At 36.5% G+C, this 57,671-nt stretch carries 59 protein-coding genes, 1 other RNA gene and 1 riboswitch (1 of these 61 cut by a window edge); of the genes, 29 read left to right on the forward strand and 31 right to left on the reverse strand.

Features of this window, described 5'->3' with window-relative positions; genetic code table 11:
- Positions 1–19 precede the first annotated feature (19 nt).
- The 7 genes from Q0947_RS04575 to Q0947_RS04605 all read right to left on the reverse strand — a co-directional run bounded on the left by Q0947_RS04575 (position 20) and on the right by Q0947_RS04605 (position 7,342).
- Complete coding sequence (locus Q0947_RS04575; RefSeq protein WP_299392167.1) at positions 20–1,534, reverse strand: bifunctional metallophosphatase/5'-nucleotidase; 1,515 nt, start codon at positions 1,532–1,534, stop codon at positions 20–22.
- Positions 1,535–1,552: 18 nt separating this feature from the next.
- Positions 1,553–2,185, reverse strand: coding sequence for a TlpA disulfide reductase family protein (locus tag Q0947_RS04580; RefSeq protein WP_299392172.1), 633 nt, complete (start codon positions 2,183–2,185; stop codon positions 1,553–1,555).
- A 13-nt stretch (positions 2,186–2,198) separates the two neighbouring features.
- Complete coding sequence (locus Q0947_RS04585; RefSeq protein ID WP_299392176.1) at positions 2,199–3,857, reverse strand: bifunctional metallophosphatase/5'-nucleotidase; 1,659 nt, start codon at positions 3,855–3,857, stop codon at positions 2,199–2,201.
- A gap of 2 nt (positions 3,858–3,859) precedes the next feature.
- Entirely contained in the window at positions 3,860–4,282 is a 423-nt protein-coding gene (locus tag Q0947_RS04590) for a sulfur reduction protein DsrE (RefSeq protein ID WP_299392180.1), read from the reverse strand.
- Between the two features lie 6 nt (positions 4,283–4,288).
- Positions 4,289–4,687, reverse strand: coding sequence for a DoxX family protein (locus tag Q0947_RS04595; RefSeq protein WP_299392184.1), 399 nt, complete (start codon positions 4,685–4,687; stop codon positions 4,289–4,291).
- Positions 4,688–4,811: 124 nt separating this feature from the next.
- Positions 4,812–5,132, reverse strand: coding sequence for a hypothetical protein (locus Q0947_RS04600; RefSeq protein ID WP_299392188.1), 321 nt, complete (start codon positions 5,130–5,132; stop codon positions 4,812–4,814).
- 185 nt (positions 5,133–5,317) lie between these two features.
- Positions 5,318–7,342, reverse strand: coding sequence for a cation:proton antiporter (locus Q0947_RS04605; protein WP_299392192.1), 2,025 nt, complete (start codon positions 7,340–7,342; stop codon positions 5,318–5,320).
- A gap of 305 nt (positions 7,343–7,647) precedes the next feature.
- Here Q0947_RS04605 and Q0947_RS04610 point away from each other — a divergent pair, with 305 nt between their 5' ends.
- The 12 genes from Q0947_RS04610 (at position 7,648) to Q0947_RS04665 (ending at position 18,245) form a co-directional block, all read left to right on the forward strand.
- Positions 7,648–8,253: a TetR/AcrR family transcriptional regulator gene (locus tag Q0947_RS04610; RefSeq protein ID WP_299392197.1), complete on the forward strand. Its 606-nt coding sequence runs from the start codon at positions 7,648–7,650 to the stop codon at positions 8,251–8,253.
- 4 nt (positions 8,254–8,257) lie between these two features.
- Positions 8,258–9,508 carry a TolC family protein gene (locus tag Q0947_RS04615; protein WP_299392201.1) on the forward strand — a complete coding sequence of 417 codons (1,251 nt, stop codon included), beginning with the start codon at positions 8,258–8,260 and terminating at the stop codon, positions 9,506–9,508.
- A 103-nt stretch (positions 9,509–9,611) separates the two neighbouring features.
- On the forward strand, positions 9,612–10,514 hold the full coding sequence (locus Q0947_RS04620) for an HlyD family efflux transporter periplasmic adaptor subunit (RefSeq protein ID WP_299392205.1): 903 nt from the start codon (positions 9,612–9,614) through the stop codon (positions 10,512–10,514).
- Between the two features lie 28 nt (positions 10,515–10,542).
- Positions 10,543–11,037: a hypothetical protein gene (locus tag Q0947_RS04625; RefSeq protein WP_299392209.1), complete on the forward strand. Its 495-nt coding sequence runs from the start codon at positions 10,543–10,545 to the stop codon at positions 11,035–11,037.
- Positions 11,038–11,054: 17 nt separating this feature from the next.
- A complete protein-coding gene (locus Q0947_RS04630; RefSeq protein WP_299392214.1) occupies positions 11,055–11,516 on the forward strand; it encodes an OsmC family protein in 462 nt (153 codons plus the stop codon).
- Between the two features lie 3 nt (positions 11,517–11,519).
- The gene (locus Q0947_RS04635; RefSeq protein WP_299392219.1) at positions 11,520–12,422 is read left to right on the forward strand and encodes an ABC transporter ATP-binding protein; all 903 of its coding nucleotides are present in this window, start codon (positions 11,520–11,522) and stop codon (positions 12,420–12,422) included.
- A 71-nt stretch (positions 12,423–12,493) separates the two neighbouring features.
- Positions 12,494–13,222: an ABC transporter ATP-binding protein gene (locus Q0947_RS04640; RefSeq protein ID WP_299392223.1), complete on the forward strand. Its 729-nt coding sequence runs from the start codon at positions 12,494–12,496 to the stop codon at positions 13,220–13,222.
- A 138-nt stretch (positions 13,223–13,360) separates the two neighbouring features.
- Positions 13,361–14,467 (forward strand): ABC transporter permease, encoded by a 1,107-nt coding sequence (locus Q0947_RS04645; protein WP_299392227.1) that lies wholly within the window; start codon positions 13,361–13,363, stop codon positions 14,465–14,467.
- Positions 14,468–14,627: 160 nt separating this feature from the next.
- Positions 14,628–15,749, forward strand: coding sequence for an ABC transporter permease (locus Q0947_RS04650; protein ID WP_299392232.1), 1,122 nt, complete (start codon positions 14,628–14,630; stop codon positions 15,747–15,749).
- Positions 15,750–16,084: 335 nt separating this feature from the next.
- Positions 16,085–16,690, forward strand: a complete 606-nt coding sequence (locus Q0947_RS04655) for a cytochrome b/b6 domain-containing protein (protein ID WP_299392237.1) — start codon at positions 16,085–16,087, stop codon at positions 16,688–16,690.
- Positions 16,691–16,910: 220 nt separating this feature from the next.
- On the forward strand, positions 16,911–17,762 hold the full coding sequence (locus Q0947_RS04660) for a restriction endonuclease (protein WP_299392241.1): 852 nt from the start codon (positions 16,911–16,913) through the stop codon (positions 17,760–17,762).
- Between the two features lie 117 nt (positions 17,763–17,879).
- A complete protein-coding gene (locus Q0947_RS04665) occupies positions 17,880–18,245 on the forward strand; it encodes a rhodanese-like domain-containing protein (protein WP_299392246.1) in 366 nt (121 codons plus the stop codon).
- A 77-nt stretch (positions 18,246–18,322) separates the two neighbouring features.
- On the opposite strand, the gene Q0947_RS04670 is transcribed toward Q0947_RS04665, so the two are convergent.
- The 12 genes from Q0947_RS04670 to Q0947_RS04725 form a co-directional block, all read right to left on the reverse strand.
- Positions 18,323–19,441 carry a mechanosensitive ion channel family protein gene (locus Q0947_RS04670; RefSeq protein WP_299392250.1) on the reverse strand — a complete coding sequence of 373 codons (1,119 nt, stop codon included), beginning with the start codon at positions 19,439–19,441 and terminating at the stop codon, positions 18,323–18,325.
- A gap of 321 nt (positions 19,442–19,762) precedes the next feature.
- Complete coding sequence (locus tag Q0947_RS04675) at positions 19,763–20,239, reverse strand: Dps family protein (protein ID WP_299392256.1); 477 nt, start codon at positions 20,237–20,239, stop codon at positions 19,763–19,765.
- Positions 20,240–20,394: 155 nt separating this feature from the next.
- Positions 20,395–21,678 (reverse strand): NAD(P)/FAD-dependent oxidoreductase, encoded by a 1,284-nt coding sequence (locus Q0947_RS04680; protein WP_299392261.1) that lies wholly within the window; start codon positions 21,676–21,678, stop codon positions 20,395–20,397.
- Between the two features lie 298 nt (positions 21,679–21,976).
- Positions 21,977–23,290: a Na+/H+ antiporter NhaA gene (nhaA, locus tag Q0947_RS04685; RefSeq protein ID WP_299392268.1), complete on the reverse strand. Its 1,314-nt coding sequence runs from the start codon at positions 23,288–23,290 to the stop codon at positions 21,977–21,979.
- Positions 23,291–23,312: 22 nt separating this feature from the next.
- On the reverse strand, positions 23,313–24,767 hold the full coding sequence (cls, locus tag Q0947_RS04690; RefSeq protein WP_299392273.1) for a cardiolipin synthase: 1,455 nt from the start codon (positions 24,765–24,767) through the stop codon (positions 23,313–23,315).
- Positions 24,768–24,979: 212 nt separating this feature from the next.
- Entirely contained in the window at positions 24,980–25,366 is a 387-nt protein-coding gene (locus Q0947_RS04695; RefSeq protein ID WP_299392277.1) for a hypothetical protein, read from the reverse strand.
- Entirely contained in the window at positions 25,363–26,376 is a 1,014-nt protein-coding gene (locus Q0947_RS04700) for an NAD(P)/FAD-dependent oxidoreductase (protein WP_299392281.1), read from the reverse strand. Before Q0947_RS04700 ends, Q0947_RS04695 begins: the two co-directional genes overlap by 4 nt.
- A 282-nt stretch (positions 26,377–26,658) precedes the next feature.
- Positions 26,659–27,123 (reverse strand): N-acetyltransferase, encoded by a 465-nt coding sequence (locus tag Q0947_RS04705; RefSeq protein ID WP_299392285.1) that lies wholly within the window; start codon positions 27,121–27,123, stop codon positions 26,659–26,661.
- Positions 27,124–27,167: 44 nt separating this feature from the next.
- On the reverse strand, positions 27,168–27,584 hold the full coding sequence (locus Q0947_RS04710) for a DUF2141 domain-containing protein (protein WP_299392291.1): 417 nt from the start codon (positions 27,582–27,584) through the stop codon (positions 27,168–27,170).
- Positions 27,585–27,593: 9 nt separating this feature from the next.
- Positions 27,594–28,601: an NAD(P)-dependent oxidoreductase gene (locus tag Q0947_RS04715; protein ID WP_299392295.1), complete on the reverse strand. Its 1,008-nt coding sequence runs from the start codon at positions 28,599–28,601 to the stop codon at positions 27,594–27,596.
- A 29-nt stretch (positions 28,602–28,630) separates the two neighbouring features.
- A complete protein-coding gene (locus Q0947_RS04720) occupies positions 28,631–29,161 on the reverse strand; it encodes a DUF488 family protein (RefSeq protein ID WP_299392300.1) in 531 nt (176 codons plus the stop codon).
- Between the two features lie 96 nt (positions 29,162–29,257).
- A complete protein-coding gene (locus Q0947_RS04725; protein WP_299392304.1) occupies positions 29,258–30,076 on the reverse strand; it encodes an META domain-containing protein in 819 nt (272 codons plus the stop codon).
- 515 nt (positions 30,077–30,591) lie between these two features.
- Between Q0947_RS04725 and Q0947_RS04730 the strand changes: the two genes are divergently transcribed.
- On the forward strand, positions 30,592–32,181 hold the full coding sequence (locus Q0947_RS04730) for an FMN-binding glutamate synthase family protein (protein ID WP_299392309.1): 1,590 nt from the start codon (positions 30,592–30,594) through the stop codon (positions 32,179–32,181).
- Positions 32,182–32,219: 38 nt separating this feature from the next.
- Here Q0947_RS04730 and Q0947_RS04735 read toward each other — a convergent pair whose 3' ends face one another.
- The 3 genes from Q0947_RS04735 to Q0947_RS04745 form a co-directional block, all read right to left on the reverse strand.
- Positions 32,220–32,675: a pyridoxamine 5'-phosphate oxidase family protein gene (locus Q0947_RS04735; protein ID WP_299392313.1), complete on the reverse strand. Its 456-nt coding sequence runs from the start codon at positions 32,673–32,675 to the stop codon at positions 32,220–32,222.
- Positions 32,676–32,768: 93 nt separating this feature from the next.
- Complete coding sequence (gene trxA, locus Q0947_RS04740) at positions 32,769–33,065, reverse strand: thioredoxin (RefSeq protein ID WP_299392318.1); 297 nt, start codon at positions 33,063–33,065, stop codon at positions 32,769–32,771.
- A 172-nt stretch (positions 33,066–33,237) separates the two neighbouring features.
- Positions 33,238–33,423 carry a CsbD family protein gene (locus tag Q0947_RS04745; protein WP_299392322.1) on the reverse strand — a complete coding sequence of 62 codons (186 nt, stop codon included), beginning with the start codon at positions 33,421–33,423 and terminating at the stop codon, positions 33,238–33,240.
- Between the two features lie 301 nt (positions 33,424–33,724).
- On the opposite strand from Q0947_RS04745, the gene Q0947_RS04750 reads away from it, so the two are divergent.
- The 4 genes from Q0947_RS04750 to Q0947_RS04765 all read left to right on the forward strand — a co-directional run bounded on the left by Q0947_RS04750 (position 33,725) and on the right by Q0947_RS04765 (position 37,875).
- Positions 33,725–33,943 (forward strand): hypothetical protein, encoded by a 219-nt coding sequence (locus Q0947_RS04750; RefSeq protein ID WP_299392327.1) that lies wholly within the window; start codon positions 33,725–33,727, stop codon positions 33,941–33,943.
- Positions 33,944–34,199: 256 nt separating this feature from the next.
- A complete protein-coding gene (locus tag Q0947_RS04755; protein ID WP_299392332.1) occupies positions 34,200–35,240 on the forward strand; it encodes a M28 family metallopeptidase in 1,041 nt (346 codons plus the stop codon).
- A gap of 108 nt (positions 35,241–35,348) precedes the next feature.
- Positions 35,349–36,929, forward strand: coding sequence for a M28 family metallopeptidase (locus tag Q0947_RS04760; RefSeq protein WP_299392336.1), 1,581 nt, complete (start codon positions 35,349–35,351; stop codon positions 36,927–36,929).
- Between the two features lie 53 nt (positions 36,930–36,982).
- Positions 36,983–37,078: riboswitch (TPP riboswitch) on the forward strand.
- A 203-nt stretch (positions 37,079–37,281) separates the two neighbouring features.
- On the forward strand, positions 37,282–37,875 hold the full coding sequence (locus Q0947_RS04765) for a hypothetical protein (protein WP_299392339.1): 594 nt from the start codon (positions 37,282–37,284) through the stop codon (positions 37,873–37,875).
- Positions 37,876–37,931: 56 nt separating this feature from the next.
- Here Q0947_RS04765 and lpdA read toward each other — a convergent pair whose 3' ends face one another.
- From lpdA to Q0947_RS04780, 3 genes are all read right to left on the reverse strand, one after another.
- A complete protein-coding gene (gene lpdA, locus Q0947_RS04770) occupies positions 37,932–39,332 on the reverse strand; it encodes a dihydrolipoyl dehydrogenase (protein ID WP_299392342.1) in 1,401 nt (466 codons plus the stop codon).
- 111 nt (positions 39,333–39,443) lie between these two features.
- Positions 39,444–40,070 (reverse strand): CPBP family intramembrane glutamic endopeptidase, encoded by a 627-nt coding sequence (locus Q0947_RS04775; protein WP_299392347.1) that lies wholly within the window; start codon positions 40,068–40,070, stop codon positions 39,444–39,446.
- 4 nt (positions 40,071–40,074) lie between these two features.
- Complete coding sequence (locus tag Q0947_RS04780) at positions 40,075–40,533, reverse strand: Lrp/AsnC family transcriptional regulator (protein WP_299392351.1); 459 nt, start codon at positions 40,531–40,533, stop codon at positions 40,075–40,077.
- Between the two features lie 167 nt (positions 40,534–40,700).
- Here Q0947_RS04780 and Q0947_RS04785 point away from each other — a divergent pair, with 167 nt between their 5' ends.
- From Q0947_RS04785 to Q0947_RS04810, 6 genes are all read left to right on the forward strand, one after another.
- Complete coding sequence (locus Q0947_RS04785) at positions 40,701–41,903, forward strand: aminotransferase class I/II-fold pyridoxal phosphate-dependent enzyme (RefSeq protein WP_299392356.1); 1,203 nt, start codon at positions 40,701–40,703, stop codon at positions 41,901–41,903.
- A 329-nt stretch (positions 41,904–42,232) separates the two neighbouring features.
- Positions 42,233–43,732 (forward strand): Na+/H+ antiporter NhaC, encoded by a 1,500-nt coding sequence (gene nhaC / locus Q0947_RS04790; RefSeq protein ID WP_299392361.1) that lies wholly within the window; start codon positions 42,233–42,235, stop codon positions 43,730–43,732.
- A 147-nt stretch (positions 43,733–43,879) separates the two neighbouring features.
- Positions 43,880–44,524 (forward strand): peroxiredoxin, encoded by a 645-nt coding sequence (locus tag Q0947_RS04795; RefSeq protein WP_299392366.1) that lies wholly within the window; start codon positions 43,880–43,882, stop codon positions 44,522–44,524.
- Positions 44,525–44,616: 92 nt separating this feature from the next.
- The gene (locus Q0947_RS04800) at positions 44,617–44,931 is read left to right on the forward strand and encodes a thioredoxin family protein (protein WP_299392370.1); all 315 of its coding nucleotides are present in this window, start codon (positions 44,617–44,619) and stop codon (positions 44,929–44,931) included.
- A complete protein-coding gene (locus tag Q0947_RS04805; RefSeq protein WP_299392375.1) occupies positions 44,912–45,169 on the forward strand; it encodes a hypothetical protein in 258 nt (85 codons plus the stop codon). The genes Q0947_RS04800 and Q0947_RS04805 overlap by 20 nt, the downstream gene beginning before the upstream one ends.
- Before the next feature lie 243 nt (positions 45,170–45,412).
- Positions 45,413–45,664, forward strand: a complete 252-nt coding sequence (locus Q0947_RS04810; RefSeq protein ID WP_299392380.1) for a DUF2007 domain-containing protein — start codon at positions 45,413–45,415, stop codon at positions 45,662–45,664.
- A gap of 33 nt (positions 45,665–45,697) precedes the next feature.
- On the opposite strand, the gene Q0947_RS04815 is transcribed toward Q0947_RS04810, so the two are convergent.
- Positions 45,698–47,323: an ABC-F family ATP-binding cassette domain-containing protein gene (locus tag Q0947_RS04815; RefSeq protein WP_299392384.1), complete on the reverse strand. Its 1,626-nt coding sequence runs from the start codon at positions 47,321–47,323 to the stop codon at positions 45,698–45,700.
- Positions 47,324–47,563: 240 nt separating this feature from the next.
- Between Q0947_RS04815 and Q0947_RS04820 the strand changes: the two genes are divergently transcribed.
- Positions 47,564–48,991, forward strand: coding sequence for a thioredoxin-like domain-containing protein (locus tag Q0947_RS04820; RefSeq protein WP_299392389.1), 1,428 nt, complete (start codon positions 47,564–47,566; stop codon positions 48,989–48,991).
- Between the two features lie 48 nt (positions 48,992–49,039).
- Here Q0947_RS04820 and fsa read toward each other — a convergent pair whose 3' ends face one another.
- The 4 genes from fsa to ffs form a co-directional block, all read right to left on the reverse strand.
- A complete protein-coding gene (fsa, locus tag Q0947_RS04825; RefSeq protein WP_299392394.1) occupies positions 49,040–49,693 on the reverse strand; it encodes a fructose-6-phosphate aldolase in 654 nt (217 codons plus the stop codon).
- Positions 49,694–49,814: 121 nt separating this feature from the next.
- Positions 49,815–50,228, reverse strand: coding sequence for an Ig domain-containing protein (locus Q0947_RS04830; RefSeq protein WP_299392397.1), 414 nt, complete (start codon positions 50,226–50,228; stop codon positions 49,815–49,817).
- 11 nt (positions 50,229–50,239) lie between these two features.
- On the reverse strand, positions 50,240–51,043 hold the full coding sequence (locus tag Q0947_RS04835; protein ID WP_299392401.1) for an SDR family oxidoreductase: 804 nt from the start codon (positions 51,041–51,043) through the stop codon (positions 50,240–50,242).
- A 118-nt stretch (positions 51,044–51,161) separates the two neighbouring features.
- Positions 51,162–51,260: signal recognition particle sRNA small type (gene ffs, locus Q0947_RS04840), an RNA gene on the reverse strand.
- Between the two features lie 88 nt (positions 51,261–51,348).
- Here ffs and Q0947_RS04845 point away from each other — a divergent pair.
- From Q0947_RS04845 to Q0947_RS04860, 4 genes are all read left to right on the forward strand, one after another.
- Positions 51,349–52,383 (forward strand): glutaminyl-peptide cyclotransferase, encoded by a 1,035-nt coding sequence (locus Q0947_RS04845; RefSeq protein WP_299392405.1) that lies wholly within the window; start codon positions 51,349–51,351, stop codon positions 52,381–52,383.
- A gap of 38 nt (positions 52,384–52,421) precedes the next feature.
- Complete coding sequence (locus Q0947_RS04850) at positions 52,422–52,811, forward strand: thioesterase family protein (RefSeq protein ID WP_366915489.1); 390 nt, start codon at positions 52,422–52,424, stop codon at positions 52,809–52,811.
- Between the two features lie 92 nt (positions 52,812–52,903).
- Positions 52,904–53,650, forward strand: a complete 747-nt coding sequence (locus Q0947_RS04855; protein WP_299392410.1) for a carboxypeptidase-like regulatory domain-containing protein — start codon at positions 52,904–52,906, stop codon at positions 53,648–53,650.
- A 105-nt stretch (positions 53,651–53,755) separates the two neighbouring features.
- The gene (locus tag Q0947_RS04860; protein WP_299392413.1) at positions 53,756–55,318 is read left to right on the forward strand and encodes a right-handed parallel beta-helix repeat-containing protein; all 1,563 of its coding nucleotides are present in this window, start codon (positions 53,756–53,758) and stop codon (positions 55,316–55,318) included.
- A 102-nt stretch (positions 55,319–55,420) separates the two neighbouring features.
- Here the strand turns inward: Q0947_RS04860 and glyA are convergent, their stop codons facing one another.
- Positions 55,421–56,692 carry a serine hydroxymethyltransferase gene (gene glyA, locus Q0947_RS04865; protein WP_299392417.1) on the reverse strand — a complete coding sequence of 424 codons (1,272 nt, stop codon included), beginning with the start codon at positions 56,690–56,692 and terminating at the stop codon, positions 55,421–55,423.
- Positions 56,693–56,925: 233 nt separating this feature from the next.
- Between glyA and fahA the strand changes: the two genes are divergently transcribed.
- Positions 56,926–57,671, forward strand: partial view of a fumarylacetoacetase gene (gene fahA, locus Q0947_RS04870; protein ID WP_299392419.1) — the 5' portion only. Its footprint extends 544 nt past the window's final position; the window shows 746 of its 1,290 coding nt (coding positions 1–746); it begins with the start codon at positions 56,926–56,928; its stop codon lies off the right edge, out of view.

The raw sequence follows: 57,671 nt of genomic DNA on the forward strand, positions 1-57,671 counted from the left end.
TTATCAAAGATAATGAACATTACACCAATCGGAAACTCTCAATAGTATCTGGACTGAAATCAGGATGCGCATTTAAATACGCTTTCATGGCTTCCACGGCTTTTTGATCATGGGCCTTCCTGTTTTTGCCGTATTTTTTAGAAACGCCTTGAGTAGTCACAAAGCTCACCGTATACGATTTGTCCAAATCAAGATGTTCGCCTTTATAATAAATTTCCTGAATGCGATGCCCTTTCGGGTTTTCGATCCGCATATTGATCTGCAATCCGAATACACGTTTCACATAACCGCCCATTTGCCTGAATGGATTTTTGCAGAAGGTGTGTTCCAAATTTTCTTCTAGCATTTGCTTGATTTCTGCTCCGGTTACATCCACTGTGGACACTGGAGGATTCATTGGCGTGATATTATAGAGATCGTTTTCTGTGATGTCTCCTACTCCAATCGGCGCTCCGTAACGCCATCCGTTAGAAAAGGCAATATCCGTTTTGGTGGCATGGGCTATTGCCTTTAACAGAAAATTATCCATGGTGGAATTGATAGTATTGTACCGATGTAAAATACGATCTGTACGGCCCAAAACTTTCGTTCTTATGTCTTGATAAGGTTCTAAAACGTTCTCCACCAAAGTTTCTACCGTAGCGCTTTTAGGCAATGAACTATGAATCTTAATGAGCTCATAAGTGGAGGTTTTAATTTTATGTTCTGTTATTTCAAGACTGAATTTCCCCATAAAAGCACCATGACAACCGCATTGAACAATTTGTGCACCGTTAATTTCTATTGAGCTATAGAGTCGGTTATGGGTATGAGCGCTCAAACAGATGTCAATACCCCCTACTTGTTTTAAAAGTTTCACATCTTGCGGAAATCCGTTGTGTGACAGCAACACAATTACATCCGCACCTGCTGATTTTAATTGACGGATATATTTTGGAACTTCATCTACTCCTGAAGTGAATCTGAGACCTTCTCCCATTTTTTCGGGCATGACCTTATCTACAATCATCGCACAAATACCGATCACACCTATCTTAACCCCTTCTTTTTCATAGAGCGCTGTGGGCTGCAAAAAATTGGAACCATCCTCTCTGTACACATTACATCCCAAAATTGGAAACGTCAACTGGTTGTTTATCTTCTGTAATTGTGCGGGTCCGTACCCAAAATCCCAATGGCCAACCAACGCGTCGGGTTGTAGGGCGTTCAAAATTGGAATCATAGCCTCGCCTTGCGAATCGACCACAGGTTTAGTGCCATGCAAGGTGTCTCCGCCATCAAATAAAAGTGTATTGGGATTTTCTTTTCGAATACGTTCTACCAATCCCCCAATATGGGCGTATCCACCCGCCATTTCAACCACTTCGCCCGTTGCGTCGTAAAACAGTTCGGGATGTGGCGCGAGATAGCCGTGGACGTCGTTTATAAATAAGATGTTCAGTTTCATAGCAGCCATGTATTTCTTACTTCCAAGTTCGGATAAATTTGGACTAATTCCTAAAAAAGGGACGGTTCCTTCACTTTCGATTTCCATCCCTTTTTAGGGTATTTGTTATTTCAAACTTCTTAAAAAATCTTTGAATTCTGAGTTGCTATAATCTGCCATGCCCTTATGGGTTAATGCCAAATTACCTGCCGCATCAATCACATAGGTTGTCGGAATTGCTGAAGATTGATACATTGGCGGCAAATTACTCGCTGGCGCATAAATTGGCAGATCGTAGCCTTTTCGTTTATCAAAAGCCTTGGCCAATTCAAAATCCTGGTCTAAAGACAGGATGACGAATGCCACCTCATCGCCCATTTCTTCGTGCAGTTTATCGATGCTCGGCATTTCTGCAATGCACGGAGGACACCATGTAGCCCAAAAGTTCATAAAAATGACCTTGCCTTTTAAATCTGCTAGAGACGTAACTTTCCCAACTCTATCCATTAATTTCAGACTAAAATCGGCTTTGGTTGCTGTTGGTAATGTGGCAACGTCACTAGAGTTTTCAGAATGACGCACTTCCGTGATGTCCTTGACATCCGGATTCATTAACCCTGTGGCCAAGAGTCCACGTTGGGCAAAACCAATCACTTCCGTATGTAAGCCCGTCGCGTAAAGCGCGATGGCTATTGCGGCAAATATGCCGTACTGAATCCAAGTTTTCTTGGCGTTTTTATTGTTCTTATCTTTTTTCATCTGAGTTCTTTTATTAATTAAATTTATATGCCGTTCCGGGTACTGTTGAAAACGAATAGGTGCCCAAATAATCACAATAGGCTCTTCCTTCCAAAGTCGGTGCTACTGGCGAGTTTTTCTGAAGGTATTCCTCAACCGCCTCATGAATGGTATAGTCCATCACTTTAACATCCTTGACGTTAGGCATGCGACATAAATTATCAAGCGGGTCTCCAGGTCGCACACAGGCAGAAACGGTGTAATATTCGTCATCCTTCATTTCCTCACCTTTTACGATGATGCTAGAAATCCGATTCCCTCGCTCATTTTGACTGGCAAAGCTGACTTTCATGCCCGAAAATCGCACCAACCAACCTCCAAAACGTTCTGTCGGATTTTGAGAAAACGCATTATGCATTTCCTTTTCCAACCAGTCCTTTATTTGCTTTCCTGTAGCCCTTCCGGTTTTAACGGGTTCATTCACCGGCAACAAATTCCATAAATTCGCTCTCGTAATTGGCGCTGGCTTTCCGTCTGCAGGCACAATTGGGTTTCCAAAACGAAAGCCGTTGGAGATAGAAATATCGGCACCTGTTTTCCAACGTGCAGCATCGGTAATCATGTTATCCATTGGATTTTCAACGGTTAGATATCTATAAATTGGTGTGTTTGTATGGCCAACCACAGTTTCTAAATAGGCTTTATAAGGTGCTTTCTCTTCGTCAATTATGGCTTGTAAGGTTTCATCGGCTTTATAAACCTCCGGATCAACATCCATAAGTTCATAATCGTCAGCCACTAATTGACCGTCCACAAAATGTAGCGTCAATTTCCCTACAAATGAACCGAAGGCACCGGGCTCGGTAACTTTAGCATATTTCCCTTGAATCAATTCGCGGACGCGCTCATGCGTATCATTACCTAAAATATAATCGACGTTTTCAGCAATCGGATTACTGGCCAACTCCACTTGTTTAAAAATTCCGATATGCGTCACTAAAAAGAGGACATCAACTTTCTCCTGCACTTTAAATTCGTCAATCATGTTTTTTAATTTCGCATCTAAACCGCTAAACCCTATTCCTTTACTAAAAATAGGATTTTGCCGTACGGGAACATCTGGGTCGTTAACACCAACAAATCCGATACGAATACCTTCAATTTCCTTCACCCAAGAGGCTGAAAACAGAGGTTCTTCGTTAGCTTCGTGGTACATGTTCTGTACTATCACCTTTGTCCCGTAGTTTTGCATCACATCCATCATAATGTCTTTGCCGTAAACCACTTCCCAATTCCCAGGAATGATGACGTCATAGCCCATATTCTTAATGATTTTTGGCATCACTTTACCTTCAGACAAGGCGGTATAACCACTCCCTTGAATCAAATCTCCCCCATCCACAATTATGGTACGGTTCGGATTTTTTTGTCGTTCCTGGTCAAAAAGTGTTTTAATATTCGCGAGTCCTCCTCTATTTTTAAAAACGACTTCTTCATTCTCCCAAAACAACTCAGGATGCGGATCCAATTGTCCGTGAATATCGGCTGTTTGGAGAATGGTTATGCTCAACGTGTCCTTAGTATTCTCCTTACTGTTTACTGGTGTGGAGGCTTCTGTTTTACATGCCACCGAAATCATTAGTATGCTAATAAGTACAACCGCTTTAACTAGTGTTTTTTTAATTGCTTTCATACTTACAGACTGATGCTTTTATATCCTTTCTTCTGTAGTTGGAAATTATACAGAATACCATTCTCTACGGTGGTCATTTTACTTGGAACCTTGGTTTTATCTACTTTAAATTTATTGAGCGAAAAACCACAGGCTATTAATTGAACGCCCGCTTTTTCTGCTTTTTCAATAAAGTGATTGATTTTTTCAGGATCGGTAATGTCTCCAATTTCCTTGCCACAGATAATGACTTGAAAATGTCCAAACGCATCGCCTTCTTCAGCCTTTAGTGCCTCAGCTGTTAAAATTATAGGTTGTAATTGTGCTACCTTTTTGGTAAGTACCACATAATTATTTTTACCGTCTGTACTTTCCTGTGCAGTCATAGGAATTGCTGTAAATAAGGTCAGAATAAATAATACGGAACTAAAAATATATGTTTTCATAAGAGTTTATTTTAAAAGTTTATCAGTGTCGTTCAATATAAAAAAGAGAAGTCCACCTAAAATTGCGATATTTTTAAATAAAGGGCCAAGTGTTGTAATTTGTCCCACTTGAACCGTTAAAGTGATGGGAATTAAAATAGCCATCAGGACGACTGCAGCCCATTTGGTTTTATAACCGATGAGGAATAAAAAGCCTGCGCCCAGCATGGCAATACCAGACAGAATGATGAGCCATTGGGGTTCGCCAAAAAAGTGTGCGATGCCTTTAAAGCTCGCTTGCTCTATGCGTTGTGCCGTTTTTTCTACGTTAGTCAAGTGATTAAAACCTGCGACTAAGAATATGCCGCTGACTAAAATGCGTAAGACTTGTATAGAACGGCGACTGATTGAAACGTGTGTCGACATTACTAAAATGTATAAATAAGATTGATGGATGTGACGTGTAGGTAGACGTAATGGGTTAGCTCAGTTAATTTGAGTTAACAAAATGACGTGTGTACACACCGAATAAATTTTCAGGAATGAAAAATTATGCCAAGCGTGGTGGCGGAGAAACGCTTTCTAAATAGCGGTAATTTAATTTTGAAGGGAGATGGTCATCCAACTCTATTATGGGATCTGAAGGATTGATTTGCCATGACAGCAATTCTAGATGAAATGATGTGGTACACTGACCAATCAAATTATACATCTCTTTTGAAGTGTTTTGATCCTGATCAGATATACTCAACTTTTTTGAGTGGTCGTCAGCAGTAGCTTGCTTTTTACAAAACGGATTTACGAAGGTAATAGCACTATCACTAAACACTGTATTTAGCGCGTGTGCATCTATGGCAACAAATTTTGCCATAAAAATGAATGTCAAGAGGACCGCTATGTAAGTTTTAGGTTTCACTGATCCTACAAACATAATAGAAAGATGCCATTAATTGTGTAACCTTTGTTACGCTTAGGTGTTAAATGTGTATTAAATTATTCAGAACAATTTGAACAATTCGGGTTTAAAGATCACATAAAATAGCTATTACCAAGGGATTATTGCGGATAAATAACGATTTTACTAACCTTAGGGAACAGGCGCTCTAGTTTTAACGGTAGTCTTTCCAATTGTCCGAAATGTGACACATAGCCGCGTCGCGAAGACACTAAAATGATACAATCGGTATCCCCAATATTTTGGGTTAACGCAAGGAAATTTTCCCAATCGTTAAAATGCGAATAGTTTAAATTCAAGGTGACTTTATCCTCTTTTGAAAATTTCAAAATGGCATCACGCGTTTCCTCCGTACAATGTAATTCTATAGGGATTGAAAGTTCCAAAGACAACTTCGCAATTTTGTGTAACCAAATTCTAAATCCTTCCTCAAGCTCAGCATTTGGAGGTACAATCAATACGAGTTTTTTATGGTTTACAAGGGGGATTACAAAATCGCAAATGAAGAGTGTTTTCTCAGTATTCTGCAAAATACTTTCCATTTTATCACCAATCAATTTATCTAAAAACCCTGTTTTTTGAGGCCATCCCAATAAGATGATATCGGCCATAATTTCTCTCGCCGTACGAGAAATACCACTGGCAGCGTTATAATCTATAGTAGCCATAACAGTAGCCTGGGTGTCAGAAGCTGTTGTTTCATTAATATAACTTTCGAGTCCTTCCTTAGCTTTAATGATGGTCTTTTCAGCCTCCTTGGTATTAGGAACTACGGTTAAAATTGACAACGGATTAACAGATTTCTTCTCTTTTATCAACACTGCAAAATCAAGAACTTTATCAATATTGATCAAATTAGCAATAGGAATAAGGATGTTTTCTTTGTGGACTCTGTAGGCCAAATGCAAGCTTTCATCATCTTCAGTGTTGCGAATCACCATTTTGGAGGCGCTTTCAGTGGCAAATGATGCGATCACACAAGTCACCAAAATCAATATTACCGTTCCGTTTAGAATATTCGCATCGAGGATTCCTGCTTTATAACCAACCAATATAACCGCTAGCGTTGCAGCGGCATGCGCACTACTTAATCCGAAAATAAGTTGACGTTGCCCTTTGGTGAATTTGAAAACTATTTGGGTAATCCATGCTGCCATCCACTTGCCGAAAATCGCCGCGAATGTCAATGTTCCTGCAATAATTAAGGCCATGGGTCCGCTGAGGATGACACTGACATCTACGATCATTCCCACACTGATAAGGAAAAATGGAATGAACAGTGAATTTCCGATAAACCCGATACGATTCATTAAGGCTGATGAATGTGGAATAAGCTTATTAAGTGCCAAACCTGCCATAAACGCCCCAATAATGGATTCCAATCCAGCCAATTCCGCTAAAAACGCCGAAAAAAACACAACGGATAATACAAAAATATAATGGGAATGCTTTTCACTTTCCAATTTCCGAAAGAACCATTTTGCGATTCTAGGAATTACCAAAAACATAAATGCTGAAAATAACACCATGGATATTCCTAAACGCATCCAAAAATCTAAGGTCAGTCCACCTTCATGAGATCCTAAAATAACAGCAAGCAACACCAGCACTGCAGTATCCGTTAAGATGGTTCCACCAACTGTTACAGCCACTGCTATGTTTTTTGTAATTCCGAGTCTGCTAACAATAGGATAAGTTACCAACGTGTGTGTAGCAAACATACTTGAGGTGAGCAAACTGGCGTTAAAATCGAAGCCTAGAATGTAATAACACACAGGAAAGCCGATACTTATTGGAATGGTGAAGGTTAGAAATCCAAATAAAAGACTCTTATTCCGATTGGCTTTAAATTCGTTAAGATCCAATTCTAAACCTGCAATAAACATAATATAGAGAAGCCCAATGGTTGAAAACACATCCACAAAAAGACTTTTTTCCAAAATATTCAAGCCGGCAGGTCCGATAATAATTCCGGACACAATCAATCCGATAATTCCAGGAATCCGTATTCTATGGAGCACTAATGGCGCTAATAAAATGATAAAAAGAATCAATGAGAAAATCAACACCGGGTTATGAAGTGGCAATTGAAATTCTTCTATAAGTTGATTGATGATGGTATCCATAGTTAGCACTTGTATTGAAAGCTGAAAATGCATCAGTTGCCATCACGATGCAAAACTGCGTATTAACAAGCAAATATAGTAATAAGATTGGCACACTTATTTAGCAACAATAAGGTATGATGTTAAATTTTTTAGAAAAATTATCCAATAGTAAATTGTAGTAATTAGTTATTCGATTATTGTTCAATTGGAATTTGAACAATAATCGAATAACCGACTCATAATATGATTGTTAAACAAAAAGTAAGTTCATACCTATATTTTTTGTATATTTGTTTACCATACGGTTAAACTTTATAGTTAACATGAAAAAAGAACAGTCTACAGAGCAACAAATTTTGGAAGCGGCCAAAAACATATTTCAATCTAAGGGTATGGATGGCGCAAGGATGCAGGAAATTGCCGATAAAGCGGGAATCAACAAGGCGATGCTTCATTATTATTACAGAAGCAAACAATTGCTTTTTGAAGCCGTATTTAAAAATGTTTTTTCACTCTTGGCCCCTCAGTTAAATACCATACTCAACGATGATTCTTCAATTGAGGAAAAAATCAGGCACTTTACCAATGACTATACCTCATTTATGATGAAGCACCCATATCTACCAAATTTCATCATTAATGAACTAAACAGAAATGAAGATTTTATAATAAAACTTAAGAACAATACTGGATTCCCCAATCTTAAAAAATTTAAAGTTCAAGTGGATAATGAAATAAAAGCAGGGGTTTTAAGCCCTATTGATGCTGACCAATTATTCGTGAACATATTAGCACTAAACATTTTTCCGTTTTTAGGAAAACCATTGGTTAAAGCACTCACCAAAAAGGATGAAACATCTTATATCGCATTTGTAGAAAAAAGAAAAATTGAAGTTGCCAATTTTATAATCCAGTCCATAAAAAAGTAACACTATGAAACGGTTTTTTTTCATATGCGTAGGATTAATAACAAGCACTGTGGTTTCGCAAGAAACACTAACGCTACAAGAATGTTATGATCTAGCCTCTGTCAATTATCCTCTAATGAAACAATTGTCCTTATTTGAAACGCAACATCAGTTGGAGCAGGAAGTTGTTTTATCATCAAAATTGCCGCAATTTAGTTTTGATGCACAAGCTACCTACCAGTCTGATGTGATTGCTGTTCCTATTCCAAATTCAACCATAAAACCAATCAATAAAGACCAATATCGTGCAACACTTTCAGTAAATCAACTTATTTATAACGGAGGGGCTACAACTGCCTCTTTAGATCTGAAATTATCCCAACTAAAATCCAAGCAAAAACAGGTTGAAGTCAATCTTTATCAACTCAAACAAAAGATCAATCAGCTTTTTTTCTCTGTTTTATTATTGCAGGAAACCGATTTATTATTGAAGGCGAAACAAAAACAGTTACAAACCAAATTGAGCGAAGTGACCTCAGGCATTAAATATGGTGTGCTTTTACCTACATCAGACAACATTTTGAAAGCTGAATTACTGAAAATAAACCAAAAACTTATTGAAGTAAAAAGCACTAAAACCAGTCTCATTGAAACACTTTCGAGTATTATTGGGCAACCCTTAAATGCTTCTACAACATTACAAAACACCTTGCTGGAAATCGAAACAGCCACTGAATTGAACCGACCAGAACTGGATTTATTTCAACTTAAAAAAGAAGAAATTAAACGTAACGAAGCCATAATTGCTAAACAAAATTCACCCAAATTGCTAGGGTATGCAACTGGTGGCTATGGCAATCCTGGATTAAATATGCTCGACAACTCCTTTCAACCCTTTTATATTCTTGGTTTTAAACTTAATTGGAATGTTTTCGACTGGAATTCCAATAAAAAACAGCGAGAAGCCCTGTCAATCAATAAAGACATTATTGATACTAAGACAGAAACCTTCAAACTAAACACCAACACTGAACTGAACCAGCAGCACAACGAGATTAAAAGGATTGAGGCGTTTATCACTTCTGATTTAGAGATCATCAACCTTCGCAAAGAAGTACTTAAATCAGCGGATTCTCAGCTCAAAAATGGGGTCATTACCTCATCGGCATATATTACCGAACTCACTAATTTATACGAAGACGAAAGCACTTTGATCAAACATAAAATTCAGTTACAATTGGCAAAAGCAAATTACAATGTTATTAAAGGACATTAATAACCTCCCGCAGATAGCGCAGATAAACGCAGAGGATGGAAAGCATATCAAAAAACAATTCTGCGAAAATCAGCGAAATCAGCGGGAAACAAACACATATAGCATGACATACTATAATTATATAATCAGTTTAAGCCTAGTAGCAACTATCCTATTCTCCTGCGACAACTCCAACGGAAAAGCAGATGGCTACGGCAATTTTGAAGCCACAGAAATCACAGTTTCTGCTGAAAGCAACGGAAAACTGATGCAGTTTGATGTCAATGAAGGCGACCAACTTACGAAGGACCAATTCATAGGGTATATTGATACCATTCCGTTGGCCTTAAAACGTGAACAATTGTTCGTAACAAAAGACGTCATTAGTTCAAAATCTAAAGGGGTTCTGTCTCAAATTAATGTGTTAAATGCTAAATTAAAAACCGCTAACACCAACAAAACACGATCTGAAAACCTCATCAAGGATAATGCAGGCACACAAAAACAGTTGGATGATGTTCAGGGCGAAATAGATGTTATAAAAAATCAAATTCGTAGTGTTGAAATCCAGAATGCGCCTGTAGTCAACGAATTGAAGAGTATGGATATACAACTCAAACAAATTGATGATCAGATTGATAAAAGTATAATTGTCAACCCGATCAACGGCACTGTATTAACCAAATATTCAGAACCTGGGGAGATTACCTCTTTTGGGCGACCATTGTATAAAATAGCCAATTTGGGCAGCATGCAATTGAGAGTCTACATCAGTGAAACTCAGTTGGCAAACATTAACATTGGGCAAGAAGTCACCGTTAAAATTGATGATGCCGACACGATGAAGGCTTACAAGGGCATAATCAGCTGGATTGCTTCGGAAGCGGAGTTCACTCCAAAAATCATTCAAACCAAAGAAGAACGCGTGGCACTAGTATATGCCGTTAAAGTGGACGTCACCAATGACGGAAGCCTAAAAATTGGCATGCCCGCAGAATTATGGTTTTACAATTCGAATACTAATTAAAACATAATAATCATTAAAAACAGAACCAATGAAACATTTAATTTTCGCACTTGGTCTTTTGACCATCGTAAGCTGCAAGGACAGTAAAACTTCAGAAACCACCGTGCATACGGATGCCATTGACCACGCCGTGGCGTCCGATGATGAACATCATAATGATGAAACATCCAACGTATATGGCAATGCTTGGACAAAAGACATGGCAATGGACAATGGTGAGAAATGGCAAGCAGATTTAACCACCAATGAAGGGGTTAAACAATTGCAACAAACCTATTATGCCCAGACCACAAACAGCTTGGAAGACTATCATAAATTGGCCGAACAACTTAATGAAGATAAAAACTACGTGGTAAAAAATTGTACGATGGAAGGCCCGTCCCATGACAATTTACACGTTTGGTTACATCCATTAATTGAAAAAATTGCGGCGCTTTCAAAAGCTGAAACGATTGAAGATGCTTCAAAAATCAAACTTAGCATTGAAGAAAACATTAACCAGTACGACACCTATTTTAAATAACAATTCATATAAATACGATGGAAAAACATAGTTATAACGTCAACATCCATTGGACACAAGACCGAAAAGGGATGATGTGTTCACCAGAATTAGAAAACAAGGAGACTAACGACACCAATTGCATAGAAGTTGCGACACCTCCCGAATTTGATAAAGGAATGCCACATATTTGGTCACCTGAACATTTGTTTACGGCAGCAGTGAGCAGTTGCTTAATGACCACTTTTTTAGCAATTGCAGACTATTCAAAATTGGAATTCGTCAGTTTTAAATGTCGCTCAAAAGGTATTTTGGAGAATGTAGATGGCAAATTTGTGATAAGTGAAGTATTGCTATTCCCTGAAGTCGTTATTTCTGACGAATCTAAACGTGAACGCACTGAACGAATTATAAAAAAATCAGAAAAAGCCTGTTTAATCTCAAATTCCATTACCTCAAAAATCACTATGGAAATTAAAATCAGTGTTCAAAACCAATGATTTGTGGGCATTTCAATACATAACATATCAAAATCCTATAAAAATGTAAAAGCCTTGCAGGACATTTCATTTGAGGTGAAACCGAATGAGCTTTTTGGCATTATTGGTCCTGATGGTGCCGGTAAAACAACATTATTCAGAATTTTGACCACACTGTTATTTCCTGACCAGGGCGCAGCAACTGTGGCTGGATTTGATGTGGTTAAAGATTACAAAAAAATCAGGAACAGCGTAGGTTATATGCCTGGTAAATTCTCCCTATATCAAGATTTGACAGTAGAGGAAAACTTAAATTTCTTTGCGACAATTTTCGGAACGACTATCGAAGAAAATTATGATTTGATTAAGGATATTTACGTTCAAATTGAACCTTTTAAAGACCGTCGTGCAGGTAAGTTGTCTGGTGGCATGAAGCAAAAGCTAGCCTTGAGCTGTGCGTTAATCCATAAGCCCAAAGTATTGTTTTTGGATGAGCCTACTACAGGGGTAGATCCTGTTTCGAGAAAGGAATTCTGGGAAATGCTAAAGCGTCTGCAACAAAAAAATATCACCATTTTGGTGTCTACACCTTATATGGATGAAGCCGCTTTGTGTGACCGAGTAGCTTTAATTCAAGATGGTAAAATTTTGCAGATAGACACTCCAAAAGCTATTGTGAAACACTATCATAAGTCTATTTATAATGTAAGGTCAGCAAACATGTACCAGCTGATCACAAGTTTAAAAGCCTATGAACACCACCATAGTGTTTATCCTTTTGGCGAGTTTGTGCATTATACAGATAAACGATCCGATTTTAATCCAGCCGACTTAAATGCCTATTTAAAATCTAAAAACCTATCCCATATCTATATTGAAAGAACCGAAGCCACTATTGAAGACACCTTTATGGAATTAGCAATATAAATGTCAGTTTGGACGCAGTCGGAACTACAACACATCTCGACTGCGCTCGATGAAACAAAATTCACAAAAAAATGAGCAAAAGCAAAGTCATCCAAGTAGAAGGTTTAACCAAAATGTTTGGCGATTTTGCAGCTGTAAACTCCATCACTTTTGAGGTTGAAAAAGGAGAAATCTTTGGGTTTTTGGGCGCCAATGGTGCCGGAAAAACCACAGCCATAAAAATGCTGATCGGTATTTCACACCCAACCTCTGGAAAGGCCACAGTAGCTGGTTTTGATGTTTATACTCAAACAGAAGACATTAAAAAAAACATAGGTTATATGAGTCAGAAGTTTGCCTTATATGACGATTTAACTGTGAAAGAAAACATCATCTTTTTTGGAGGAATTTATGGATTACCACGAAAAATAATTAAAGAAAAATCAGATGCCTTAATTAAAGAACTCGGACTTGAAAACGTTACCAACCAATTGGTTGGATCTTTACCATTGGGTTGGAAACAGAAACTATCCTTTTCAGTGTCCCTGATTCACGATCCGAAAATCGTGTTTTTAGATGAGCCCACAGGAGGCGTTGACCCGATTACCAGACGTCAATTTTGGGAAATGATTTATAAAGCGGCCAACCAAGGCACCACTGTGTTTGTAACCACCCATTATATGGATGAAGCTGAATATTGTGATCGAGTTTCCATCATGGTCAATGGTAAAATTGAAGCTTTAGATACACCGAAAAAACTTAAAGAACAGTTTCAGGCGGAGAGCATGAATGATGTGTTTTTGGAGTTGGCGCGCGGTTAAAAAAGTGTTTTCATTCGCTGTCACATTTTACAGTTATTCTGTGAATCTCTGTGATTTCTCTGTGATTTCTCTGTGTAGCTCTGTGTAACAATCAATTAATAACTAAAAAAAGAGATCCTGTCTTCGCAGGGACTTACGATGAAAAGATTTATAGGCTTCATAAAAAAGGAATTCTACCACATTTTTAGGGATAGACGCTCATTGTTTATTCTCTTCGGGATGCCTATTGCCCAAATTTTATTGTTTGGATTTGCCATAACCAATGAAATCAATAATGTGGATATCGCCATTTTGGACAATTCAAAAGATAGTACTACAGAAGAAATCATTAATAAAATAGGGGCTTCAAAGTATTTTAGCATCAAACAAGTGATCACTCGTGAAGTGGATATAGCTTCTGTATTTGAAAAAGGCCACGTAAAAGCCGTGTTGAACTTTGAGAAAGATTTCAGTAAAAAACTGATTAAAGACCACAAGGCAACCATCCAAATCATTACGGATGCCACGGACCCAAATACGGCAAATACGATTACCAATTATGTCAATGCCATCCTTCAGCAGTATCAAAAAGAATTGAACAAAGACATCAACGTGGCCTATCAAATAATCCCACAAACCCGCATGGTTTACAATCCTGAACTCAAAAGTGTGTACATGTTTGTCCCAGGAGTGATGACCATTATTCTGTTGTTGGTTTCGGCCATGATGACTTCCATTTCGATTACCAGAGAAAAGGAATTAGGTACCATGGAAATCTTGTTGGTGTCCCCATTAAAGCCGTTCCAAGTGATTATTGGAAAAGTGATTCCTTATATTTTTCTATCCATCATTAATGCCATTGTGATTGTCATGTTGAGCATATTTATTTTCAATATGCCTATTCAAGGAAGTCTTTTACTATTAGGATTGGAGAGTGTGCTTTTTATCATCACTTCACTCGCTTTAGGCATTTTAATATCCACAATTTCCGCCACACAGCAAACCGCCATGATGATTTCATTAATGGGATTGATGTTGCCTGTAATATTATTGTCGGGCTTTATCTTCCCTATTTCGAGCATGCCCATGCCGCTTCAAATTATTAGTCATATTATTCCTGCCAAATGGTTCATCATCATTTTAAAGGCTATTATGCTAAAAGGTGTTGGCTTGGAATTTATCTGGAAAGAAACCCTGATTTTATTGGGAATGACGGTATTTTTTATGGCGTTGAGTGTGAAGAAATATAAGATACGATTGGAGTGAAAAAGTGGGCAGTATTCAGTAAACAGTACGCAGTGGTCAGTCGCAGTGGGCCCTGGGCAGACAATATTAAGACGTTTTTGATTTGGATAATTATCGGGCTGTTGCGAAATTATAAGACATTAATAACTAAAAAAGAGATTCCCGCCTTCGCGGGAATATTATGAAAACAATCCTTTACATCATACAAAAAGAGTTCAAGCAAATCTTTAGAAATAAGGGTATGCTTCCTATCATTTTTATATTGCCCCTACTCCAATTGGTTATTCTTTCTAATGCCGCCACCTTTGAAGTCAAGAATATTAAGTTCGGCTATATTGATAACGATCGCAGCTCGACATCGAGGGCGTTGATCGAAAAATTCAATGCGTCCACTTATTTTAATGTGCTGACCGATTATCCTACGCAAAATAAAGCAAGCGCCGCCATGTTACGAGGCGAAGTTGATGTCGTTATGGAAATTCCCCAACACTTTTCGAGAAACTTACAAACAGAACAACACAATACATTAGGCATTATTATTAATGCCATTGACGGCGCTGCTGCAGGTGTTGAAAATGTCTATATCACACAAATCGTCAAAAGCTTCAATAAGAGTATAAGAACCGATTTATCTCAAATTTCAGATGCTCAAATTCAACCCATTACCATTGAAACGATTCCATTATTCTGGTATAATGAAACTCTGAATTACAAAACCTTTATGGTGCCTGGTATCCTGGTATTGTTGGTCACCATGATTACCCTTTTTCTTTCGGGAATGAACATTGTGCGGGAAAAGGAAATAGGGACTTTGGAGCAAATTAATGTTACGCCCATAAAGAAAAGTCAATTCATAATTGGGAAACTCTTTCCGTTTTGGGTGATTGGGATGGCTTTATTGAGCATCGGATTGATCATCTCCAAACTTGTTTTTGACGTCCCCATGGTGGGCAGTTTACTTCTTCTGTACCTTTACACCTCCATTTATATCTTGGTAGTTTTAGGTATTGGGTTGTTCATTTCAAATTTCACGGACACCCAACAACAAGCCATGTTCATTGCCTGGTTTTTTGTAGTGATTTTTATTTTGATGAGCGGGTTATTCACACCAATTGAAAGTATGCCAAGATGGGCACAACTAATTACCGAGTTTAATCCCATTAAGTATTATGTAGAAGTGATGCGGATGGTGATGCTCAAAGGTTCTGATTTAATGGATATTCTGCCGCAACTGATCAAAACTTTGGTTTACGCTGTTGTTATGAATGGTTTGGCAGTATGGAGTTATAAGAAAACTACTTAAAACAATGCTTATGGAGACTGAAAAAAAATAATGCTATCTAAAGATGAATCTTTATTTGTTAGAGGTCTTCTTCCACGTTTAAAAGAATTGAGTTTTTCTTTTAATGTATTTTTCAACCTTATAAAAGCCTTTTGGAAAATGCATTTTATTGGGCCATGTGTAACTGTTTTTGCGTCTGCATGATTCGCACAAGATTCCAACCACTATAAAAATGCCGAAAAGTAACTCTCGGCTTTTCACTTTTAGTTTATTTCAATATCAATACACACAGATTAAATAATCAATCGAAAGCAAAGCTCTGATCAAAGTTATGCTTTCCTATAAAATCAAATATCATGAAAAAAGTACCCTATTCTAAAACATATCGCCTCATACATTGGGCGATAGCTATTGCGTTTCTGCTCTTATTAATCACCATTTTCTTACGGTTAACGTGGATGAACAAATTCAATATGGCAGCAATCATACAAGAGTCTCTTATTAACACAGGCCAAGTATTATCTGAAGATCAACTCATTACCCTAGCTAAGAAGATAAGACAACCTATGTGGGATTGGCATATTTACATGGGCTATGTATTGGTTGGATTATTTGGTATTCGATTCATCCTACCTGCATTCGGAAAAATGAAGATTCAAAATCCGTTAGCCAAAAATCTATCCACAAAGGAGAAATTTCAGAAATGGACTTATATTATTTTTTATATCTGTGTGATTGTGTCATTAGTCACCGGATTGATCATAGAGTTAGGACCAAAAGAATTGAAAAAACCGATGGAAGACATCCATATTTTCGGTATTTACTACCTGGTAGCTTTTATTGGCATTCACTTCTCTGGAGTCTTAATAGCTGAATTCACAGAACAAAAAGGTATTATTTCAAGGATTGTAAGTGGCTCCAAAAAGAATGATTCTAATCATAAAAAGAACACAAATAGCTAATTTCATGAAATGTTAGCACTAAATTAATTCACTCATAAGTATAAAAGTTGAGCTATTATTTAGGTTTTTTAAGGATTACACCCCTATGTTGGTTGCTTATTACGATTTGGATGTTGTACCATGTGATGGATTATAACAACATCTGCTTAAATCAGCATTTCGTAATGATTTGTTTCGGTATAAGGATTGAAATTTTTAGATTTAACCACAATGACAACCTATGGAAAACCAAGTATATATTAAGAAAAGCAATGGAGACACGGAACTGTTCTCCTTTAAAAAACTTCGAAGATCATTACAATCGGCTGGTGCCAACCAAGATATGATAGAGACTATTGTAGATAAAATACAAGGTCAGATTTACGATGGCATGTCGTCTAACGCGATATACAGAAAAGCATTTAGCTTATTAAAAGACACTAATAAAACCTCCGCCTCACGCTACAGTTTAAAACGCGCTATTTTTGAATTGGGCCCAACGGGTTATCCTTTTGAAAGATTAATTGGGGCCTTATTAAAGGAAAGAGGATTCGACACCAAAGTAAGTGTCACCTTGCAAGGCGCCTGTGTAACTCACGAAATTGATGTATTGGCCGAAAAAGACGGGAATGTTTATGCCATAGAATGCAAATTCCATTCTGATGCCAGAGCAACCAGCAATGTAAAAATACCATTATATATAAATTCGCGGTTTTTAGACATTCAACAGCAGTGGAATTCCAATCCAAAAAACACCACACATTTAAAACAAGGATGGCTAGTGACAAATACCCGATTTACCGAAGATGCCGTGAATTATGGGAAATGTGTGGGATTAACGCTGATGAGTTGGGATTACCCAAAAGATAACGGTCTGAAAGCACAAATTGATTCCTTGGCCTTATATCCAGTAACGGCCCTAACAACTCTCAACAAAAGGGAAAAGCATTTGCTTATAGAAACGGATGTTATTTTAGTAAAAGAATTGTTTAACGCTACGGATAAATTAAAAAATATTGGATTATCAGACCGAAAGATACAACGCGTTTTGGCTGAAGTGAAACAATTATGTCGTTTGGATTGTAACGAATAAGGCAGCATGATCGATTTCTAAAAGATATTACGGATCAGGAAAAGAGTCCTCATAAAAAATTGATACTTTTGATAAAGATCTATTGTATCTAATTATAATCTCAAATATAAAATTACTATGAAAAAATTAATCCTACTCCTCGTTTTGGTAAGCTTTTCCTGTAAAGAGCAAGGCAGTGAGGCCACTGCGCAATCTGAAGTTTTAACCGCAACGGAATATAAAGCTGCTATTGCTGAAAAAAAGGTGCAATTAGTTGATGTGAGAACCCCGGAAGAATTTGAAGCAGGCCATATTGAAAATGCTGTAAATATTGATTTCTTCAGAGAAGATTTTAAAACTGCATTTACAACTTTGGACAAAGATGAACCTATCTATATTTACTGTAAAAGTGGAAACAGAAGTGGTAAAGCTGCAAAAATTCTAACAGAATTAGGCTTTAAAGAAATTTATGACTTAGAAGGCGGTTTTTCAAACTACAATTAAATCCTTAAAATTAAAAAAAGCTGTGCTACTAGAATGGATTCTAAATCTGTTTTAGTAGCACCGTTTTTTTTAAACTATTATACTTTTTGCTTCTCCTCTACCTTAACTTTCTCATTGGTATCGCTAACCATATAAATTGTGCGGGTTGGGTAAGCCATTTCGATATTCGACTCATCATAGCGTTTTATCACACTTTCGAAAACATCACATTTCAAATTGAACGTGTCGGTAAAATTCCGGCCCCATGCCCAAGCTCTAATAGTGTACGACGAATCATTAATTTTGGTAAGCGCCGTTCTCACGATAGGTTTTCCATTCTGTTTGTCAAGTTCCGAGCGGTTATCGTAGATTAATGGATGTTTCTCACATTCTTCTTGCAAAATCCTTTTTGCATCTTCGATATTGCTGTCATAGGAAATTCCCACTTCTATATGTTCACAACATTTAAGTTCGCCCAAATCGTAATTGATCAATTTTTCCTTATTGATGACGGCATTGGGGATAACAATCATCTTATTTTCGAAATTTCGGATAACCGTATGTCGTAAGGTAATGTCCGTAACCGTGCCCACCATGGTATCGCTTAATTTGATGACATCGCCAATTTTAAAAGGCTTAAAGGAAATTATGAACACACCGCCTACTAAATTGGATAAAGCCTCTTGAGATGCCACACCAGCGATAATGGCAATTACACCAGCGCCTCCTAAAGCAGTTTGCGCAACACCCTTGAGCGATGGAAATGCTAACAGGCCGAAAAGCACACCTACAAAACAAATGGTAAAAACCGCAACATAACGTAAGAATTTGTAGCTCGTTGGGTCGTACTGGAAGGCTATTTTTTCCTCGATCTTGCGTTTAAACCACATATTGGCCACAGTAGCCAACACAATGGTGGCAACAGCGACTAGGCCTAAATGAACTGCCAATCTAAAATATTCTTTTAAGGTGTCAGACTTATCGCTATCAACAAAAATAAAACTAAAGGCAATCACACCTAAAACCACCCACAATGTATTAAGTGTCTTTTTTAAAATTTTTAATGGCTTTAATGGAACGCCGGGCTGCTTTTCTGCTTCCTTCTTTAACAACCATCTATTTATTAAATTAGTAAGAATAAATAGTACGGATACAGTAATAATTACCACCGCCCCATAAATAATGTGGGCTCTATAAGTTTCAACAAAATCAGTCATTTGCATTATTAATTAATTAGGATCGCTATTATATGCCACTAAAATACCATTAGCACAATGAATATATGTAAATATCCAATAGAATTCTATAAGAATTAAAGGAAGGGTTCCATATATTCAAATTCATAGCGATGACAAGCGTTTATCTGGGTTCAAAGATATAGAAATTACACTTTTTATTATTTTGGTTCGAACAAATTTGAAGGATATAACAACACTTAGTGCTGGGATGTGTTCATTTGGCTATTTCAGCAAAAAAGAAAGGCTAAATTCAAATTACTATTGAATTTAGCCCTTTCAAAAATTAATGTAACGTGAGGTTTACTTAGCGATTGTAGCTCTAAGCATCCAAGCCATTTCTTCGTGCTCCATCATAATTCCGGTTAAGAAGTCAGCAGTACCTGCATCTTTAAAATCGTCTTCTACTTTTGAAATATTGTCACGGATGTACTGGATGATGGTGTCATGATCTTCCAATAATGCTGCTGAATAATCATGACTTGTATTAGTGCCTGTGTACTTTTCAGAAAGATGCGTCAAGTCTAAAAACTCCTTTAAAGTTCCAGGTGCATAATTTCCGATTTTTCGAATTCTTTCAGCCACGGTATCAATAAAAACTTTGATAGCGTTGTAATGCTCTTCAAAGAATAAATGTTTTGTATGGAAGTCATGTCCTTCCAAATTCCAATGTGCTCTTAATGTTTTGGTATAAAGTACGAATTCATCTGCCAATAATTGAGACAGCACTTCAGTTACCTTTTCTCTATTTGCTTTTGTAATTCCGATGTTTGTTTTCATATTATAATTTAAATTGTTTACTAATGGGTGTTGATTTTAAGCTTTAAATCGACTGATTTTTGCTTTCCCACATAATACCAATTTTCATTCGTATTTCAGTGCTTGATTCCTATCATTATTAACTGTTTCAAGTTCAATTACCTTCTAAATACTGTTTAATCCAGAGCATTAGGATCAGTTGCCGTTTGACCTACCATAACACCTTGCGAATGCCCTTCCCCTAAATAGGCGTTAAACCAATTCCAAAAGGTCCTGAATTTATTCCTATAACTTACCAATAGGAATAAGTGTACAAACAACCAAGAGAACCATGCAATCCAACCGGTCAACGTGGTTTTTGGAAAGGTCATATCGGCCACCGCTTTCTGATCGCCAATAATGGCCATGGCACCCTTATCTTTATATTTAAAGGGTTCCCAGTTTTTATTCTTGGTCATGGCAATAAAATTTTCTGCCAATGCTTTGCCTTGCTGTTGTGCAACGCTTCCCAATTGTGGATGTCCCTCTGGAAATTCTGGATCGGTTTTTTGAATGCATGCATCGCCTATAGCATATATATTTTTGTAGTGTGCCACCTTATTAAAGGCGTCCACGGTGAGCCGGTTACCTTTTTCATAAGCATCCTCCATAATGCCATTAATCTTAAAACCGGTTACTCCAGCGGTCCATATTAAGGTTTTAGTCTCAATAGTTTCGTCATTTTTAAAATATACCTTATCGTCTTTGTAATCAGACACCATGGTGTTTAATTTAAGGTTGATGTGTAAATCTTTAAGCGCTTTATGTGTGTATTGTTGCGATTTTTCGCTCATAGGCGGAAGAACTGTAGGTGCCGCATCTACCAAGTAAATATTGAGGCGTTCATTCTTTAATTCCGGATAAATTTCTTTGAGTTTTCGCTTACGCATTTCGGCAATCATCCCTGCAATTTCGACACCTGACGGACCAGCACCTGAGATCACGATGTTACGCATTTTACGTTTTTCATTTTCATCAGTACAAAACGTGTATTTTTCGCTTTCCATAATGAGATAGTTTCTCAATTTTATGGCATCATTGACATTCTTCATCGGCAAGGCATTCTTTTCAATATTCTCCATGCCGAAATAATTAGTCTTTGTACCCGTAGCAATCACTAAATAATCATAGGGAAGCGACCCAGTTGACAAGTGAATGGTATTGGAGTCTGCATCTATTCGCTCCAACTCCCCTAACCGAAAATGTAGATTCTGTTTCTTAGTAAAAAGTGTCCGAAAAGGAATGGTGATACTCGCAACATCGAGCATTCCTGTTGCAACTTGATATAGTAAAGGTTGAAAAAAATTATAATTATTCCGGTCAACCAAAGTCACTTGCAGACTGTTTTCTCCACTCAACTTTTTAGCCATATTGACACCTGCAAATCCACCACCGATAATAACAATCTGTTTGTCTTTCATTTTGATTGAATATAAATAAATGCATCTTAAATAGACCGTTGGGTAGTTTTCGTATTTCGCAAACATGACAGCCTTGCACCCTTGACGGTTGAAGTTAAATCTTTTGGACAGTGTAATTTGACGTATTTCAGACAACTATTAACGCCATTGAAGTTAGACTCTAAAATTCAAGTGAATTTTAATTCATCTCAGTCTTGACATCATAATAAAAAAAGTGCTTATTACAGTTCTTCTTTTATCGAAGAATGCAATAAGCACTTCATAAATACTTAAAGGATAGTTTAAATTTCCCCTACTTTTAAGAAACTTTCTTGACGTTATCTGATGATCCCATTCTTAAAATGGTATATCCAATTATTGCCGATATAAATGAGCCAATAAGAATACCAATTTTAGCAGAATCTATATATTCTGGATGTGTTGCAAAGGCTAAACTCGCAATGAATATTGCCATTGTAAATCCGATACCTGCTAAAAATGAAACGCCTAATATTTGCTTGAAATTGATATCACTTGGCACTTCAATAATCCCGACCATTTTGGCCAACATGACAAATGACGACACACCAACACCTTTTCCAATAATTAAACAGATAATAATATTAATTACCAGGGCGGTGTCTAAATCTACCGAACTATCTATCAATACACCGGCATTCGCAAGTGCAAATATTGGAATAATAAAGTAGGCCACCCAACCATGAAGACTATGCTCTAAATGCTGTAAAGGCGATCTGAATTTGTAAGTCCAATTCTGTAATTCATAGACGTTTTTGATTTGCTCGTCAGATAAAATAGGTGTCTGTAAAACACTTGAATTTTTAATGTTATTATAAACAACATCAAGATGACTCAAGAATGTTGAAGTGTCAATTTTTTGACGGATAGGCACTGAAAACGCTAGTAAAATACCTGCTACCGTTGGATGGATTCCGGATTTCAGGAACAAGAACCAGATGACTACACCAACAAAAAACATTAGAAATTTTGAATAGTACCCTTTATATGATAGGAAATATAAGAAGCCTAATAAGGCCAATGCAATCAATAATAACGTGGTATTAATGGTGCCACTATAAAATATAGCAATTACCAAAACAGCCCCAATATCATCAACAATGGCAAATGCCGTCAAGAATATTTTAAGACTCAGAGGCACACGTTTTCCTAAAACATTTAAAATGGCCAAGGAGAACGCAATGTCTGTAGCCATCGGGATTCCCCAACCTTTAACAGTTTCTGGATTTTGATTTAATACTAAAAAGAAAACAACAGGTATGACCATCCCTCCTAAAGCACCAACTAAAGGAAACATGATTTTTCTGGTAGAATTGAGCTCTCCAATTAAAAGTTCTCGTTTTATTTCGAGACCAATTAAGAAAAAGAACACGGCCATTAAGCCATCATTTATCCAAAGGATTAACGGTTTTTTGAATTCAAAACTTTCTGTGACAATTCCGAGATCATATTGCCAAAGTTCTCGGTAAGAATCTCCAAGCGGTGAATTTGCCCATATAAGAGCGAGGACTGTACTAAGCATCAGCAATATACCACTGAAACTTTCAATTTTAATAAACTTCTGTAATGGTGTAAGGAATAGCTTTCTAATCATTTATAATTCATTTTCGGTAAAGTTAAAGAAAAGGTGATAGTAATCGAACAATTTTTTCCCGCAATTGAACAATTTTTGGTCGATTTGCCCACAAATTTGGGTTAATTTTAACAGATTCCTGCAGGTCACTCACAAAGGCATCTTTGAGCTGTTTTGCTATTTTTGAACTATAAACCATAGCGTTAACCTCAAAATTCAAATCAAAACTGCGGTAGTCCATATTTGCTGACCCAATAATAGCCAAATTATCATCAATGACCATGGTTTTTGCATGTACAAAGCCTTTATTATATTGATAAATCTCGGCTCCAAACTGCAATAATTCCGTATAATACGCACTAGCTGCGGCATTTACCATTTTTGAATCTGAAATGCCAGGAACTAAAATTTTAACATCCACCCCACTTTGACACGCAATAATTAAAGCGTCCATTAAACTCTCTCCAGGAATAAAATACGGACTTGTGATGTAAATATTTCTTTTTGAAGCTGCGATGGCTTCCAATAAGGAATAAAAGATAACCGGCTGTACGCTATCGGGGCCTGATGCCACCATTTGCACAACTTCATTTTCTATGGTTTCTTGTGGCGTTTGGTCAGGGAAATAGGTCTTATTAAATTCGAGATGTGCAGTGCTACAAAAATTCCAATCGCCTATAAAGAGATATTGAAGATAGGCCGTCCCTCTACCTTTGATCATTAAATGTGTATCTCGCCAAAACAGATGATTTTCTGATCTTAGGTCATTTCTGTAACGATCGCTCATGTTAATCCCTCCAACAAACCCTATTTCTCCATCAATGATGATTATTTTTCGATGGTTTCGATAGTTTAGACGATTGGCCAAGGCATACCATGTAATTTTATAAAAAGGCGCAGCTTCAACACCTGCATCTTTTAATCTTTGTATAAACGCTTTTCCAAGACCGTGGCTTCCAAAATCATCATATAAAAATCGGACTTCTACACCTTCTTTTGCTTTTCTGACGAGAATATCAGCCACAGAATTCCCGGTAACGTCATTTTCAAAAATATAATATTCGATATGAATGTGCGATGTAGCACTTTCTAATGCCTTAAGTAATTCAGGAAACTTTTCTTCGCCATTAATCAATAACTTAACCAAATTATTGGATGTTAATGGACTGTTGCCTGCCTGACGGATGTAGGCCGATAATTTATCATATTGCCGAGGCACCAATCCAGAATCGGCAACCCTTTGCGAATATGCGTTTAAACGTCCTCTCAGACTATTGCGCATCTCTGCATCTTGAACAATTTTCTTGGAATATAATTTACGCTTCCGATAGTTTATTCCGAAAGAAAAATAGAAGATCATTCCAATTATGGGAACAAATATGATAAAAAGAATATAGGCCAAAGCTTTGACACTGCTCCGCGTATCATTTATCACCCGTAAAATCACGATAATGATAACTAAAACATATGCTATTTCCGCAAGCAGCAACCAATTCATTTACGAGTATATTTAAATTTAGCCAGGTTTTTACGCATCGAAAAGAGGGTCTTTATGATCAATTTCTGTTTCGCAAGATAAGGTATTCTCTTTTTATTTTTTTTATCCGTAGGATCGTTTTGAAGTTGAGATGAATACGGATAAAAAAAGACCTCACTATTTTTAGATTTTACTGCTAAAAACGGTGATGTCTAATAAAGATAAATAGGTTTTTATAAAATTGATTCCTTTTCTAACGTTTCTTCAACTACTTCTTCACTTTCGTTTTCGTATAAGTAACGCTCTTTACTGTCATCCAACTCATCCATCCATTCCGTATGGTGGGTTTCTGCTTTGGTCCCAGTAACAACACTTTGGAATGTTTTATCGCGATATGTTAAGATATTTTCATCCTTATCTCTAAGCCACTCTTTAAACATGACAGCTACTTGATCAACATTGAAATCTGGATAGTCGGATAGCTTCAACAAATCCTTAATGTATTCTGTCTGAAAATCGACATGATCAAAACTAGACTCCAGTTTATCATTGGCCTCTAACCATTTATCCATATCCAAACGGCGCTCTCCTTTAGATGGCAATTCCAATCGGTTCATCATAAAATCTGTGCATCAAACATATTGAACGTATAATATTGATCTTGCATGCCTAAATAGATCAATTGCGGTAAATTATTAAAGAAGACTCCTTTGTACAGGTGATTAGGGTAAAGGTTATTTTTAGTTTTTAAACGCAGTTCGTCTGGTAAAAATGGAAACTTATGTTGGTATCCTGTACACATAATAACGGCATCAAACTTCCCTGAAGTACCGTCTTTAAAATGAGCGATATCGCCTTCAAAATGCGTCAACAATGGAACTTCTTTAATCCCATCAGGCCAATTCACCCCAATAGGATTGCTTCTATAACTTAAGGTTACTGAATTTGCACCATGTTTATGGCACTGTACACCAATATCTTCAGCAGAATAACTACTACCTATAATCAGCAAATCTTGGTCTTTATAAGGATCTGCGCCTCTAAAATCGTGCGCATGCATCACTTGACCAGGAAACTGCTCTATTCCTTTAAAATACGGCATATTTGGTGTCGAGAAATGACCAGAGGCCACAACAAGATAGTCGAACTCTTCAGTATAGGTTTTATCGATTTTAAGGTCATCTAAAACGACTTCAAACTTTTTTGATTCGTCATTAAAATTTACCCAACGCACAGTGGTATCAAAACGAATGTAATCGCGAACCTTACTTTTTTTAATACGTCCTTGAATATAATCGAACAATACCGGTCGTGGTGGATACGATGAAATTGGCTTTTTAAAATGTTCATCAAATGAATAATCTGAAAACTCCAAACATTCTTTAGGACCGTTAGACCACAGGTATTTATACATACTACCATGAATTGGTTCTTCATATTTACCTACTCCTGTGCGCCATGAATAGTTCCACATACCACCCCAATTGCTTTGTTTTTCAAAACAAACTATTTCGGGAACTTCCAATCCAGCATTTTTTGCTGCTTCAAAAGCTCTTAATTGTGCCAATCCACTTGGTCCTGAACCAATTATTCCTACGCGTTTCTTGTTCATGTTTTTACTTTTATTCATATATAGCCATAAGATTTTTGCCTGCGTAAATATCTCTAGTGAGATAAATTCACAAACAGTTATTAATTATTCTTTTTTGGAAAAAGCTTCGTTATTGAAACTTCAGAAAAAATGTGTAGCTCTAGCTATTAAGAGCATAAAACATGAGTTTTACCTCACATTTGTGATGCGAAGAATATAACCTTTTGCAGGTGATTTTCCTAATTTTAACTTGGAAAAATTCAAGAACTATTGGACACGTTTACGGAGGAAAAGTAACGCTGTCCATTTTGAAAACGTAGTCTAAGAATTGAAGGGTCTGGAAATCAGCTTTTTCTTCATAAGAAACCGGGGCTCATTTGGGCCGTAATACCCATCATCGAATTTTGAATTTTCAAATCCGAGGGCTTCATATATCCTAATGGCCGAAGTATTATCAGGATGAACGGTCAAGCAGATTTCAGAGCTGAAACTAGATTCCAACGCTTCCACAAGCTTTTCAGATAATTGTTTGCCAATATGTTTTCCACGATATTCCGGATGCACTCCTAAAGACAGCATCCATCCTTGATTCATATGCTTTGTTAGGTTTCCGAGCGCATAGCCCACAACATTCTGATGTTCTTCAGCTACATAAAAATAATCATTAGAGATATCGAAAAGCTGCCTTAAAACGAAGAGAGGATAACTGCCCTCCTTAAAACTTAAGGTTTCAATATGATGTATGCTTTCAAGATCTTCTAAAGTTGCTTTTCTTATGGTAATCATGGGGTTTGATTTTGATGGAAATTTAAAAGTTTCAGATATAGTTTTTAATTCAGCATTTTTATGGCCAAAGTCGTGTCTTTAGTAAGTACAAATTTACATTCATTATAGGTTGGTGCCGCGAATTTAGGTTTGACGTTATTCGAAAAACCATAGCCTTCCTTAGGTATTCCGAGGAAATTACGATTGCATTCCTCATCAGAATTTTCATCATGATACATTGAAATAGCGTACTCTCCTTTGGGTAAATCTGAAATAATGATCTGTTTAGATGTCGCATCCACCTTATAAGTATAGGTTTTTATGGCCGATCCATCTTTCAAAAAATTGTCTGCAGTGTTAAATACACCAATTACAATGTTCCCTTTAACAGATTCAATATCTGTAATATTTAAGGTCAATTTCGGGTTATCAGTAGCAAAGAAGCTAAGAGTGAATGCTATATAAAGAATGAGAGTATTCATAGGTTATGTTTAATTAAAATAATGTTGCATTAATTGTTGATTATTGTCTTTATAGGCTTGATACGGCTCTGATTGCTGCAACAGATACCACTTAATAGGTCTTTTAAAAATTGAAGCTGCTGTTTTCTTGATGGCCGATACTTTTTCAGCTTCCATCGCAAAATAATCGTCTAAAGTATCTTGTCTAAATTTTACAATGGCTTCCAGCTTATCTCCATCAGCATAATAACCACAATGAAAGTTTTTGTCTGCAAAACTACGTTCCGGGAAATTCAATTTACCCAATCCGAAAATGGCAAACGAGCGCTCTAAAAATTCGTCGTAACGCATTCTACAAGTTTCACCACCACCTAAATTGAATATTTGTTTTGAAAGCTCATGCTGTTTTGAAATGGCGTTGACAAATGCTCTCGCCGTATCTCGCGGAGTAGCAATTTCCAAGGCCGTATGTAATGGCTGATGAAACATCAATTTCGACATTTTATGATTTCCCATTATGGCGGCCAACCTGAATATAGTCCAATCTAAGGAGCTGCTTTTGATGCTTTGTTCGGCCGAAATTTTCGTCTCTGCATAAACATCACCTGCACTTGGAATTAACGCATCATCTACAGTGATATACGGATTTTCAATACGGTCTCCATATACAGAAATACTGGAACTATAAATAAAGAATGCATTTGGGGACTGTTGCTCTAATTGTGATATTAGATGCTGCGTGCCGCTAACATTTACGCGTTTGGCAAGTTCGGGATTATCATCAGCCAATGGCGGAATGATGGCTGCTAAATGGATAACCGCATCAATATCGGCAAGCTCTTCTAAATCTTTAGGATTGGTAATGTCACCAAATATTAAGGTTACCTGATCTTTAAAAGGCAGCAATTTTGCTTCAGATTGTGGTGTTTTTTTGTCAAATACAATCACATGATACAGCTTAGCATCGAGCAACTGCTTTAAGGCTTCAAAACCTACGGTTCCCGAAGCTCCTGTCAATAAAACATTTTTCTTTTTCATTAAGGACTAAATACTGATTAAACTATTTTTTAGTTGGAGTGATAGAACAGCTTTCCGTTTTTTATTTGCGCAGGTTTTGTGTACGGATGTTCCTGATGTTGGTCTGGCCCCAATATATGAATCACTTCCCAACCATTTGCTTTAAGCTGATCTGAAATCATGGAGCGATGGCAACGCCACCAAACGGCTTCTGAACACATTATGGCAGCACGTTTTTTAGACGCCAAAACCTCTAAGTTGATGTAAGCTTCCTTGAAGTCCGTAGTTTCCATATAATCTGCATAGCCTCTAAATGAAGGATGGTTCCAGATTGTATTTTTAGAATCTTGGGAAGCCTTTCGTCGGCCTCCCAAGGTTTCTAAATGTGTATATAATAGTCCTTGTGCGACTACTGCAGATTGCAGATTCTCCAAGTTAAACTGTGGAAATTTTCGCGATCCGGGAAAACGCCTTACGTCAATAAGATGCTGAATATCATCCGCCTTAAGCAAATCCATAAACTCATCCAAAGTTCTGGTGGAATGTCCAAGCGTCCATATTCGTTTTTTCGTTTTCAACATCGTTTTAGGTACTACTTAAAACAAACACTTAAGTATTCGTTTCAATTTTTTGTTTAACCGAAGTCCGAATAGCGAATGGATCTACGCAATAATTACTTAGAAATAAATCGCTTCAAAGACTGCCAACGGCGCTCTTCTACCAACGTTTAAACTTAGCACATCATCAACGATTGTATAATTATCAGCGATTTCAAAAATTTGTAAAAATTCAGATTCGTTGACGTCAACCTCTGGACACATTTTTAATGTGGTTGCCATATTGTGAAAACGGATTCTATTGCCTTCCTCCAATGTATATTCTCCACTGATGTGGTTACATCCAGCAAATCCTGTCACTCTATTGTCTTGCGATTTTAAGGTAAAATAGATTTCACGCTCCTGATTGTCTGCCATCCTAACATCCTTTCCTTCCAAAGTTTTCAGTTTCCAATATTTTTCAACGATTGGCGCAAGCTCCATATCTCCCTTTTTAAAGATTGCCAATGGCGCTCTCTTAGCCTTATTAAGTGCTAATTGGTCTCCCGCAATTGTAAAGTTGTCCGCAGTTTCAAAAATGCTCAAGAGTTGTTGCTCATTGAAATCCGCATCAGGACACGCCATTCGCGTTGAAGCCATTTGAGAGAATGAAATTCGGTTGCCTTCTTCTAATTTGTAAGTCCCCATAAAGGTATTACATCCAGAAAAACCGGTGATTCTATTGTTTTCTGAATTCAATATAAAGTGTATCTCTTTTCCGTTTTGTTCCTTATTGGCCACATCCTGACCTTCCAACCTATTAATGATCCATTTGGTATTTTCAATAGTTGACATGTTGACTTTATTTTCAGTGTTATCTACTGTAGGTTCCGTAATTGTTTTTCCGGTATTACAACTCATGATGGTTAATGCGATGATAGCAAATGCAGTTATTTTCATTGTGATTCGTTCTTTGGTTTTCTTTATTAGTAATCAAAGGCTATTCCGATGATTTTGTGACATTAAACCTGACCTGATTCAAGAACTATGCCTAAGTAAGAAAATTGACCATTTAAAACCCGAAACAACCCCTACTTCACTGAGGTTCAATCAACTTAAATTTACGCATAATTTGAGTCTATTAATAAAGGGTCACATAGAATTTAAAATCATCATTAAACAGAGTCAAATTTTAATGTGACTGATAGCCGAATTTTTAGAAAATTTTAATAAAATCTTAATAAAATCTTAATTTGAATAGTGTAGCATATTTTAAATCGTTTATCACATATATTTCAAATGACTCGCGATTTTGTTGAAAAAAATAAGAAAAACAAACACTTTTATCGTTAATTTTTTAAGGATAAATTCCCACTATAGCATAAATAAATACAGAAAATCATTTAAACTATTTCGTTTTAGTATGCAATCCAATTTTGTAATAGTATATTTGCTTTTTTAAATCAAAATAAAAGATGAAAGTTCGCGAAAAATTTATTTTAATTTCGATTATTGTTACAGTAGTCATTGTTGGAATCTCATTGGTCTGGAGCCCCATATTATGGGCTTTCATTTTGATATTCCCACTCATAATGTTGGGTGTTTTTGACATCTTTCAAAAGAAACATACCATCCGAAGAAACTTCCCTTTAATTGGCCGTTTCAGATATATTTTAGAGTCGATTCGTCCAGAAATCATGCAGTATTTTGTTGAAACTGACACGGAAGGAAGACCTTTAAATCGTATCCTGAGATCTTTAGTCTATAGAAGAGCAAAAGGAGAAAATGATACAGAGCCTTTTGGAACGCAAATGGATTTGTACCATTCCGGTTATGAGTGGTTGGAACATTCTATGTATGCGAAGCAAAATCCTCAAGAAATTGGAGAATTCCCTCGACTATTAATTGGTGGTAAGGAATGTAAACAACCTTATTCTTCAAGTTTATTGAACATCTCAGCAATGAGTTTTGGTTCTTTAAGTAAGAACGCGATTTTAGCATTGAATAAAGGTGCCAAAATGGGGAATTTTGCCCATAACACTGGTGAAGGTGGAATTAGTGATTACCATTTAGAACATGGAGGTGACCTTATCTGGCAAATTGGAACTGGATATTTTGGATGTAGAAACGACGATGGTACTTTTAACGAAGTGACGTTTAGAGAAAACGCATTACGTCCGCAGGTTAAAATGATTGAAATCAAATTATCTCAAGGTGCTAAACCAGGACACGGTGGAATCTTACCTGCTTCTAAAAATACTGAAGAGATTGCAAGAATACGTCACATTAAACCAGGTGTTGCGGTACATTCGCCACCATCCCACTCTGCTTTTGCTGACCCAATTCAGTTCATGTATTTTATTAAGCGACTTAGAGAACTGTCTGACGGGAAACCAATCGGATTTAAGTTATGTTTAGGTAGAAAACAAGAATTCATGGATTTCTGTGAAGCCATGATCTATACAGGTATCCGTCCTGACTTTATCACTATTGACGGTGGTGAAGGTGGTACAGGTGCTGCACCGGTAGAATTCTCAAACTCTATGGGTATGCCATTACGTGAAGGGTTGATATTTGTTCACGATACGTTGATTGGTTTTGGTTTAAGAGAAGACATCAAAGTTATTGTTGCAGGAAAAATCATTACAGGATTCCATATGGCTCGCGCTATAGCATTTGGAGCTGACGGCTGTAACAGTGCACGTGCTATGATGTTGGCGGTTGGTTGTATCCAAGCGTTACAGTGTAACACCAATACGTGTCCTGTAGGTGTGGCAACACAAAATCCATCATTGACAAAAGGATTGGTTGTAGATGATAAAGCACCTAGAGCTAAGAGATACCATGAGGCAACAATCCATAGTTTCTTGGAACTTGTTGCTGCAGCTGGTTTAAATGATCCAAGCGAATTGACACGTGGTCATATTAGTAAAAGAATCGGACTATTGGATGTTAAAACGTTCGACGAGATTTACCCTCCAATGGAACCTGGATCGTTATTGGATATTAATACTATTCCTGAAAGCTACAAGAAATTCTTCCAACTAACACGCATCATGAAATAGTGCTGTCAGTTTAAACTGAAAGACTTCAGATTATTATATTAATCTTTACGCATTTTGCCTGTGATATCATCAATCTTAATGATGAAAATCATAGGCAAATTGTCGTTTATGACCTTACTTGAAAATTCACTTATAAAGCTTAACTCCTTCTGTTCTTTTTTCACAACCAATGCTTTAATCCCCAAAGAGAAGTCGTGTAAATAGGACTTCGCTTCAGTAGCAAAAAGCTGCTCAAAGGTTCCATGGACCAATACAGACTTCCATTTGGTAAGCGCGTCCACATCAATAACATTCATGGCTACCTGATTATTTTGACGCATCGCATTCATTTTATGGCCTTCCCCAGAATAACAGATGATGACATTTTTTTTGGCGTCAAAAAAATAGGTGATCGGAACTACAAAAGGTTTGTTTTGATATATGTAGGACAGATGCCCTAAATAATTGTTTGACAATACAAACTTACTGTCCTTAGCGTCGAGATTGATATACATAATTGCACGGTTTAGAGAACAAGGTAATTGTATTCGCGCTACATCACAATGATATTAATCAGCTAACTGATTAATACTAAAGTAATTCAATTGTTAATGCGATTTGATTACGTTGATCAAATCGTCTTTTTGAAGGACTCCAGATTGTCTCCACACTGGATTACCATTCTTAAAAAGCACCATTGTAGGCACGCCCCTCACCTGGTAATTAGCGGCCAATAACGGATTTTTATCGACGTCTATTTTTACTATTTTGACAGCATCACCCATTTCTGCCTTGACATTTTCCAATATAGGCGCCAATGTTTTACAGGGTCCGCACCAAGTTGCAAAAAAATCAACAAGCACTGGTGTTTCTGAATCAATTATGGTGTTAAAACTACTTTTCATCTAAATGTATTTTAATTTGAAATAAATGCGCCACCGCCAAATTTTCAATCATAAGTCCGTAAACAATGTTAATGGGGTGCCGCTATTTGTAAAGATATCTTAAGAATATAAATAAGAAAAGTTCTCAAACGTAGTATTTGAGAACTCTTCCATTAAAAATCGATATGGATTGCTACCAGTTATCGATTTCATCTTTTAATTGTTCTTTAGATTTGCCGTAGCGTTCTTGAATTTTACCAGCTAACTTTTCAAAGTTTCCTTCAGCTTCCGTGTATTCATCATCAGTGATTTTACCATATTTCTTTTTAAAATCACCTTTAATCTGTTTCCATTTACCTGCAAATTGATCTGAATTCATAATATCTTAGTTTTATGGTTTATATTAATTTGTTTGATAAAATTACAGGGATAACCTATGCGCCTTTGACTCTAAAAATCAAAAAATTAATGCGATTACTAATTTGTGAAATGTTTAACAAACAGAATAACAGATCATTGCATCATACGTTGAGATTTAAAAAAATATCATCTTGTTAGGATGAATATAAATACCTTTGAGCCTTAGTATGTTTTAAGTGTCAAATCTTTTGAATCTCGGTTAGGCTTTTATTTTGACCCTTCAACACACTTAAACCCACATCTCGATTAAAATTTACTATATGAAACGTGTTTTTATTATTCTAGGATTGATTTCAGCAGCTTTGGCCTTGACTTTGTCGGTTACGCCTCAATTTCAATTAGCTTTTATACCTGCAGCTGCGGCACTGATTTTCGCACTGGTTGCCTTTTTTATCGCCAAAAATCAGGACCACTCTAAAAAAAACCATTCATCTCGTTTTCCTTTTGAGTTGTATCGCCTTAGCACTGACTTCTTATAAATCAATTTTTAATCCCATTAAAGTCGAGAATCTTGAAGCGACAGAATTAAAAGACGATACCTCATCCGATGATTCAGAAGAAGTTTATGATTATGGAAGGGAACCTTTATTAAACGAATAATATAAACTTCTGAAGATTCATGCATCTCTAATGAATTAATCTCGATAATTCATAAAGCAGAACACTACAAAACAGCAGGAATGCTTCTCTAATTCCTTTTTTTTAGTTTTATTTGAGAGTATTAATACATCTCAAATGAAAGCCCTCATCATCGCTTCTGCGCTATCGCTAGTTGGTTCTTGTGCCACGACCAGTTACACTCAGAAAATTGAAAACTTAAAAGAAAGCATTGTTTTTGAACGTCCTGAAGCTGTTATCAAATATGGCAATACCATTACACCCGATGAACTCAGTGCACATGTTTATAAACTTTCATCTAATGATTTTGAAGGGCGACAAACAGGCCGCAACGGATTTCACAAAGCTTCAAAGTATCTAAAAGACTTCTATATCAGTAATGATGTGCCGTCGCCATTAGGCAGCGATAACTATTATCAAAGCATCCCAAAATCGTATTTTACGAAAGATAGTCTTGCCTCGCAAAATGTAGTGGCTTTTATTGAAGGTTCAGAACATCCAGAAGAGATCATTATTCTTTCTGGACATTTAGATCATCTTGGTACATCTGAAGAGACTACTTATTATGGTGCTGATGACAATGCTTCAGGCACAGCGGCACTTATGGAAATTGCCCAAGCTTTCATCGCTGCAAAAAAGGAAGGTTACGGTCCTAAACGAAGCATTTTATTCTTGCATTTAACGGCTGAAGAGTCTGGACTTTTAGGCTCTAGTTATTATGTGAAACATCCTATATTTTCGCTCAATAATACTGTTGCCAATTTAAACATAGATATGATAGGCCGTGTGGACCCTAAACATGACCGACTTCAGGACGACAACTACATCTATATTATTGGTGCTGATAGAATCAGTACAGAACTCCATTACATCTCTGAAGCGGCGAATACGTGGTTTACAAATTTAAATCTTGATTATAGCTATAATAAAGAAGATGAGCCCAACAGATACTATTATCGGTCAGATCATTATAATTTTGCCTACAAAGGCCTTCCGGTTATCTTCTATTTTAATGGCGAACATGAAGATTATCATAAACCGACAGACACACCGGACAAAATCAATTATCCGCTACTTCAAAAGCGAAGCCAACTTATTTTTGCAACCGCGTGGTATTTAGCAAATAGTAAACACAGATTAAACCCTAATAAGTTATAATTACAGAGTGTTTATTGTTAAAGTTTGTTAAATGAAGAGACGGCAAATGTTAAAATGTGCCGTTTTTTTGTATTATCGCAAATCATTAAAACACATAATCATATATCAATGAAAAAGCTATTCATTATTGCAGGTATTGCCCTGACCACAATAAGTTGTGGTACCTCACCGCAACAGTCCACAAAAGTAGAGACCGTAAAAACGATATTACCTGTTGATCCAACGGTGTATGCAAACAGCATCACTTCTGATGAATTAAAAGAAATGCTATACACATTTGCTTCTGACGAGTTTGAAGGCCGTCATACTGGAGAAAAAGGTCAGAAAATGGCTGCTGAATATTTAAAACAACACTATGTGGCCCTGGGCATTCCATCGCCTATCTCTGAAGATGATTACTATCAAGAAGTGCCTTTATTGAATCAAAAATCGCCTGAAACAGAAATTACGGTTAATGGTGTGACATTCAAGAATTATGAAGATTTAGTAATGTCTGGTGCTTCTGCCACACAAACGATTAATGCTTCAGATATTGTATATGCAGGATATGGCATTGAGGATGAAAAATACTCCAGCTATAAAGGTTTAGATGTTGAAGGAAAGATCGTTTTAGTTAAAAAAGGAGAACCTAAAAATCAGGATGGCACTTATGTGACTTCAGGAACTAAAGAAGATACTAAATGGTCAGTAGGAAGACAGGCACTAGCTTCTAAAAGAGATGTTGCACGCAAAAAAGGCGTGAAAGCACTTCTTTTTATGGACGAGGCTTATTTGAAAATGGCAGCAAATTATATGAAGTCTGCTGCAACTTCTGGTAATGACGGACGTATTACGCTTAAAGACAAGCAAGATGGCATGCTTCAAATCTTAATCAGTGAGAAGTTAGGAAAAGCGCTTTTAGCTACTATTGATACTGACGATACTTCAAAATCCATTAAATCAAATTTAAAGATTGACGTGACCAGCAATTCTGAAGAAGTACATTCAGAAAACGTGGTAGCGTTTATCAAAGGCTCTGAAAAACCAGACGAGATTATTGTGCTTTCTGCGCACTTAGATCATGAGGGTATCAAAAATGGTGAAATCTATAATGGTGCTGATGATGATGGATCTGGAACTGTTGCTATTTTGGAAATTGCAGAAGCATTTAAAAAAGCTCAAGAAGCAGGTCATGGTCCAAAACGTTCTATTTTATTTTTACACGTTACAGGTGAAGAAAAAGGGTTGTTAGGGTCTAGCTATTATGCAGATATTGATCCTATATTCCCATTGGAAAACACTGTTGCCAATCTTAATATTGACATGATTGGAAGAATTGATCCTAAGCGTGAAGGCGAAAGAAACTACATCTATTTAATTGGATCTGATAAATTAAGTACGGAGCTTCACAATATTTCTGAAGAAGTAAACAAGAAATACACAAACATTGAATTAGACTACACGTTTAATGATGACAATGATCCGAATCGTTTTTACTACAGATCTGACCATTATAACTTTGCTAAAAACAATGTGCCAATTATTTTCTATTTTAATGGAACGCATGACGATTACCACAGACCTTCTGATACTCCAGATAAAATTGAATATGATTTATTGGAGAACAGAACACGTTTGGTGTTTTATACCGCTTGGGAATTGGCCAATAGAGCGGACCGAATTATTGTTGACAAAGCAACTGAAAAATAAATGTTAAAGTTTTAATAACGAGACGTTTATATAAATAAATTTTATTAAATTTACAGAACGTATTGGGGTGCCCATTTCATTATGAGCTGAGATTATACCCATTGAACTTGCTGGATAATGCCAGTGAAAGGAATACAACAGGCAAAGGGAACAAACGATTTAAATATTGTTGTTCCCTTTGTTATTTTTATAAAATTCCGATCAATAGATGATAAATGATCCTGATTTATTCATTTCATCTGAAATAACTTCCCTAAGTCGTTCAAATAAGGTTATTTAAAATAAAACTTGTAGCTTTAAGTAGAAATCAAATCCTTGATTGACGCGTTAATCTTAATCTACTGTTTTTGAAGTGAGAGATATTTTATACCATATTGTTCCGAAATTAGAACCCTTTGATTATTCATTGCATCACGATACGCAATTTATAAATCAGGAATGGGTATTAATTAATGGTATTGAAAATACCAAGGCGATGTATCTCTTTAAGCCAAATAATGAATTGGTGATTTCTGAAAACAACAACGTCACCAAAACACGGTGGAGTTTTATAAATTCTAACTTCCTTTCGATTACTACAGCAGATGGAATTGTGCTTATAAAAGCATTTTACAAAGACAAGGATATGTTGGTTTTAAATCAGAAAGCTTCAGACGATTATGCGTTTTTCATTAATGCCAGTGTTTATAATACTACTATCGACAGTAAGGAAGACATTCAAAAGTATCTGAAGGAAAAATATTTAAAAAAAGCATCACAGCTCATTTCAGAGCATCAGTTTTATTATATCCAAAGGTTTAAGGAATATGGGCCATATACCATGAAAGAACTCTTTAACAAGGTTAAAAACAAGGCGGTAAACGCTTATTGCTTGGTAAGAGATGTCAATGAGGCGGATTACACTAAGAAACTTCGAATTAAAGATTTAATGCACGAACTAAATTAAAAAAGGCAAACATATTAATGTTTGCCTTTTTATATAATCCTTAAAGATTTTAATCTTTAGATATGCAATGCTCTATCTTCAGTAGCTGCTAAGGCTGCTTCTTTAAGCGCTTCAGTAAATGTTGGATGTGCATGAGACATTCTAGAGATATCTTCCGCAGAAGCTCTAAATTCCATAGCAACAACCGCTTCAGCAATCATATCTGCCGCACGCGCGCCAATCATATGAACTCCTAAGATTTCGTCAGTAGCTTTATCCGCAAGCACTTTTACAAATCCATCCAAATCCATACTTGCTCTACTTCTACCTAGTGCACGCATTGGGAATTGACCTGTTTTATAGTCTACACCTGCTTCTTTTAACTCCTCCTCTGTTTTACCAACAGATGCAACTTCTGGCCATGTATAAACAACACCAGGAATTAAATTATAATCAATATGAGGTTTTTGTCCTGCTAAGGTTTCCGCTACAAAAACTCCTTCTTCTTCCGCTTTATGCGCCAACATTGCACCTTTAACAACATCACCAATAGCATAAATATTTTTTACGTTAGTCTGTAAGTGCTCATTCACTTCAATTTGACCTCTGTCTGTAAGTTTTACACCCGCAGCTTCAGCATTCAAACCATCAGTATATGGACGACGACCAACAGAAACTAAGCAATAATCGCCTTTAAACTCAACTTCCTCACCTTTTTTGTTGTCCGCTTTTACGATAACTTCATCACCATTACGTTCAACAGATTTTACTTTATGGGAAACGTTAACGTTGAATTTAGCTTTCTTGAAAACTTTGTTCAACTCTTTAGACAATCCCGAATCCATTGTTGGGATAATACGGTCCATATATTCAATAACGGTTACTTCTGAACCTAATCTTCTATAAACTTGACCAAGCTCTAAACCAATAACACCACCACCAATAACGATCAGATGTTTTGGAATCTCTTTAAGTTTTAAAGCTTCAGTAGAGGTAATAACACGTTCTTTATCTAAAGTGATAAATGGTAAACTTGATGGTTTACTACCGGTAGCGATAATAGTATATTTCGCTTCAATTTCTTCAGTTTTTTCACCTGTAATAGTGATATGGGTAGCATCTTTAAACGCTCCCAAACCTTGGTAAACATCGATTTTGTTTTTGTTCATCAAATAATCGATACCACCAGTAGTTTGATCAACTACGGCTTGTTTACGAGCAATCATTTGCTTCAAATTCACTTTAATTTCACCTGGAATATCAATACCATGCTCTTCAAAATGTTTAACAGCATCTTCATAATGATGCGAAGAATCTAAAAGTGCTTTACTTGGAATACATCCAACGTTAAGGCAGGTGCCTCCAAGGGTTGCATATTTTTCAATAATTGCAGTTTTCATGCCTAATTGTGCGCAACGAATTGCGGCTACATATCCTCCAGGACCTGAGCCAATAATGGCTACATCATATGAATTCATAAAAATTGTTTTTTGATGTTTGTTAAATTCAAGCACAAAAATACGATTTTGATTTACGTTTTACGAATTACGACCTACGATTTTAAAAAACTTTGAGCAGAGGTTCAAACCTCAATCTGGAAAGCCTAACATCTGCCCCATGCCCACCGTAAACAACCAACAGCCATAAATGGCATGCTCAATGGATACCAACAGCGTCGATTTTGTTTTATCATAAGTTAAGGCGAAAAGGATGCCGCCCAGAAAGGTCATGAGTAATACCAAAGAATTTCTATAAAACATATGAGCCATAGAAAACACTATGGCATTGATAAAGACGAAAAGGGTTCTACTTTTAAAAAAAGAGGCGTAGCGTTGAAAATATAAGGTGCGATAAATTAATTCCTGTGGATACACTGAAAACATGGCATAGGCAAACAAGATAACGACCCAAAGCTTGGGTTTTTGGTAGAGCACATGGAATAAATCGGATTTGGCAGTGAGTAACACATATCCAATGGTGAAGAACGCAATGATAACCAGTTTAACAAAAACCGATATCCAAAAAGACTTCCAACGGAGATTGGGCGCAATTTTAAATGTGTTGCCTTCCACTTTTACAAGTACAAAAACGACATAGGTAAATCCGGAAATGGCCAGAAATGCTTTAATCAGAAATGGGTACTCTAAGACAAAACTCACTGGCAAGATTATAAAAATCAAGAAAAATTCAGTGAGCTTGTAAGTAACCGATTGCATTTTCTTACATATTTATAGCTGTTGTATGTTTAACTTCATTGATGACAAACATGCTATGAGTGCTGCCAATATGATTAATAGACGTTAATTTAGTGACCATAAATTCCCTGAAAGCTTCCATGTCAGATACAATGACCTTTAAGAGGTAGTCATAATCACCACTAATATGGTAACATTCCATCACTTCTGCAAGATTCGCGACCTCTTTCTCAAACTTAATCACATAGTCCTGTGTGTGTTGCACTAATTTTATATGACAAAACGCCACAAAATTCTTGTTTGCTTTTTCCTTTTGGATTAAGGCAACATAATTTGAAATCACGCCTTCCTTCTCCAACTTCTTTATACGTTCATATACTGCGGTAACGGACAGATTCAATTTATTGGACAGTTCCTTGTTGGTCTGTTTACTATTGGCCTGAAGAAGTTTCAAAAGCTTTTTATCGATTGCATCAAAATTCATAAAAGAAAATTTTTCTAGGGAAACAAAATAATCGAATCAAAAACAGATTCATTATCTACAAATTTAATCATATTTAGATTTATAATCTAACTTCAACAACATCCATTGACAAATCATCTAAAAAAGGAGATATTTGAATAGATTTTTCACTTTTAAAAACAATTATAATGGCATTTAAACCCGCAAACAACATACAAGATTTACAATATTTCGGAGAATTTGGAGGCGTCAACCCTTCAATTTCTGACTCGTCAACCTACACCTTTCTTTCAGCAAAAACAATGTTCGATACATTTGAAGGAAACGCCGATGGTTGCTATTTATATTCCCGTCACTCCACCCCTTCCAACCTTTATTTAGGTCAGGCTTTAGCAGCTATGGAAGGTACTGAAACCGCTAATGTGACCGCTTCTGGAATGGGCGCGATTACGGCAGTTTTGATGCAATTATGTGGTGCTGGCGAGCATATCGTATCCAGCAGAACCATTTACGGCGGTACGTATGCCTTTCTAAAAAACTTTACACCACGATTTAATATTGAAACATCGTTTGTAGACATCACAAAATTAGATGTTGTCGAAGCGGCTATAACGCCAAAAACAAAGGTTTTGTATTGTGAATCTGTCAGCAACCCATTATTGGAGGTCGCTGATATTGCTGGACTCTCAAAACTTGCCAAAAAACACAATCTGAAATTGGTTGTCGACAACACCTTCTCACCATTATCAATTTCTCCAACACAATTGGGTGCGGATATCGTAATCCACAGTTTAACAAAATTCATCAATGGTTCTAGTGATACTGTAGGCGGTGTGGTTTGTGGTACTCAAGAATTCATTGACGACTTAAGAAACGTAAATGACGGCGCTTGTATGTTATTGGGCTCAACAATGGATAGTTTAAGAGCGGCTTCAATTTTGAAGAATTTGAGAACATTACATATCAGGATGCAACAACACAGTTATAATGGAAACTATTTAGCGGAAAGATTTGAGAAAGACGGTTTAAAAACAGTTTATCCAGGATTAGCATCTCATCCATCCAACGAATTGTTCAAATCTATGATGAACGAAAAATACGGATTTGGCGGCATGTTAACAGTTGATGTGGGCTCTTTGGATAAAGCGAATGCATTAATGGAATTGATGCAAAAACGAAACCTTGGCTACTTAGCTGTAAGTCTCGGATTTTACAAAACATTATTCAGCGCTCCTGGAAGTTCAACATCCTCTGAAATTCCAGCAGATGAACAAAAAGAAATGGGCTTAAGCGATGGATTAATCCGTTTTTCTATCGGTTTAGATGCCGACATTGAGCGCACATACACGATGATGCACGCGTGTATGAAGGAACTTGAGATCCTAAAATAAATCATTTTTTAATTGCAGTATTTCGAAACGGTTGTACAAAATTTGAAGATTTCAAAATTTTAAAACAACTCGAAATTTCGACATCACATAATAACTTTGTTCAAAACCAGTGTTTAACGCACTGGTTTTGTTTGTTTAAGGCTTCGGGTGTACTCAAAACACCCCAAGAACTGCAAAATTTCACCGCGAATTATTCAATAAAATCGAAAGCCTCAATCTACTCAAATCCAAGTGCTATTGAAGTTGCTCTTCAATTTCATTTGCATAGGTTTGTCTAAAATCGTAACATTACGTATTCGAAAAAAACCAAACCGACTAACCCCTTCTTAATGGAAAGCCAAGACATTAAACCTAAATTACCTAAAGACGAACAAATAGTTGAAAACAGAGAATTAGGCATTTGGGAAGCACTCATACCAGTGTTTGCCCTAATTGCTATGCTCGCTTACAATGTTTACGTCTACGGAAGTGATGCTTTATCTGGCTCCAATCAGTTTATATTATTAATGGGTGGTGCAGTTGCCGCGATTGTAGGCATCTATAACAAAGTGACCTTCGATCAGATGCTCGAAGAAGTTTCAGAGAACATCAAATCTACGGGAGGCGCCATTTTAATCCTTCTTATGGTAGGTGCACTTGCAGGAACTTGGCTCGTGAGTGGCATTATTCCTACAATGATTTATTACGGTTTGCAGATATTAAATCCGACCATATTTTTAGCGGCCTGTGTGATTATATGTGCTATTATTTCTGTAGCCACGGGAAGCAGCTGGACCACTTCAGCAACTGTTGGTATCGCATTAATAGGAATTGCCGATGCTTTGGGGGTGTCCTTAGGGATGACCGCTGGCGCTATTCTATCGGGTGCTTATTTTGGAGATAAGATTTCTCCAATGAGTGACACTACTAATTTAGCACCTGCTATGGCTGGGACGGATTTGTTTACGCACATCAGATATATGCTATACACCACCATTCCGACACTTGTTATAACCTTAATCGTCTTTATCATTATTGGATTAAATTTAGATACCACGGGATCTGCAACAACACAAAGTATACTTCAATCGGTCGATGAAGCGGTCAATGTGAGTCCATGGCTATTTATTGTCCCAATCGTAGTTATTGTTTTAATCGTAAAGAAAACACCGCCTTTGGTTGCCCTTTTAATAGGAACCTTATTAGCCGCTGTAGCCGCACTTATTTTTCAACCGAATATTGTAGCGTCAATTGGTGGTTCAGACAGTTTAACTTTTGCGTCAGGCTATAAAGGACTTATGGACGCTATAACTATAGATACTGCAATCCCTACAGATAATGACGCCTTAAAGGATCTCTTTTCGTCTGGAGGCATGTCGAGCATGTTAGGTACAATATGGCTCATTCTATGTGCTATGGTTTTTGGCGGAATCATGGACGGCATTGGTGCTTTAGCAGTAATCAGTAAAGCACTTTTAAAATTATTTCATACTACTTTCGGACTTTTTGCAAGTACGGTTGCCAGCTGTTTAGCGCTAAACTTAACGGCGAGCGATCAATATTTGGCTATTGTTGTTCCTGGTAAAATGTATTCTCAAGCGTATAAAGATAAAGGCCTCGCCCCTGAGAACTTATCTAGAACCTTAGAAGACAGTGGAACCGTAACGTCTGTATTGGTGCCATGGAACACCTGTGGCGCTTACCACAGTGGTGTACTTGGTGTAGATACGATGCATTATGCAGGTTACGCTATTTTTAACTGGTTGAGTCCATTTATGACCCTCCTTTTTGCTGCTTTCAGAATCAAAATTAGACAACTCAGTACTCCTAATGCAGAAGTTGCCAAATAATTAAGATTACTCTTACATATTATTATCTCTTCACTATAGATAAAACTTATAGCGATATAACTTTATATCATAAATTACTATAGCTTTTATTGAAGTAAAACGATAGTTTTGTAGGAGAAAATAATAGTAATCTTTAAATTATATAATATGGCATTTGTAGGAAAAAAATTCCCAAATTTATCAGTAAACGCAATGAACGAAATGGGTGATACATTCAAACTTAACGTTCTTGAAGAAGCGAAAAAAAACAACAAAAAAGTACTTTTATTCTGGTATCCAAAAGATTTCACATTTGTATGCCCAACAGAATTACATGCATTTCAAGCAGCTTTAGGCGAATTTGAAAAACGTAACACAATGGTAATTGGTGCATCTTGTGATACTGCTGAAGTTCACTTTGCATGGTTAAGCACATCAAAAGATAACGGTGGAATTGAAGGTGTTACTTACCCAATTTTAGCTGACTCTAACAGAAACTTAGCGTCTTCATTAGGTATTTTGGACATTACCAATGAAACTTATGATGAAGAAACTGGAATTGTAACTGTAGATGGTGACAACGTAACTTACAGAGCAACATACATCATTGATGAAGAAGGAACTGTTGTTCACGAAAGCATCAACCATATGCCATTAGGTAGAAACGTAAATGAGTTTTTACGTTTAATTGACGCTTACACACACGTACAAGAAAAAGGTGAAGTTTGTCCTGCAAACTGGGAAGAAGGTAAAGAGGCAATGCAGCCTAACGCTAAAGGTACAGCTGAGTACTTAAAAGCGCATTTAAACTAATATAGATTGTTATAAAGAGTGCAGAGAGGCAATCTTATGTTAGCTATTAAGATTGCCTCACTCTGTTTTTATTAACCTTTAAAAAATTTATTATGGTACAAGAATTAGAAAAAGATAATTTAGAACAATTGGTATCAGATAATGATACAGTAGTTGTTCAATATTCTGCTAGCTGGTGTGGTAATTGTAGAATTATGAAACCAAAATTCAAAAAGCTAGCATCAGAAAACGAAAACATGACATTTGTTATGGCAGATGCTGAGAAGTTTCCAGAATCGAGAAAATTAGCAACTGTAGATAATTTACCTACGTTCGCTATTTTTAAAAATGGAGCTTTTGTAAATCAGATCCAGACCAACAAATACGAAGTTTTAAAAGATTTAGTCAATGAAGTTACCAGTAATTAAACACTTGACTCAATTTATTGAGGAAAATGATGAGGATTTCGTAGTTGAAACTATTGAAACTCTTGAAAATCTTACAGAAGTACCTTCATTAAAAGATGAAGAACTAGATGTTATTGGAGAATTGATCTCTAATATGTACGGCGCTTTAGAAGTCCACAAGATGGTAAAAGAAGGCTCCCCTAAAAAAGAAGCATTAAATAGTTTTATGTCTCGTGTATTAGGATCGATTGACAAATAAACATTCTAGGATTAAAAACACAAAACCACTTCCATCGAAGTGGTTTTGTGTTTTATAACAGTTCCAAATGTCGTTGTATTCTGCTTTACAATCTCAGTATATTCAACATGATTATAACAGTGCTGTTTTCAAAATAATCAGCAGTCATGTCGTCGAGCGATGTCAAAAATCGCTCATAAATAGGATATTATGTTATTTTTTGTAACTTCCTAGTTCAATATATCTCACTTAAAGACATTAAATATGCATGACGATAATTATGTAAGAGTCTTCTCAGGATCATTCATTTATGTGCAAATGATCATAAATCGTTTGGAAGAAGCTGGCATTAAAGCTATTGTAAAAGACGAAACAGAATCTGGAAGATTGGCAGGATTTGCACCTTCCATTCAGGGTTTTCAAGACGTATATGTTTCAGAATCCGAACTGACAAAGGCCGTTCCTATTGTTGAAATCGCTAAATCAGAATTAGAAGTACAAAAAAACCCTGAATAATTTCAGGGTTTTTTACTTTATATAGAAATTCGATTATGCGTTTACCGTATACATCTTCTCTCTTAATTCCTTAATTTTCTTATCGTCCATATATTCATCGAACGTCATGTAACGATCTATCGCACCATTTGGCGTCAACTCAATAACACGGTTTGCTACCGTTTGTGCAAACTCATGGTCATGAGTTGTAAATAAAACCGTTCCTTTAAAATTAGCTAAGGAATTATTAAAAGCTGTAATACTTTCAAGATCCAAGTGGTTGGTCGGCTCGTCCAACATTAATACGTTAGCTCTCATCATCATCATTCTACTTAGCATACAACGTACTTTTTCTCCTCCAGATAATACATTTGAAGTTTTTAAAGCTTCTTCCCCACTAAAGATCATTTTACCCAAGAAGCCTCTAATGTGTACTTCTTCACGCTCTTCTTCTGTGGTAGCCCATTGACGTAACCAATCTACAAGAGTTAAGTTATTATCAAAAAACTCACTGTTATCTAACGGTAAATAGGATTGTGTTGTGGTAATTCCCCAGTTATATTCGCCTTTATCTGCTTTTTCCTTTCCATTAAGGATTTGATAAAACGCAGTGGTAGCTCTAGAATCTTTAGAATAGATTACTACTTTATCACCTTTTGCCAAATTGATATCCACATTTTGAAAAAGGATATCGCCATCCAATGATGCTGCAAGGTTAGTAATATTTAAAATTTGATCTCCTGCCTCTCTTTCACGCTCAAAAATAATAGCTGGATAACGACGGCTAGATGGTTTAATATCAGAAATATTCAATTTCTCAATCATTTTCTTTCTACTCGTAGCCTGTTTAGACTTCGCAACGTTAGCAGAGAAACGACGGATAAATTCTTCCAATTCCTTTTTCTTTTCTTCAGCTTTCTTGTTTTGTTGTGAACGTTGTCTTGCCGCTAATTGAGAAGATTCATACCAGAAGGTATAGTTTCCTGAATAATGATTAATCTTTCCAAAGTCAATATCAGAAATGTGTGTACAAACTGAATCTAAAAAGTGTCTATCGTGAGAAACCACAATCACACAGTTTTCATAGTTTGCCAAGAAGTTTTCCAACCAAGCGATCGTTTCATAATCCAAGTCGTTGGTAGGCTCATCCATAATTAACACATCAGGATTCCCGAATAACGCTTGTGCCAACAACACACGTACTTTCTGTTTTCCATCTAAATCTTTCATCAAAGTATAGTGGAACTCTTCTTTAATACCCAAGTTAGATAACATTGCTGCAGCATTACTATCGGCATTCCAACCGTTCATCTCCTCAAACTGCACTTGCAACTCTCCTATCTTGTCAGCATTTTCATCAGTATAATCAGCATAAAGCGCATCCATTTGCGTTTTAAGCTCGTACAATGGTTTGTTCCCCATAATAATGGTTTCCAAAACTGTGTGCTCATCATACAAGTTATGGTTTTGCCCTAAAACCGACATACGTTTTCCAGCTTCCAAATGAACATGACCAGATGTTGGGTCCATTTTTCCCGCTAATATTTTTAAGAAAGTTGACTTCCCTGCACCATTAGCGCCAATAATACCATAGCAATTTCCTTGATTGAAAGAAGTGTTTACTTCATCAAAAAGGATGCGTTTGCCAAACTGAACTGAAAGATTAGAAACTGATAACATTTTATAGATTTTAAATAAGTTGCAAAAGTAGAAAATTACTCCCATTTTATGAAACTTATACACCTATATTTAAGACCCGAAATAACACGCTCCAATTTGTAAAAATATCAGTATTTACCTGAGATAAAACGCACTTCGATACCGGCATCATAAAACATTTAACAACGCCTTAACAACATACTGTATAAACAAGTTTTATTTTTGTTTGCAACACAACCAGCACCATTAATCTATTAGTTTATGAGAATCTACATTATGTCATTAATGCTTTTGTCAACGCTCTTTGGTTGCAAAAAAAATACTAATGAGACAAATGGTTCTGCATATTTTGGGGGAGAAATCATAAACCCCACCAATGATTATGTGCTGTTGTACGCTCCAAACTCGCAGTCAGAAACCGCTGACACCTTACTCTTAAACAATAACAACCGATTCTCTACGAAGTTAGATCCATTAAAATCTGGACTTTATACGTTTGTTCATGGCGGACAATACCAAATGGTGCTTCTTGAACCACAGGACAGTGTTATGTTAAGATTAAATACTATTGATTTTGATGAATCATTAGTATTTACGGGAACTGGCGCTAAAAAGAATAATTTTCTAGTCAAAATATTTCTTGAGAATGAAGCCGATCAAAGCAACTTCATGAATACTGCTCAAATGGAACCTGAACGATTTGAGAGTTATATTGATTCTCTTCGCTCAAAACGATTGATTGAACTTAAGGATTTTGCCCAGGAAAGACAGCTGTCCAGCCTTTTTGACAAGGTAGCGGAAACCAGCATCAACTATAATTACTACAGCACAAAGGAAATGTATCCTTTTGCATATTACGGTTATAGAAACCTAAGAAATTATAAAAATTTACCATCGCAATTTTATGCGTTTAGAAATGAAGTGGATTACAATATAGGCTCACTGAGCGACTTCTTTATTTATAATCGATTCCTATATTCCCATTTCAATAATATGGCATTGGAAGGATTCTATGCGAATGCTCCAGAAGACGCCATCTTCAATAAAAATTCGGTGAAATACAATCTAGAAAAGCTAAGATTGATGGACGACCGCGTATCAAACGACACTATCAAAAATAAGTTGCTCAAAAATACAGCGCGCGATTTTATAGCAATGTGTGAAGATTCTGTAGCTGTTAAACAAATCGTGGCTTCCTATCTTGAAAAAAGTACGAATCCTGACGACAAATCGTATATAGAAGGCTTATCAAACTCAATAAACAAACTGAAACCGGGTAAAATTATTCCGGATGTGGAATTGGTCAATTTTAACAATGAGGTTCTTAAATTAAGTAGCCTTGTTACTAAACCGACCGTAATTTATTTCTGGACTACCAACCTAAAAGTCCATTATAAAAATAGCCATCACAAAATAATGGATCTTAAGAAAAAGTATCCAAATATTGATTTCATTGCCATCAATCTCAACGATAATGATAAAAAATATTGGAAGAAGACTTTAAATGAATTTAATTTTTCCACTGCAAATGAATACCAGTTTAAAGATCCGCATACAGCCAAGCAAACGTTGGTCATAAATACGGTTTATAAAATGATTGTTATTGACAAAGACATGCGCATTGTAGACTCCTACTACAACATGTTCCACCACAAGTTTGAAGATCATTTAAAAGAACTCAACAAATAAAAAAAAGGCTCCCATAAGGAGCCTTTTTAATTTATATAGAATAAAGGATTAGTTTCCTTTCTTGTAATCTGCTAAGAATTTCTCTAAACCAATATCAGTTAATGGGTGATTCAATAAGCCAGTAATAGAGCTTAAAGGACCTGTCATAACATCAGCACCTAATTTAGCACAATCAATAACGTGCATCGTGTGACGTACTGAAGCAGCTAAAATTTCAGTATCAAATCCGTAGTTATCATAAATCATTCTGATTTCAGCAATAAGGTTTAAACCATCTGTAGAAATATCATCCAAACGACCAATAAAAGGCGAAACATAAGTAGCGCCTGCTTTTGCGGCCAATAACGCCTGACCCGCAGAAAACACTAATGTCATGTTTGTTTTGATGCCTTTATCGCTGAAATATTTACAAGCTTTCACACCATCTTTAATCATTGGTAATTTCACTACAATTTGACTGTGTAGATCAGCTAAAGCTTCACCTTCTCTCACCATGCCTTCGTAATCTGTAGAAATAACCTCTGCACTCACATCACCATCTACCAATTTGCAAATGTTGACATAATGCTTCATGATATTGTCAGTTCCTGTAATGCCTTCTTTAGCCATTAATGACGGATTAGTGGTAACACCATCTAAAATCCCCATGTCTTGGGCTTCTTTAATTTGCTCTAAATTAGCGGTATCAATAAAAAATTTCATAGAAATATTGTTTTTGATTCCCCTTTTAAATTGGGGAATTTTGTTGTGTTATATTTAGCGCGAATTTACAACTTTTAATGAGCTTTGAAAGGACTAATTTTCTAGAATATATTAACAGGAATCAATTAATTATAATGCTATACTTTTTAGAAGTAGATTTTGAACACAATCCATCTTTATATTTATCAGATTCTTCATCATAATATTCTGGACCTTCAACATACAAATAAATAGTAAAGTTGAAAGTTCCTGGAGCGCTTGGCATCCCTTCTATCACAAGCGTTCTATTAGTTGTGGTGACGCTTAAACCGTCAGGCAAGTTTCCATTGATGTCGAAATTATAGCTATAATTATCGTCACGAGGTTCGTTTTTAATTTCCGCAGTTAATTCTTGATAATAATAACCATTCACATTCCCTACTTTGAACGACGTATCCGGTAGTTCCGGCCGTTTATTTACGATACATTCTACAATCGTATCACAACTTAAGAACATACATAACACTCCTAAAAACAGAAATTGAACTATTTTCATTGGTTTTGTAGTTATAACTTATAATGATTCATCAACATTTTCTCGTAGACTTTATCTGGCAAAATTCGTTTTAAGACGATGGAAAATTTCTGCATGAACTCCCCTACTTTATAATGGATTTTTGGATTGTCAGTCGTGATAACTTTATAGATGGCATTTGCCATGAGCTGCGGATCTTTACCGCCACTAACATGGGCATCCATAAGATTTAAGGTATCTCCGTAAGGTTTTTTATAAGGTGAATCCTCCAAAATTGGTGCGTGGTAACGCCCGGCCGCAATATTTGTAGCAAAATCGCCAGGTGCAACATTGGTCATGTGAATGTTGAAATCCTTGATTTCCATTCTGAACGCTTCAGTAATTAATTCCAAAGCGCCTTTACTGGCACTGTAAACACCTCTATAAGGCAAGCCCATATACCCAGCAATGGATGTCACATTAATAATAAGACCTCCTTTTTGCGCTCTCATTTGTGGCAGAACCGCTTTAATAACACGAATAGGTCCGAAAAAATTAGTCTCGAAATTTCGTTGTATTTCAGCATCAGGAATTTCCTCAATTGGCCCCGTAATTCCAGCGCCAGCATTATTGATCAATACGTCCAAACGTCCGCTTTTTTCCAATACAGTTTTAAAGGCATCTTCAATTGATACGGCATCGGATACGTCTAATTTTACAAGATTGAATTTACTTTCTGGATAACGCTCCGGATTTCGGCTGGTGCCGTACACGGTAAACCCTTTTTGGGATAAAAATTCGCCAATAGATTTTCCAATTCCTGAAGAACCACCTGTGATTAATACAACTTTAGACATGTATGAAAACTAATTAAAAAATGAAAAATTGAACGTTAATACGTTTCGGAAGGCTAAAATATGAAGAAGATATTTAAAAGAAGTTTCCTTTAGAAAGGATTTCACTATAGCGCATAAAAAAAGGCAAGCTACCTACATCACACCGCTACGACCACTTACCTTTGCTGCGTTCCCGCCCTGGAGGGTTCAGCAGGAGCTGGTTGTGTAGGACTTGCCAGGTGCAAAGATACAATCTTTTACTACTTTTGCAATGATTTTTTAAACTGAATTTAATTAAATACCTTGCCTTAAAATTCACAAAAACTATGTCTTCAAGTAAACTTTTTATAATCACGGTTTTAAGTCTTTTATTATGGACTTGTGGCGACAATCCTAATGGTAAAAAAAGCAACTTTTCTTTACGTACTGATGCAAAAAACAACACAATTGCACTTGGTGAGACCGTTAAACTCTCTATAGAAAACCCTAAAAACAAGACCGTCAATAGCATCACCTATCAATTAAATGATAAACCTATTGATGAAAATTTTACGGCTTCCGATCTTCCGTTAGGAATTCACACCCTAACTGCCAAAGTAGCCTATGATAATACGACTGAGGAGACTTCAACAAATTTGACGATTTTAAACAATGAAGCTCCGGTAATTTACAGCTATAAAATAATTAACGAGTATCCTCACGACATTACTTCCTACACCCAAGGACTGGAATTTCATAACGGTTTTCTATATGAAAGTACCGGACAATATGGCGAATCTAAACTTCGTAAAGTAAAACACGACACTGGCGAAGTCCTAAAAAGCATCAATATTGGCAATCAGTTTTTTGGCGAAGGACTTACCATCATGAACGACAAGCTTTACCAGCTCACTTGGAAAGAAAACATAGGATTTGTCTATAATGCAGAAACCTTAGAGAAAACCGGTAGCTTCAATTATGGCAAAAGTAAAGAAGGCTGGGGCCTTTGTAATGACGGAAAGGTGATTTACAAATCAGATGGCACCAACAAAATATGGAAACTTAATCCAGAAACGTTGGCTGAAGAAGATTACATTCAAATTTACACCAACGCGGGCAAAATTGAGAGTTTAAATGAATTGGAATATATTAATGGTAAGATTTACGCAAATATCTATCAGCGTAATGGCGTCTTGATCATCAATCCTGAAAATGGTGCTGTGGAAGGGGTTATCGATTTTTCACCACTTCAAAAATTAGTTAAGCAGCATCCAGAATTAGATGTTTTGAATGGTATTGCCTATAATCCAACAACAAATACAATATTTGTAACAGGAAAAGATTGGGACAAACTTTTTGAAGTTGAAGTGTTTGTGAAATAAATCAAAAATCCCCCATTAATCAAACCTCGAAGTTAAACATGCAAACATTTGATATACAGATTACCGTAACTCAAGACGACTTGGACCACCTCAACCACGTTAATAATGTACGCTACGTGCAATGGGTTCAAGATATTGCCGAGCAACATTGGCATGCAAAAGCAACAGATGACATCCTTTCGGATTATTTTTGGGTGCTTCTAAGTCATACCATTGAATATAAGAATCCAGCAGTTTTAGGCGATGAACTCACTCTTAAAACCTACATCAAAGAGGCTGGTGGTGTTACTTGCTTAAGGATGGTTGAAATTTATGATAAGCATTCTGAGAAACTTCTAGTAACTTCAGAAACCAAATGGTGTTTAATCTCCCAAGAAAAGATGAAACCAGCACGCATCACGGACGAGATCAGATCGTTATTTAGTTAAAGTTAGATTAAATTCGCTGTTAAAGTGTCTTAACAAAACAGCTCTCAAGGCTTTTATTGTTTTAATTTGATAACAACCAACCCAAAAGCCTAGTGACCAAAATTACGATTCTCTTCTGTCTATTCACTACACTGACGTTTTCGCAACGTATTTCGGGCACACTCTATGACGCGGAAGCTCCTATTTCTGGCGCCAAACTCATGAATGTGACCTCAAAAAGTATCACAACAACTGATGGCTCAGGCAATTTTGAAATTTATGCAAAACTGAATGACACCCTACTTTTTAGCTCTTTGTTCCACCATACAAAACAAATTGTCGTTAAGGCATCACACCTCGAAGGAACTCAGGTGTTTGAACTTAAAAAAATTCTAAACGAATTGGATGAAGTTGACATTCAAGGCCCCATAAGTTCAAAAGAAATTGACGAAGAAGTACTTACGAGCAACTTAAACCAACAATTTAAAGCCGATCTTAAGAAAAATGCGCATCTATATAAAAAACCAAATACAGGGGCTTTAGATATTATTGCTATTGGCGAAAGTATCGTCAAACTATTCAAACGGAAAAATCCCAAAGAAGAAAAAATTGTTGAAACAACTATTACAGCATCGCATCTTGACACCCTTTTTAAAACTGATCCTTTTTTGAATGACACCTTTTTAGTATTGGATTTAAACATCACTAAAGATTATAAGCATCTCTTTTTTACCTATTGCGAAACGAAAGACATGTCCTCTTTTCTGTTACTTCCCGCTAACAAAATCTATCTTATTGATAACTTTTTGGAGTACAGCAAAGAGTTTAGGGCTATTCTATTGGAGAGTCAAAATCAATAGCATTTTATTGCTAACGACAGCACTATTAAATTAATTAAAGGATTCAGGTGATTTCATAATTTCAAAAGTTATATTTTTGAATGTAATTTGATATTGCGTATCACAATGAAAAGAAGCCTTTACTTTAGTCTCACCTTACTTATGTTGATCTTTTGGAGTTCATGCCGAAAGGATTTTGAATTTCAACCAAGTCAAGGCGCTCTTACGTTTTCAAAAGATACGGTGTACTTAGACACGGTTTTTACGAATATTGGTTCGAGCACCTACAATCTAAAGGTATACAACCGTTCAAATACTGACATATCCATTCCGACGTTAAGACTTAGCCAAGGTCAAGCATCTAACTATCGGCTTAATGTTGATGGTGTTGCAGGAAAAGAGTTTCAGAATGTTGAGATTCTAGCGAAGGATAGTATGTACATTTTTATTGAAACCACCTTCGATATTCAGAATGTTGTTGCGTCAAAAAACCAATTTTTATACACCGATGCCATCGAATTTGATAGTGGATCGCATTTACAAAAAGTAGAATTAGTCACTTTAGTGAAGGATGCCGTTTTTATTTATCCGAATAAAGATTCGCAAGGCATTGTTGAAACTTTGAGTTTTGATGTTGATGACGATGGAGTTATCGATTCTACAAACATCCAAGGCCGATTTTTATCAGATGCCGAACTCACCTTCACAAAAGACAAACCTTATGTTATTTATGGTTACGCAGCTGTGGGCGAGAATAAAACGCTGACCATCAATGCTGGTGCGCGCGTTCACTTCCACTCCAATTCTGGATTACTCATTACAAATAATGCGTCTTTAAAAGTGAATGGGAAGTTTAGTCCTAATCAAACTACACTTGATAACGAAGTCATTTTTGAAAGTGACCGGTTAGAACCACTATTTGAAAACATACCAGGACAATGGGGAACAATTTGGTTGTTTCAAGGAAGCAAGGAAAATAACATCAATTTTGCGACCATTAAAAACGCCACTATTGGCATTTTAGCAGAAAACGACCCGAATACCAGCATTCCAAAATTGACTATTAAGAATTCTAAAATCTACAATTCCAGTAATTTCGGAATTTTAGGACGTGCCACTTCCATCACTGCAGAAAATGTGGTAATCAATAACGCCGGACAATCATCATTTGCTGGCATTTACGGAGGCAACTACAACTTTACACATTGTACACTCGCTAATTATTGGTCGAGCAGTTTTAGACAATTCCCGGCTCTCTATATTAGTAATTATCAAGTTTTGGAGGATAACAAAGTCGTCACAAATGCTTTAACTGCAGCCAACTTCAACAATTGCATCATTTATGGAAATGATAATCCGGAGATGCTTGTAGAACAGGAAGAAGGCGCAGCTTTTAATTTTAAATTCAACAATTGCCTGATTAAGTTTGATGATCCCAACAATCGTTTTGGAGCAGATCCAAATTACGATTTCAGCAACAGCGCTTTATATGACAATGTGATATTCAATAAAGATCCTGATTTTGAAGCGCCCTTCAAAAATAAACTGATGATTGGCGATGATTCTGCTGCAATTAATGTGATTGGAAACAACATATATTCAAATCGAGTGCCATTGGATCTCTTAAACATTTCTAGAACGGCTTCACCCGATTTGGGTGCATATCAGCATGTTACTTTTAAAGAGTAGTATTTTTTTGTCGCAGCTGCTCGATTGAACTATTATCAAATAAAAAGGCCTCACTTGTAGAAATTACATGTGAGGCCTAATAATTTATTGATAGTCTATCTGTTATGAAAATAAAGGTTTTCCTTTCATCATCTCATTTACTTTTTCACCTACAGCATCAAGCGTAGCTTCATTATCATGATGGTTAAGAACCTCATCAATCAAGCCTACAATGGTGTCCATATCATCTTCCTTTAAACCTCTAGTCGTAATTGCAGGTGTACCAATACGGATTCCTGAAGTTACAAAAGGCGATTTATCATCAAATGGAACCATGTTTTTATTCACGGTAATATCAGCTTTTACCAATGCTTGCTCAGCATCTTTACCTGTAATATTTTTATTTCTCAAGTCGATCAACATCATATGGTTGTCCGTTCCACCAGAAATAATATGGTAATCTCTATCAACAAATGCTTTTGCCATTGCAGCCGCATTGTTTTTAACTTGTAACATATAATGCATAAACTCATCAGTTAAAGCTTCACCAAACGCAATAGCTTTAGCTGCAATAATATGTTCTAATGGTCCACCTTGATTTCCTGGGAATACGCCAGAATCCAATACAGAAGACATCATTCTTAAGTTGCCTTTTGGAGCTTTCAATCCGAATGGGTTTTCAAAATCTTCACCCATTAAAATCATGCCTCCTCTTGGACCTCTTAAGGTTTTATGTGTAGTTGTAGTAACAATATGACAATGCGGAATTGGATCGTTCATAATTCCTTTTGCAATCAATCCTGCAGGGTGTGAAATATCTGCCATTAGCACAGCTCCTACTTTATCAGCAATTTCTCTAAACGCTTTAAAATCCATATCACGAGAATATGCCGAAGCTCCCGCAATAATTAATTTTGGTTTCTCTTTTTTAGCAGTTTCCTCTAATTTATCACAATCGATAAGTCCTGTCTCTCTGTCTACGCCATAAAAAGAAGGTTGGTAAAGTTTTCCTGAAAAATTCACCGGAGACCCGTGGGTCAAATGTCCACCATGAGACAAATCGAAACCAAGAATTTTATCTCCAGGATTTAAACACATGGAATACACAGCTGTATTAGCCTGACTTCCTGAATGTGGCTGCACATTAGCATACGCCGCACCAAATAATGCTTTAGCACGATCAATTGCTAATTGCTCTACCTCATCTACAATTTCACAACCACCATAATAACGCTTCCCAGGATAACCTTCGGCATATTTATTAGTCAAAACTGATCCTGCGGCTTCCATGACCTGATTGCTCACAAAATTTTCTGAAGCAATAAGTTCTAAACCGTGTAATTGTCTTTGTTTTTCAGCTTCTATAAGCTCAAATATTTGTTGGTCGCGTTGCATAAGTGTTGTGTTTTTTAGCCCTTTTAAAATAAGGATTTAATGAATGTTTTAAATTTCTCCAAAAATAGTAAATACAATAGTTAATTCAGACAAAAAATGAAACTTTCATATGAATTTAATAGAACCTCAAATTGACCCTCAGCAATGCAATTTTAAGTGTTTTTTTAGATTTTAATTAAAAAAAATATGTACGTTTGAATAGATTTAATCATAAACTAATTAATCGCAACTCTATGCCTTTATCAGCTAATAACCCCGATAGAACATCGTGGCTTCACGTGGGAAAAAATTCTGATTTCCCAATTCAGAACATCCCTTTTGGTGTTTTCTTAACACGAGATGACATCATTACCATTGGTACACGAATTGGCGATACCGCCATTGACCTTGGAGCCTTACATCAATTAGGATATTTTGAAGGCATACCACTTACTGACGATATTTTTCTTCAGGATACTTTAAACGATTTTATTGCTGATGGCCGTAAAACATGGCGTGCCGTTAGAGATAGAATCGCTGAGATTTTTGATAGCAATAACACCACTTTAAAAAATAATACCAAGCATAAGGAAATTGTCCTTTTTAGATTGGATGAAATTGAAATGCAATTGCCGGTTCAAGTAGGTGATTACACAGATTTCTACTCGAGCATTGAACACGCAACTAATGTGGGGACCATGTTTAGAGACCCAGAAAATGCGCTGATGCCGAATTGGCTGCATATTCCTGTAGGTTACCACGGTCGTAGCTCATCGATTATTCCTTCTGGAATTCCAATTCACAGACCACAAGGACAAACCATGCCTGAAGGTGCTACAGAACCTGTTTTTGGTCCGTCAAAATTGGTAGATTTCGAATTGGAAATGGCATTCATCACTACAGATGCGAACGATTTGGGTGAACCAATTCCGGTAAACGAAGCAGAAGAATATATTTTTGGATTGGTACTTTTTAACGATTGGTCTGCACGTGATATTCA

The organism is uncultured Gelidibacter sp. (assembly GCF_947500795.1).
Taxonomy (GTDB): Bacteria; Bacteroidota; Bacteroidia; order Flavobacteriales; family Flavobacteriaceae; genus Gelidibacter.

Coding starts and splice junctions, on each gene's coding strand:
- Q0947_RS04800 (WP_299392370.1), top strand. CDS start 44,617: ATGGTACAAGAATTAGAAAAAGATAATTTAGAACAATTGGTATCAGAT.
- Q0947_RS04705 (WP_299392285.1), bottom strand. CDS start 27,123: ATGATTACCATAAGAAAAGCAACTTTAGAAGATCTTGAAAGCATACAT.
- Q0947_RS04775 (WP_299392347.1), bottom strand. CDS start 40,070: ATGCAATCGGTTACTTACAAGCTCACTGAATTTTTCTTGATTTTTATA.
- Q0947_RS04795 (WP_299392366.1), top strand. CDS start 43,880: ATGGCATTTGTAGGAAAAAAATTCCCAAATTTATCAGTAAACGCAATG.
- Q0947_RS04780 (WP_299392351.1), bottom strand. CDS start 40,533: ATGAATTTTGATGCAATCGATAAAAAGCTTTTGAAACTTCTTCAGGCC.
- Q0947_RS04640 (WP_299392223.1), top strand. CDS start 12,494: ATGAGCAAAAGCAAAGTCATCCAAGTAGAAGGTTTAACCAAAATGTTT.
- Q0947_RS04650 (WP_299392232.1), top strand. CDS start 14,628: ATGAAAACAATCCTTTACATCATACAAAAAGAGTTCAAGCAAATCTTT.
- Q0947_RS04660 (WP_299392241.1), top strand. CDS start 16,911: ATGGAAAACCAAGTATATATTAAGAAAAGCAATGGAGACACGGAACTG.
- Q0947_RS04845 (WP_299392405.1), top strand. CDS start 51,349: ATGTCTTCAAGTAAACTTTTTATAATCACGGTTTTAAGTCTTTTATTA.
- Q0947_RS04610 (WP_299392197.1), top strand. CDS start 7,648: ATGAAAAAAGAACAGTCTACAGAGCAACAAATTTTGGAAGCGGCCAAA.
- Q0947_RS04835 (WP_299392401.1), bottom strand. CDS start 51,043: ATGTCTAAAGTTGTATTAATCACAGGTGGTTCTTCAGGAATTGGAAAA.
- fsa (WP_299392394.1), bottom strand. CDS start 49,693: ATGAAATTTTTTATTGATACCGCTAATTTAGAGCAAATTAAAGAAGCC.
- Q0947_RS04820 (WP_299392389.1), top strand. CDS start 47,564: ATGAGAATCTACATTATGTCATTAATGCTTTTGTCAACGCTCTTTGGT.
- Q0947_RS04710 (WP_299392291.1), bottom strand. CDS start 27,584: ATGAATACTCTCATTCTTTATATAGCATTCACTCTTAGCTTCTTTGCT.
- Q0947_RS04590 (WP_299392180.1), bottom strand. CDS start 4,282: ATGAAAACATATATTTTTAGTTCCGTATTATTTATTCTGACCTTATTT.
- Q0947_RS04730 (WP_299392309.1), top strand. CDS start 30,592: ATGAAAGTTCGCGAAAAATTTATTTTAATTTCGATTATTGTTACAGTA.
- Q0947_RS04580 (WP_299392172.1), bottom strand. CDS start 2,185: ATGAAAAAAGATAAGAACAATAAAAACGCCAAGAAAACTTGGATTCAG.
- Q0947_RS04575 (WP_299392167.1), bottom strand. CDS start 1,534: ATGGAAATCGAAAGTGAAGGAACCGTCCCTTTTTTAGGAATTAGTCCA.
- Q0947_RS04670 (WP_299392250.1), bottom strand. CDS start 19,441: ATGACTGATTTTGTTGAAACTTATAGAGCCCACATTATTTATGGGGCG.
- Q0947_RS04735 (WP_299392313.1), bottom strand. CDS start 32,675: ATGTATATCAATCTCGACGCTAAGGACAGTAAGTTTGTATTGTCAAAC.
- Q0947_RS04720 (WP_299392300.1), bottom strand. CDS start 29,161: ATGTTGAAAACGAAAAAACGAATATGGACGCTTGGACATTCCACCAGA.
- Q0947_RS04665 (WP_299392246.1), top strand. CDS start 17,880: ATGAAAAAATTAATCCTACTCCTCGTTTTGGTAAGCTTTTCCTGTAAA.
- Q0947_RS04595 (WP_299392184.1), bottom strand. CDS start 4,687: ATGTCGACACACGTTTCAATCAGTCGCCGTTCTATACAAGTCTTACGC.
- Q0947_RS04605 (WP_299392192.1), bottom strand. CDS start 7,342: ATGGATACCATCATCAATCAACTTATAGAAGAATTTCAATTGCCACTT.
- glyA (WP_299392417.1), bottom strand. CDS start 56,692: ATGCAACGCGACCAACAAATATTTGAGCTTATAGAAGCTGAAAAACAA.
- Q0947_RS04675 (WP_299392256.1), bottom strand. CDS start 20,239: ATGAAAACAAACATCGGAATTACAAAAGCAAATAGAGAAAAGGTAACT.
- nhaC (WP_299392361.1), top strand. CDS start 42,233: ATGGAAAGCCAAGACATTAAACCTAAATTACCTAAAGACGAACAAATA.
- Q0947_RS04645 (WP_299392227.1), top strand. CDS start 13,361: ATGAAAAGATTTATAGGCTTCATAAAAAAGGAATTCTACCACATTTTT.
- Q0947_RS04815 (WP_299392384.1), bottom strand. CDS start 47,323: ATGTTATCAGTTTCTAATCTTTCAGTTCAGTTTGGCAAACGCATCCTT.
- Q0947_RS04805 (WP_299392375.1), top strand. CDS start 44,912: ATGAAGTTACCAGTAATTAAACACTTGACTCAATTTATTGAGGAAAAT.
- Q0947_RS04750 (WP_299392327.1), top strand. CDS start 33,725: ATGAAACGTGTTTTTATTATTCTAGGATTGATTTCAGCAGCTTTGGCC.
- Q0947_RS04715 (WP_299392295.1), bottom strand. CDS start 28,601: ATGAAAAAGAAAAATGTTTTATTGACAGGAGCTTCGGGAACCGTAGGT.
- Q0947_RS04695 (WP_299392277.1), bottom strand. CDS start 25,366: ATGATGAACCGATTGGAATTGCCATCTAAAGGAGAGCGCCGTTTGGAT.
- Q0947_RS04630 (WP_299392214.1), top strand. CDS start 11,055: ATGGAAAAACATAGTTATAACGTCAACATCCATTGGACACAAGACCGA.
- Q0947_RS04700 (WP_299392281.1), bottom strand. CDS start 26,376: ATGAATAAAAGTAAAAACATGAACAAGAAACGCGTAGGAATAATTGGT.
- Q0947_RS04620 (WP_299392205.1), top strand. CDS start 9,612: ATGACATACTATAATTATATAATCAGTTTAAGCCTAGTAGCAACTATC.
- Q0947_RS04810 (WP_299392380.1), top strand. CDS start 45,413: ATGCATGACGATAATTATGTAAGAGTCTTCTCAGGATCATTCATTTAT.
- cls (WP_299392273.1), bottom strand. CDS start 24,767: ATGAATTGGTTGCTGCTTGCGGAAATAGCATATGTTTTAGTTATCATT.
- Q0947_RS04615 (WP_299392201.1), top strand. CDS start 8,258: ATGAAACGGTTTTTTTTCATATGCGTAGGATTAATAACAAGCACTGTG.
- Q0947_RS04745 (WP_299392322.1), bottom strand. CDS start 33,423: ATGAATTCAGATCAATTTGCAGGTAAATGGAAACAGATTAAAGGTGAT.
- Q0947_RS04830 (WP_299392397.1), bottom strand. CDS start 50,228: ATGAAAATAGTTCAATTTCTGTTTTTAGGAGTGTTATGTATGTTCTTA.
- Q0947_RS04680 (WP_299392261.1), bottom strand. CDS start 21,678: ATGAAAGACAAACAGATTGTTATTATCGGTGGTGGATTTGCAGGTGTC.
- Q0947_RS04860 (WP_299392413.1), top strand. CDS start 53,756: ATGAAAAGAAGCCTTTACTTTAGTCTCACCTTACTTATGTTGATCTTT.
- Q0947_RS04760 (WP_299392336.1), top strand. CDS start 35,349: ATGAAAAAGCTATTCATTATTGCAGGTATTGCCCTGACCACAATAAGT.
- Q0947_RS04655 (WP_299392237.1), top strand. CDS start 16,085: ATGAAAAAAGTACCCTATTCTAAAACATATCGCCTCATACATTGGGCG.
- nhaA (WP_299392268.1), bottom strand. CDS start 23,290: ATGATTAGAAAGCTATTCCTTACACCATTACAGAAGTTTATTAAAATT.
- Q0947_RS04785 (WP_299392356.1), top strand. CDS start 40,701: ATGGCATTTAAACCCGCAAACAACATACAAGATTTACAATATTTCGGA.
- Q0947_RS04850 (WP_366915489.1), top strand. CDS start 52,422: ATGCAAACATTTGATATACAGATTACCGTAACTCAAGACGACTTGGAC.
- trxA (WP_299392318.1), bottom strand. CDS start 33,065: ATGAAAAGTAGTTTTAACACCATAATTGATTCAGAAACACCAGTGCTT.
- Q0947_RS04600 (WP_299392188.1), bottom strand. CDS start 5,132: ATGGCAAAATTTGTTGCCATAGATGCACACGCGCTAAATACAGTGTTT.
- Q0947_RS04755 (WP_299392332.1), top strand. CDS start 34,200: ATGAAAGCCCTCATCATCGCTTCTGCGCTATCGCTAGTTGGTTCTTGT.
- lpdA (WP_299392342.1), bottom strand. CDS start 39,332: ATGAATTCATATGATGTAGCCATTATTGGCTCAGGTCCTGGAGGATAT.
- Q0947_RS04585 (WP_299392176.1), bottom strand. CDS start 3,857: ATGAAAGCAATTAAAAAAACACTAGTTAAAGCGGTTGTACTTATTAGC.
- Q0947_RS04625 (WP_299392209.1), top strand. CDS start 10,543: ATGAAACATTTAATTTTCGCACTTGGTCTTTTGACCATCGTAAGCTGC.
- Q0947_RS04725 (WP_299392304.1), bottom strand. CDS start 30,076: ATGAAAATAACTGCATTTGCTATCATCGCATTAACCATCATGAGTTGT.